Here is a 55,700-nt window from a genome sequence, read left to right on the forward strand (position 1 = left end):
CGGCGCGCTGGGGGCGGGCCCCGGCGCCGTGGGGGTCCCCACCGCCGGGGCCGGCCGGGCTTTACTTACCCCCGCGGCTCGGGGGGGGGGGGGGTACGCCCCCCCCGCACCCGCCCTTCCGCGGTTCCGCCGCCCTTCCTCAGCCGTCGCGCCGGTTCTTCCACCGGAAGGTCAGCAGGCACAGCACCAGACCGCCGACCACCCAGGCCCCCAGGACCAGGGCGGCCTTCCCGTACTCCCAGTCGCCCGCCTGTTCGAGGACGGCGGCGGACTGCGGCAGGAACACGCCCCGCAGCCCCTGGCACATCCACTTCAGCGGGAACAGCGCGCCGATGTTCAGCAGCCAGTCGGGGATCTGGTTGACCGGGATGAAGACGCCGGAGATGAACTGCAGGATCAGGAACGGCAGGACCACCACGGAACTGGCGCTCTTCCCGGACTTGGGCAGGCTGCTGATGGCGATCCCCAGCAGGGCGCAGCCGGCCAGCCCCAAGACGAAGATCCACGCGAAGGTGAGCCACTTCGAGACCGAGGTGGGAAGGTCGAGCCCGAAGAGGGTGGAGCCGACCAGCAGCAGGACCGCGGTCTCGGCCAGCCCGGTGGCGAGCACCATCCAGACCTTCCCGAGGAAGTACGCGGCCGGGGGCATCGGGGTCCCGCGCAGCCGGCGCAGCACCTTCTCGTCCCGTTCGACGGCGATGGAGATGCCGAGCGACTGGAAGCTCGTGGACATGATTCCGGCGGCGACCATGCCCGCCGCGTAGATCTGGGAGGCGGTCGCCCCGGTGCCCTCGAACTCCTCGCCGAAGATCGACGCGAAGAGGGCGAGGAAGACGACGGGGAAGGCGAAGGTGAAGATCACCGCGTCCCGCTGGCGGACGAACTGCTTGATCTCCAGGGCGCCCCGGCTCAGGCCCAGGGACCAGGCGCGCGGAAGGGAGGTCTTGGCGGTCGTGCTCACAGGGCCTCCTCCCGTCGGTCCGTCGCCGGCGCCCCCGACTGGGCGGGCACGGTGAGCTGCCCCGTGAGGCGCAGGTAGACGTCCTCCAGGGTCGGGCGGGTCACCCTCAGGCCCGGGACCTCGCCGTCGAAGCGGGCCGCGAGCTCGCCGACCGTACGGGTGGGCGTCTCGGTCGACACGCTCCTCGGGGCGCCGTCGGCGTCGGTCCACTCGACGGTGGCTCCGGTGCCGAAGCGGGCCCGGAGCCCCGCGGGATCACCCTCGGCGACGACCTTGCCGCGCGCGACGACCGCCAGGCGGTCGGCGAGTGCCTCGGCCTCCTCCAGGTAGTGGGTGGTGAGCACGATGGTCGTGCCCCCGCCGGCCAACTGCCGGATCAGGTCCCAGAACCGGCGGCGGGCCGCCGGGTCGAAGCCCGTGGTCGGCTCGTCGAGGAGCAGCAACTCCGGGTCGCCGATGACGCCGAGCGCCACGTCCAGGCGCCGCCGTTGACCGCCGGAGAGGCCCTTCACCCGCCGGTCGCGCTTCTGCTCCAGGCCGACGAGGGCGATGACCTCCGCCGGGTCCCGCGGCGCCGGGTAGTAGCGGGCGAAGTGCTCCACCGTCTCCCGCACGGTGAGTTCGGCGGGAGCCGACTCGTCCTGCCAGACGATGCCGATCCGCGAGCGCCAGGCCCGGCTGCCGGTCGCCGGGTCGGCGCCGAGGACGCTGACCTCCCCGCCGTCCCGCTCGCGGTGACCCTGGAGGATCTCCACCGTGGTGCTCTTTCCCGCGCCGTTGGGGCCGAGGATGCCGAAGACCTCGCCCTGCCGGATCGTCAGATCCAGTCCGTCCACCGCGGTGACTTCGCCGTACCGCTTGCGAAGCCCCCGTACTTCCACCGCGTTCTGTGTCATGTCCCACATGGTGTGGCGGAATCCGCGATGCCGGTCCCCCCGTGCACGGGTCCTTATCCCCGTCGAACGGTGGACACCCGGGGCCGTACGGCACAATGACCCGTGCTTGTTGACCTTGCAGATGTGGAGCGGGCGGTATGACGGCACGAGGCACGGACGCGGACACCTCCCCGAGGACCACCATCGGCGGCAGCCGGGCGCTCGCCCTGCTGCTGGTGATCACGGGGGCCCTGGGGCTGCTCGCCGCCTGGGTGATCACGATCGACAAGTTCAAGCTGCTGGAGGACCCGAACTTCACCCCGGGCTGCAGCCTGAACCCGATCGTCTCCTGCGGCAACATCATGAAGAGCGAGCAGGCGGCCGTCTTCGGCTTCCCGAACCCGATGCTCGGGCTGGTCTGCTACGGGATCGTGATCTGCGTCGGCATGAGCATCCTGGCCGGGGCCCGGTTCAGCCGCTGGTACTGGCTGACCCTGAACGCGGGCATGCTCTTCGGCGTCGTCTTCTGCGGTTGGCTGACGTACCAGTCGCTGTACAACATCAACTCGCTCTGCCTCTGGTGCTGCCTGGCCTGGGTCGCGACGATCTTCATGTTCTGGTACGTCACCGCGCACAACGTGCGCGAGGGGATGCTGCCCGCTCCGGGCTGGCTGAAGGCCTTCCTCGACGAGTTCGCGTGGGTGCCGCCCGTACTGCACGTCGGGATCATCGGGATGCTGATCCTGACCCGCTGGTGGGACTTCTGGACCTCCTGAGGTCCGCGAGGAGTGTCGGTGGCCTCGCATAGGCTTCCTGTGTGGAACCAGACCTCTTCACCGCCGCTGCCGAAGACCGCCAGGAGAAGGACCCGACGAGTTCTCCGCTCGCCGTCCGCATGCGCCCGCGCACCCTGGACGAGGTCGTCGGCCAGCAGCACCTCCTGAAGCCCGGTTCCCCGCTGCGGCGACTGGTGGGGGAGGGAGCCGGCGGACCGGCCGGTGCCTCGTCGGTGATCCTCTGGGGACCGCCCGGCATCGGGAAGACCACCCTCGCGTACGTGGTCAGCCAGGCCACGCAGAAGCGCTTCGTGGAGCTGTCCGCCATCACGGCGGGCGTGAAGGAGGTCCGCGCCGTCATCGAGGGCGCGAAGCGCGCGGCCGGCGGATACGGCAAGGAGACCGTCCTCTTCCTCGACGAGATCCACCGCTTCAGCAAGGCGCAGCAGGACTCCCTCCTCCCGGCGGTGGAGAACCGCTGGGTGACGCTGATCGCCGCGACCACGGAGAACCCGTACTTCTCGATCATCTCCCCGCTGCTGTCGCGCTCGCTCCTGCTGACCCTGGAACCGCTGACGGACGGGGACCTGAGCGGGCTGATGCGGCGCGCGCTGACGGAGGAGCGGGGCCTCGGCGGTGCGGTGACCCTGCCGGCGGACGCCGAGGCGCACCTGCTGCGGATCGCCGGCGGCGACGCGCGACGGGCGCTGACCGCGCTGGAGGCCGGGGCGGGTTCGGCGATCGCCAAGGGCGAGGCCGAGATCACCCTGCAGACGGTGGAGGAGGCCGTCGACCGGGCGGCGGTCCGCTACGACAAGGACGGCGACCAGCACTACGACGTGGCGAGCGCGCTGATCAAGTCGATCCGCGGCTCGGACGTGGACGCGGCGCTGCACTACCTCGCGCGGATGATCGAGGCCGGGGAGGACCCGCGGTTCATCGCGCGCCGCCTGATGATCTCGGCGAGCGAGGACATCGGCCTCGCGGACCCGACGGCCCTGCCGCTCGCGGTGGCCGCGGCCCAGGCGGTGGCGATGATCGGCTTCCCGGAGGCCGCGCTGACGCTGTCGCACGCCACCATCGCGCTGGCGCTGGCCCCGAAGTCGAACACCGCCACGACCGCGATCGGGGCGGCGCTGGCCGACGTCCGCGCGGGGCTGGCGGGCTCGGTGCCGACGCACCTGCGGGACGGGCACTACAAGGGGGCGGCGAAGCTGGGGCACGCGGTGGGGTACGTGTACCCCCATGACGTGCCGGGTGGGATCGCCGCCCAGCAGTACGCGCCGGACGAGGTCCACGGCAAGAGGTACTACGAGCCGACGCGGTACGGGGCGGAAGCCCGCTACGCGGACGTGGTGGAAAAGGTCCGGGAGCGGTTGCGCGGGGCGTGAGCGCGGGCGCGGAGCGCCGTGGGGTGAGCCGCACCGGCGGGCACGGGGCGCAGCTCCGAGGGAGCGGGGTCCGGGGCGGCGCCCCGGGGAACGGTGGAAGGGCGGGGGAGGGGACCGGCCCCGCACAGCGGCGGACGTGTCGGCCGGGCCGGATCGGCGGCCCGGCCCTAGGCTCCCCGCATGGGAGACCGGATTCCGCTGGTCGTCGCCGTGGCGGCGCTGCTGCTCGCCGGATGCCACCACACCGGCACGCGGGTGGCCGCACCCTTCGTACAGGTGCCGCTCGCCAGTGCTGGGTTCCCACCGCCCCCCGGGACCGCCGAGGCACAGCTGGCGAAGCTCACGGTCGAGTGGGGCCGGAACTGGGAGACGTACAAGAGGGAGGAGTTCGGCCGCACCTGGTCGGACGAGACCGACGCCGTCGGCGGGCGCAACGGGTGCGACACCCGGGACGACGTGCTGCGGCGGGACCTGAGCGAGCTGCGCGAGGGCGACCGCAACCCCTGCGTGGTGCTCTCCGGCGTGCTGCACGACCCGTACACCGGCAAGGAGCTGCCCTACTCCTACCGTCGCGCCTCGCAGATCCAGACCGACCACGTCGTGGCGCTCGGCGCGGCCTGGCGGGCCGGGGCGTACGGATGGACCGCGCAGCGCAGGCTGGAGTACGCGAACGACCTCGACGTACTGCTCGCGGTCGACAAGCAGACCAACCAGGACAAGGGCAGCAGGACCGCCGACAAGTGGAAGCCGCCGCGCCGGGCGTACTGGTGCGAGTACGGGCGCCGCTACACCGGCATCAAGGCGAAGTACCGCCTGTCCGTGACCCCGCCCGAGAAGCTCGCGCTGGGGGAACTGCTCGCCACCTGTCCTCAGTGAGCCGCCGCCGAGAACAGCGTGTGCATCGCCCGGCGCAGGCCGCAGACGTCCGCCACGGGCTCCGGGAAGTCGAAGCGGGCGTCGAACGAACCGGCCGGGCTGCCCGTGAACCGGACGCGCAGGCCCAGCCGGTCCAGGGAGAGGGGGACGGCCCTGATGCCCTCCGCCTCCCGGGGGCCCAGCAGGCCGGACAGTCCGCCGAGCCGGTCGCCGTGGGCGGCGTGCAGGTGTTGGAGGAGTTCCGCCTCGTGGCCGACGAGGGGGTCCGGCTCGGCCGCCGCGAGATCGTCGGGGTCCACGCGCTCGGCGCCCCACAGGTCGTCCACCGAGATCTCACCGACCTCCAGACGGAGCAGCATCCACGCCGGGCGCCCGGCGTGAGGGGCGTCCTGGGACTCCGCGAGGCCGAGCAGTTCGCCGACCGGCTGCCGCTCCGCCAGCAGCGCCGCGCACACCGTGCGGTCGTCCCCGCGCACCGGGGTCAGCCACCCGGCCAGCCAGGCGCGGCCTCGGATACGATGTGGCACGGACACCGGCGCCACGTCCGTGATCTCGATCACGGCGGTGAGGTCGTCGTCCTGGGCGTGAGCGGCTGCCCTGGCAGCCGCGGATTCCCCGGAAACAAGGAGAATCACGTCCCCGTCCGGGGTGACGGTCCGTGCGACCGGCATCCCTGTCCCGAAGTCGTCGAAACCGTGCGTGTCACGAGCACCGACGAGCGTGAGGGATACTGAGGCGTTGGACTCTACGAGGGTTCGTACGCGTTCGGCTCCGGTGAGCTGCCGAACGCCTTCCCTGGGACGCGGCTGACCTTGCCTATCGTCGGCGCAAGCGGATTCTGTTTCGTTGGAATCCGAACTGCGGCGCGCACTGGGCAGGGGGATCCCATGTGGTCGAGACATTACGTCCTCCTCGCTAAGGTAAGCCTCACCTAACTTACATGGAGGTAGGTTCCCCGTGAACCAGAAGCGACCCAAGGTCAAGAAGTCGCGTGCCCTCGGCATTGCGCTGACCCCGAAGGCCGTCAAGTACTTCGAGGCTCGTCCCTACCCGCCGGGCGAGCACGGCCGTGGCCGCAAGCAGAACTCGGACTACAAGGTCCGTCTGCTCGAGAAGCAGCGTCTGCGCGCTCAGTACGACATCTCTGAGCGTCAGATGGCCCGCGCGTACGACCGCGCCAAGAAGGCCGAGGGCAAGACGGGCGAGGCGCTGGTCGTCGAGCTCGAGCGTCGCCTCGACGCCCTGGTCCTGCGTTCGGGCATCGCCCGCACCATCTACCAGGCCCGCCAGATGGTCGTTCACGGCCACATCGAGGTCAACGGTGGCAAGGTCGACAAGCCGTCGTTCCGTGTCCGTCCGGACGACGTCGTGACCGTGCGCGAGCGCAGCCGCGAGAAGGTTCCGTTCCAGGTCGCCCGTGAGGGTGGCTACGCAGGCGAGGGCGAGACCCCCCGTTACCTGCAGGTCAACCTGAAGGCCCTGGCCTTCCGCCTGGACCGCGACCCGAACCGCAAGGAAATCCCGGTCATCTGCGACGAGCAGCTCGTCGTCGAGTACTACGCCCGCTGATCTTCCGGCAGGCGTAGCCCTCACAGGCTGGTGGAAACCCGCCGTCCCCTCCGGGGGGCGGCGGGTTTTCCGCTTTCCCGCACGGAACCCGTCTCCCCGGCCGGCCCCTCCAGCGCGCGTCCCACCAGCGCCTCGCGGCTCAGCTCGCGGCCGTCGGCCGCGTACGCCGCGTAGCGCTCGGCACCCAGCGCCTCGCCGGCCCGCTCCTGGCACATGAGCCGCGGGGCGTTGAAGTACCCAGAGCCGAAGAGCCGCAGCCCCACCCCCTCCCACAGCGGCTCGGCCGCCCCCTGGAGCACCGCGGCCTCGGCCGCGTCGCCCTCCGCGACGGTCACCAGGGCCAGCAGCTCCAGCGCCAGCACCAGCCCCACCAGGTCGTGGAAGGCGTGGTTGATCTCCACGCACTCGGTGAGCAGCCGCCGCGCCTCCCGCGTGGCCCCCGCGTCCAGGGCCGCGTACGCGAGCACGTACAGGGCGTACGCCTTCGTCCAGCGCTCCCCGCGTTCCTCGCAGATCTCCCGGACCTCCTCGCACAGGGACAGCGCGCCCGCGGGCTCCCCCTGGAAGGCCAGCGCCATGCCCAGCTCCACCTGGCACATCAGTACGTTGCTGTTCAGCTCGCCCGCGTCCCGGTAGCGCTCCAGCGCCGAACCCAGCAGTTCCCCGGCCCGCTCCATGTCGTCCGACACCAGCGCCAGACACCCGAGCCGGTGCACCGCGTAGGCCGCGGCCAGGGCGTTGCCGCTGCGCGCCGCGCCGTCCCGGCACTCGTACAGGGCGCTCGTGGCGGCCACCGCGTCCCCCTGGAGGGCGCACACGTAGCCCAGCACCCACAGCGCCTTGAGCCGCGAGTGCTCGTACGCGTCCGCCGTCCCGCCCCGGCCCTCCAGGCTCCGGTCCAGCCAGTGCCTGCCCTCGGTCAGCCGGCCGCAGCCCGCCCAGTAGAACCACAGGGTGCCCGCCAGGTACTGCCCCAGGTGGGCCTCCTCCGGCTCGTCCAGGCAGCACTCCAGGGCGAGCCGCAGGTTCGGCAGCTCCGCCTCCACCAGCGCGGCCACCTCCTGCTGGCGGGGGCTGAACCAGTCCGTCTCGCACCAGGTCGCCAGGCCCATGTACCAGTCCCGGTGCCGCCGCCGCAGCCGCCCGGTGTCACCCGTCGACTCCAGCCACCCGGCCCCGTACGCCCGTACGGTCTCCAGCATTCGGTAGCGGACCCCGGTCGGGCACTCCTCCCGGACCAGGAGGGACTGCGCCAGCAGCTCGCCGACCAGGTCGAGCACGCTGTCCACCGGCAGGTCGGGGCCCGCGCACACGTACTCGGCGGCATCGAGGTCGAACTGTCCGGCGAAGACCGAGAGCCGCGCCCACAACAGCCGCTCCGCGGGCGTGCACAGCTCGTGGCTCCAGCCGATGGCCGTGCGCAGCGTCCGGTGCCGGGGGAGCACCCCGCGGGCACCGCCCGTCAGCAGTGCGAAGCGGTCCTCCAGACGGGCCAGGACCTGGGCGGGGGACAGCGCGCGCAGCCGGGCAGCCGCCAGCTCCAGGGCGAGCGGGATGCCGTCGAGGCGGGCGCAGAGCTCGGCCAGCGCCGCCCGGTCCGCCCCGGAAACCCGGAACCCGGGGTCCGCCGCCGAGGCCCGCGCGGTGATCAGGGCCAGCGAGGCCTCCCCGTCGAGCGGGGCCAGCGGGAACGCCTGCTCCCCGTCCAAGGCCAGCGGGCGCCGCCCGGCCGCGAGCACCCGCAGACCGGGGGAGCGGCGCAGCAGCTCCCGCACCAGCTCGGCCGTTGCGTCGACCAGCTGCTCGAAGCCGTCCAGGACCAAGAGCAGCCGACGCCCCGCCAGGTGCTCGGCCAGCACGGTCCGGGGCGGCCGGGTGGTGTGGTCGGTCAGCCCGAGCGCCTCGGACAGGGCGATCTCCAGCAGCGCGGGATCCCGTACGGCCGCCAGCTCGGCCAGCCAGACCCCGTCGCAGTAGCGTTCCTGCGGCGCTCCGCCGTCCCGCTCGGCGGCGGCCCGGGCCGCGGCGACCACCAGCCGGGACTTGCCCACCCCGCCCACGCCGGTCACGGTCACGAGCCGGGAGGAGTCCAGAAGCCGCCCCAGCGCGTCGAGTTCGGCACCCCTGCCGATGAACCCGCCCAGCTCCGAGGGAAGATTGCCCGTCTTCTGTCGCATGGGACACGCAGGGTACTGGCCCGTATGCGCTGCGTACAAGATGATCATGCCAGTCCCCGAATTCCGGTACTGCCGGGGATCTCGGGCGCGATAGGGTCGGAGGGCGAATCTTTTTGCAGTTCAAGTCCAGACGAGAGTGCGGTGTGAAGTGTCCGGTGGAGAGGTGGCCGGGATCCTCGTGGCCGTCTTCTGGGCGATCCTGGTCTCCTTCCTGGCCGTGGTGCTGGTGAGACTGGCCCAGGTGCTCAAGGCGACGACCAAGCTGGTGGCCGAGGTCACCGACCAGGCCGTCCCGCTGCTGGCGGACGCCTCCACCACCGTCCGCTCCGCGCGCACCCAGCTCGACCGGGTGGACGCCATCGCGAGCGACGTCCAGGAGGTCACCTCCAACGCCTCCGCACTGTCCTCCACCGTGGCGACCGCCTTCGGCGGGCCGCTGGTCAAGGTCGCGGCCTTCGGTTACGGCGTCCGCAAGGCGCTGGGCAAGACCCCGCAGGACGCGCCGCAGAAGACGTCCCGACGTAACGTGATCGTTGGCCGTACCGTGCCGGCGCCGCGCCGCCGGAAGCAGAAGGGCTGAGACCTCCGATGTTCCGCCGAGCCTTCTGGTTCACCGCCGGCGCGGCCGCCGGCGTGTGGGCCACCACCAAGGTCAACCGCAAGCTGAAGAAGCTGACGCCGGAGAGCCTCGCCGCCCAGGCCGCCGACAAGGCCGTCGAGGCGGGACACCGCCTCAAGGACTTCGCCCTCGACGTCAAGTCGGGAATGACGCAGCGCGAGGACGAGCTGAACGACGCACTGGGATTGCACCAGGATCCCGACCGGCCCGACAACGTCACCGCCCTGCCCGGGCCGCGGCGACTGCGGGCCATCCAGAACGACAAGACCACCCCCCTGAAGTTTTCGTACAACCGGAATGAGGACCACTGATGGAGTCGGCTGAAATCCGCCGCCGCTGGCTGAGCTTCTTCGAGGAGCGCGGTCACGCCGTTGTCCCTTCGGCGTCGCTCATCGCGGACGACCCGACTCTGCTGCTGGTCAACGCGGGCATGGTCCCCTTCAAGCCGTACTTCCTCGGCGAGACCAAGCCCCCGGCCCCCCGCGCCACCAGCGTCCAGAAGTGCGTCCGCACGCCGGACATCGAAGAGGTCGGCAAGACCACCCGCCACGGCACGTTCTTCCAGATGTGCGGCAACTTCTCCTTCGGGGACTACTTCAAGGAAGGCGCCATCAAGTACGCCTGGGAGCTGCTCACCAGCTCCGTGGCGGACGGCGGCTACGGCCTGGAGCCGGAGAAGCTCTGGATCACCGTCTACCTCGACGACGACGAGGCCGAGACGATCTGGCGCGACGTGATCGGCGTCCCCGCCGAGCGCATCCAGCGCCTGGGCAAGAAGGACAACTTCTGGTCCATGGGCGTCCCGGGTCCCTGCGGCCCGTGCTCCGAGATCAACTACGACCGCGGCCCGGAGTTCGGCGTCGAGGGCGGCCCGGCCGTCAACGACGAGCGTTACGTGGAGATCTGGAACCTGGTCTTCATGCAGTACGAGCGCGGCGCCGGCGAGGGCAAGGAAGACTTCCCGATCCTCGGCGACCTGCCGTCGAAGAACATCGACACCGGTCTCGGCCTCGAACGCCTCGCGATGATCCTGCAGGGCGTGCAGAACATGTACGAGACCGACACCCTGCGCGTGGTCATGGACAAGGCCACCGAGCTCACCGGCGTGCGGTACGGCGCGGCCAAGGACACCGACGTGTCCATGCGCGTGGTCGCCGACCACATCCGCACCTCCGTCATGCTCATCGGCGACGGCGTCACCCCCGGCAACGAGGGCCGCGGCTACGTGCTGCGCCGCATCATGCGCCGCGCCATCCGCAACATGCGCCTCATGGGCGCCACCGGCCCGGTGGTCCAGGAGCTCGTCGACGTCGTCATCAACACGATGGGGCAGCAGTACCCGGAGCTCGTCACCGACCGCAAGCGCATCGAGACGGTCGCGCTCGCCGAAGAGGCCGCCTTCCTGAAGGCCCTCAAGGGCGGCACGAACATCCTCGACACCGCCGTCACCGAGACCAAGGCCCTCGGCGGCAAGGTCCTCTCCGGCGAGAAGGCGTTCCTGCTCCACGACACCTGGGGCTTCCCGATCGACCTCACCCTGGAGATGGCCTCCGAGCAGGGCCTGTCCGTGGACGAGGCCGGCTTCCGCCGCCTGATGCAGGAGCAGCGCGACCGCGCCAAGGCCGACGCCAAGGCCAAGAAGACCGGCCACGCCGACGTCTCCTCCTACCGCGAGATCGCGGACAACGCCGGCGCCACCGAGTTCACCGGCTACGCCACCACCCAGGGCGAGTCCACCATCGTCGGCCTCCTGGTCAACGGCGTCTCCGCGCCCGCCGCCTCCGAGGGCGACGAGGTCGAGGTCGTCCTCGACCGCACCCCCTTCTACGCCGAGGGCGGCGGCCAGCTCGCCGACCAGGGCCGCATCAAGCTCGACTCCGGCGCGATCATCAACGTCCGCGACGTCCAGCAGCCGGTCCCCGGCGTCTCCGTGCACAAGGGATCCGTCCAGGTCGGCGAGGTGACGGTGGGCGCCTCCGCGTACGCCGCCATCGACGTCAACCGCCGTCGGGCCATCGCCCGCGCCCACTCGGCCACCCACCTGACCCACCAGGCGCTGCGCGACGCGCTGGGCCCGACGGCCGCCCAGGCCGGTTCCGAGAACTCGCCCGGTCGCTTCCGCTTCGACTTCGGTTCCCCGAACGCCGTCCCCGGCTCGGTCCTGACCGACGTCGAGCAGAAGATCAACGACGTGCTCTCCCGCGAGCTCGACGTCACCGCCGAGGTCATGAGCATCGACGAGGCGAAGAAGCAGGGCGCCATCGCCGAGTTCGGCGAGAAGTACGGCGAGCGCGTGCGCGTCGTCACCATCGGCGACTTCTCCAAGGAGCTGTGCGGCGGCACGCACGTCGGCAACACCAGCCAGCTCGGCCTGGTGAAGCTGCTCGGCGAGTCCTCCATCGGTTCGGGCGTGCGCCGCGTCGAGGCCCTCGTCGGCGTGGACGCGTACAACTTCCTCGCCAAGGAGCACACGGTCGTCGCCCAGCTCCAGGAGCTGGTCAAGGGCCGTCCGGAGGAGCTGCCGGAGAAGATCGCCTCCATGCTCGGCAAGCTGAAGGACGCCGAGAAGGAGATCGAGAAGTTCCGCGCGGAGAAGGTCCTCCAGGCCGCCGCCGGTCTCGCCCAGAACGCGCAGGACATCCACGGCGTCGCCCTCGTCGTCGGCCAGGTGCCGGACGGCACGGGCGCCGACGACCTGCGCAAGCTGGTCCTCGACGTCCGCGGCCGCATCCCGGGCGACCGCCCGGCCGTCGTGGCCCTCTTCACCGTGGCGAACGACCGCCCGCTCACCGTCATCGCCACCAACGAGGCGGCCCGCGAGCGCGGCCTCAAGGCCGGTGACCTGGTGCGCACGGCCGCCAAGACCCTCGGTGGCGGCGGTGGCGGCAAGCCGGACGTCGCCCAGGGCGGCGGCCAGAACCCGGCCGCCGTGCCCGAGGCCATCGCCGCGGTCGAGCGCCTCGTCGTAGAGACGGTCTGACGATGACACTGCGCCGCGGCCGCCGGCTCGCCATCGATGTCGGGGACGCCCGGATCGGGGTCGCCTCGTGCGACCCCGACGGGGTGCTCGCCACACCGGTGGAAACCGTCCCGGGCCGGGACATCCCGTTCGCCCACCGGCGGCTGCGGCAGCTCGTCGAGGAGTACGAGCCCCTCGAAGTCGTGGTCGGCCTCCCCCGCTCGCTCAGCGGGCGGGAGGGGCCGGCCGCGGCCAAGGTGCGCGCCTTCGCGGGCGAACTCGCCAAGGGCATCAAGCCCGTGACGGTCCGTCTGGTGGACGAGCGGATGACCACGGTCACCGCCGCCCAGGGTCTGCGGGCCTCGGGCAAGAACGCCAAGAAGGGCCGGTCGGTCATCGACCAGGCCGCCGCTGTGGTGATCCTCCAGAACGCTCTTGAGACCGAACGGGTATCAGGTAATCCGCCTGGTGAGTGCGTCGAAGTGGTTGTCTGATCGCGGTACGGTAACGTTCCGCGCGATGAGACGGCATTCGAACAGCCGTCGCTTTCGTCTCGCGGCTCTAGGGGACCGATGACTGAGTATGGACGGGGCCACGGCTCCGAACCGTGGCATCCGGAGGACCCCCTGTACGGGGACCAGGGATGGACCGGGCACCAGACCCAGCAGGGACAGGTGCCCTACGGCGGCGAGCAGCAGCAGTACGCGCAGGACCCGCAGTACCAGCAGCAGTACCCGCAGCAGCAGTACCCCGCGCAGCAGCAGGGCTATGCCCCGCAGTACCCGCAGCAGGCCCAGCACCCGCAGCAGGTCCAGCACCCGCAGCACCCCCAGTACCCACAGCAGCCGCACCAGCCCCACCAGCCGGTGTACGACGCCCAGGGCTGGGACACCGGCCAACAGCAGTACGTCGCCACGGCCCCGGCCGATCCCTACGCCGGCGTGGACCCGTACGCGCAGCAGTCCGCCGCCGGTTACCCGGGTGAGAACCCGGACCTCTACACGACGGCCGACGCCTACCCCCCGCCGCAGCCCCCGAACCAGCGCCACCTCGAACCGCAGCTCCCCGAGCAGGACGAGGAGCCGGAGGAGTCCTTCCTCGCCGGCGGCGGCGACGTCGAAGACGGCGACGACAACGGTGGCGGCGGCGGGCGCCGCGCAGGTCGCTCCAAGGGCGGCAAGGGCGGCAAGCCCAAGAAGCGCAGCGGCGCGGCCTGCCTGGTCGCCTCCCTCGTCATCGTGGGCGTGCTCGGCGGTGGCGGGTACTACGGCTACACCTTCATCAAGGAGAAGTTCGGCGCCGCCGAGGACTTCGCGGGTGAGGGCACCAGCGAGATCGTCGACGTCGAGATCCCCAAGGGCGCGGGCCTGGGACAGATGGGCCGCATCCTCAAGGAAGCCGGCGTGGTCGCCAGCGCCCAGGCCTTCGTCGACGCGGCCGGCGCCAACCCCAAGGGCAAGTCCATCCAGCCGGGCACGTATCCGATGCAGAAGAAGATGTCGGGTGCCGCCGCCGTCGCGTTGATGATCGACCCGAGCAAGCTGAGGGTCATCACCGTCACCGAAGGCATGCGCAACGCCAAGGTGTACGAGGCGATCGACAACAAGCTGAACAAGCCGCAGGGCACCACCAAGGACATCGCCCTGCGCGAGGCCAAGAACCTCGGTCTGCCGGCCTGGGCCGGCAACAACCCGAAGCTCATGGACCCGCTCGAAGGCTTCCTGTACCCGACGCGCTACGACCTCGGCAAGGACAGCACCCCCGAGTCCCTGCTCAAGCAGATGGTCAAGAACGCGTCCGACAAGTACGCGGAGCTGGGCGTCGAGGGCAAGGCCAAGGAGCTGGGCCTGGAGAACCCGCTCCAGGTGATCACGGTCGCCAGCCTCGTCAACGCCGAGGGCAAGAACCACGACGACTTCCGGAAGATGTCCGAGGTGGTCTACAACCGCCTCAAGAAGACCAACGACGTCACGAACCAGAAGATCGAGTTCGACTCGACGTACAACTACGCCAAGGGCCAGAGCGAGATCAACTTCAACCTCAAGGAAGCCCAGGCGTTCAACAACCCCTACAACACGCACTTCATCAAGGGACTGCCCGTCGGCCCGATCGGGAACCCGGGCATGGACGCGCTGACCGCTACGCTCAACCCGGATCATGGGGGCTGGATGTTCTTCGTGTCGGTCGACGGCAACACGACGACCTTCACCAAGACCTACGACGAGCACCTCAAGCTCGTCGCCGAGTTCCAGGAACGGCAGAAGCAGAAGAACGGCGGTTAGCAGGACATGTCTCACATAAGGGCCGCGGTGCTGGGTTCGCCCATCGAGCACTCCCTCTCACCGGTGCTGCACCGCGCCGCCTACCAGGAGCTCGGCCTCGACGACTGGTCCTACGACCGCTTCGAGATCGACGAGGCCGCGCTCCCCGGGTTCGTGTCCGGACTCGGCCCCGAGTGGGCCGGGCTGTCGCTGACCATGCCGCTGAAGCGGGCGATCATCCCGCTGCTCGACGGGATCAGCGACACCGCCGCGTCCGTCGAGGCGGTCAACACGGTCGTCCTCACGAAGGACGGCCGCCGCCTCGGCGACAACACCGACATCCCCGGGATCGTCGCCGCGCTCCACGAGCGCGGCGTCGAGAAGGTCCCCTCGGCGGCCATCCTCGGTGCCGGGGCCACCGCCTCCTCGGCGCTCGCCGCCCTCTCCCGGATCTGCACCGGCGAGGTCACGGCGTACGTCCGCTCCGCCGCCCGGGCCGACGAGATGCGCGGCTGGGGCGAGCGCCTCGGTGTCGCCGTGCGCACGGCCGACTGGTCCGACGCCGCCGAGGCGCTGTCGGCGCCGCTGGTGATCGCGACCACCCCGGCCGGTACGACGGACGCCCTGGCCGACTCCGTACCCGAAGCGGCGGGCACCCTCTTCGACGTCCTGTACGACCCCTGGCCGACCGCCCTCGCGGCCGCGTGGGACCGCCGGGGCGGCAAGGTCGTCGGCGGACTGGACCTGCTCGTCCACCAGGCCGTGCTCCAGGTCGAGCAGATGACCGGCCGCACCCCGGGCCCGCTCGCCGCGATGAGGGCCGCCGGAGAACGGGCGCTGGCCGCCCGTTAGGCTGCCCACCTGCGGATTCGATCACGGGGTGGGGCGGCATGGAACAAGCGGGTGCCGGGCAGCTGCTGGCGTCGAAGTGGGACTTCATCCCCCGTGCGATCGGCGGATTGCTCAGAGTGTGGCTCAGCAGCCTCCCCGACTGGGTCCAGGCGATCCTCCTCGGAATCATCGGTTCCGCCGCCCTGTGGCTGGCGATCTCATGGCTCCGCGACCGCTTCACCCGGGCCACCTGACGGACAAGGCGTCCGATTGCTGGACCGGGGCCCGTAAAACCCCCTCGGACGTGGGAGGATCGGGTACGGCGGGTCAGGGCCGCGCACCCGATCGCGCCATCGCTGTACCAGGCGCGAGCATGAGGAGCATCGTTGAGCAGGTTGCGTTGGCTGACCGCCGGGGAGTCCCACGGACCGGCGCTGGTAGCGACGCTGGAGGGGCTTCCCGCCGGCGTTCCGGTCACCACTGAGCTGGTGGCCGACCACCTGGCCCGTCGCCGGCTCGGTTATGGGCGTGGCGCCCGCATGAAGTTCGAGCAGGACGAGATCACCTTCCTGGGCGGTGTCCGGCACGGGCTCTCGCTGGGTTCCCCCGTCGCGGTCATGGTCGGCAACAGCGAGTGGCCCAAGTGGGAGACGGTCATGTCGGCCGACCCGGTCGACCCCTCGCTGCTGAAGGACACCGGCCGCAACGCGGCGCTGACGCGTCCGCGGCCCGGTCACGCCGACCTCGCGGGCATGCAGAAGTACGGCTTCGACGAGGCCCGGCCGATCCTGGAGCGCGCGAGCGCCCGTGAGACGGCCGCCCGTGTCGCCCTCGGCGCGATCGCCCGGTCCTTCCTCAAGGAGGTCGCGGGCATCGAGATCGTGTCGCACGTGGTGGAGCTGGCCGCGGCCAAGGCGCCCTACGGCGTCTACCCGACCCCCGCCGACGTGGAGAAGCTCGACGCCGACCCGGTGCGCTGCCTCGACGCCGACGCGAGCAAGGCGATGGTCGCCGAGATCGACCAGGCCCACAAGGACGGCGACACCCTCGGTGGCGTGGTCGAGGTCCTGGCCTACGGCGTGCCCGTCGGCCTCGGCTCCCACGTCCACTGGGACCGCCGCCTCGACGCCCGCCTCGCCGGCGCGCTCATGGGCATCCAGGCCATCAAGGGCGTCGAGGTCGGCGACGGCTTCGAGCTCGCCCGCGTGCCCGGCTCCAAGGCGCACGACGAGATCGTCTCCACCCCCGAGGGCCTCAAGCGCACGTCCGGTCGCGCAGGCGGTACCGAGGGTGGTCTGACCACCGGCGAGCTGCTGCGCGTCCGCGCCGCGATGAAGCCCATCGCGACCGTGCCGCGCGCACTGGCCACCGTGGACGTCGCCACCGGTGAGGCGACGGTGGCCCACCACCAGCGCTCCGACGTGTGTGCCGTCCCGGCCGCCGGCATCGTCGCCGAGGCCATGGTCGCCCTGGTCCTCGCCGACGCGGTCGTCGAGAAGTTCGGCGGCGACTCGGTCCCCGAGACCCGGCGCAACGTGCGGTCGTACCTCGACAACCTGCAGATCCGGTGACGGGCGGACCGCTCGTCGTTCTCGTCGGCCCCATGGGCTCCGGCAAGTCCACCGTCGGCGGCCTGCTCGCCGAGCGGCTCGGCGTCCCCTACCGGGACACCGACGCGGACATCGTCGCCGCCCAGGGCCGCGAGATCTCCGACATCTTCGTCGACGAGGGCGAGCCGTACTTCCGTGAGCTCGAGCGGGAGGCGGTCGCGGCCGCCCTCGCCGGGCACACGGGGGTCCTCGCCCTCGGCGGCGGCGCCGTCCTCGACGAGGGCACCCGCGTGCTGCTGTCGGGCCTGCCCGTCGTCTACCTGTCGATGGACGTCGAGGAAGCCGTGCGGCGCGTGGGCCTCGGCGCCGCGCGCCCGCTGCTCGCCGTCAACCCGCGCCGCCAGTGGCGCGAGCTGATGGAGGCCCGGCGCCACCTGTACACCGAAGTCGCGCGCGTCGTCGTGGCCACCGACGACCGCACCCCCGAAGAGGTCGCCCAGGCGGTCCTCGACGCTCTGGAGTTGAAGGACGTATGACGGACCAGGTGACGCGGATCCAGGTCGGCGCGAGTGCCGGCCACGACGCGTACGAGGTGCTGGTCGGACACCAGCTGCTCGGCGAGCTCGGCGCCCTCGTGGGCACGAAGGCCCAGCGGGTCGCCGTGATCCACCCCGAGGCGCTGGCCTCGACCGGTGAGGCCCTGCGCGACGACCTCGCCGAGCAGGGCTACGAGGCCATCGCCATCCAGGTGCCGAACGCCGAGGAGGCCAAGACCGCCGAGGTGGCCGCGTACTGCTGGAAGGCGCTCGGCCAGTCCGGCTTCACCCGCACCGACGTGATCGTCGGCGTCGGCGGGGGAGCCACCACCGACCTCGCGGGCTTCGTCGCGGCCACCTGGCTGCGCGGGGTGCGCTGGATCGCCGTGCCGACCACCGTCCTCGCGATGGTGGACGCCGCGGTCGGCGGCAAGACCGGCATCAACACCGCCGAGGGCAAGAACCTGGTGGGTTCCTTCCACCCGCCGGCCGGTGTGCTGTGCGACCTGGCGGCGCTGGAATCCCTGCCGGTCAACGACTACGTCAGCGGTCTCGCCGAGATCATCAAGGCCGGATTCATCTCCGACCCGAAGATCCTCGAACTGATCGAGGAGGACCCGCAGGCGGCCCGTACGCCGGCCGGCCCGCACACCTCCGAGCTGATCGTGCGGTCGATCCAGGTCAAGGCCGACGTGGTCTCCAGCGACCTCAAGGAGTCGGGGCTGCGCGAGATCCTCAACTACGGCCACACCCTCGCCCACGCCATCGAGAAGAACGAGCGCTACAAGTGGCGGCACGGCGCGGCCGTGTCCGTCGGCATGGTCTTCGCCGCCGAGCTGGGCCGCCTCGCGGGCCGCCTCGACGACGCGACGGCGGACCGGCACAAGGCGGTCCTCGCCTCGGTCGGCCTGCCGCTGACCTACCGCGGCGACCAGTGGCCCAAGCTGCTCCAGACCATGCAGGTCGACAAGAAGTCGCGGGGCAACCTGCTGCGCTTCATCGTCCTGGACGGGCTGGGCAAGCCGACCGTCCTGGAGGGCCCCGACCCGGCGCACCTGATCGCCGCGTACGGAGAGGTGTCGGCGTGAGCCGCCGCGTGTTCGTCCTGAACGGGCCGAACCTGGGCCGGCTCGGCTCCCGCGAGCCCGACGTGTACGGGGCCACCTCGTACGCGGGGCTGGTGGAGAGCTGCCGCACGCTGGGCGAGGAGCTCGGCTTCGACGTCGAGGTCCGCGAGACCAACGACGAGGGCGAGATCGTACGCTGGCTCCACGAGGCGGCGGACGGCAAGATCCCGGTCGTGATCAATCCGGGTGCCTTCACGCACTACTCGTACGCCATGCGGGACGCGGCGGCGCAGCGCACCGCGCCCCTGATCGAGGTGCACATCTCGAACCCGTACGCGCGTGAGGCGTTCCGGCACACCTCGGTGATCGCGGCCGTGGCGACCGGTACGGTGGCGGGCTTCGGCCTCGGTTCGTACCGGCTGGCACTGCGCGCGCTGGCGGAGGAAGTCTCGCTCTGACGGTGCGGGTGGGAGGCCGGGCCTCCGCCGTCATATAACGTTCTCGCATCAGTCGCCTGAACGAGACGGAGTGGCAGCGGATGCACCAGGGAACGGGCGGCGGCGCGGGCTGGGGGCAGGCGGGACACCCCCCGCCGACGCCCCCGCAGCCTCCGATACCTCCGGCGCACGGCTGGCCCGGCTCGCCCCCGCCCCCGGGTCTTCCGCCGCACCCGGCTCACCCGGGCCAGCACCCGCCGGCCCCGGGGGCGCCCCCGCACGTACCGCCGCCGCCCGTGCCGGAGGCGACCGGGCACATCCCGCTCCCGCCGGCCGCGCCGCGCACCGGCGGGGCCGTCCTCGCCGTGCTGCTGATCGGCCCGGCAGGGGCGGGCAAGACCACCGTGGCCCGGCACTGGGCGAGCACCCGGCCCGTGCCGACCGCCCACGTCAGCCTCGACGACGTCCGCGAGTGGGTCTGCTCGGGCTTCGCCGATCCGCAGGCGGGCTGGAACGAGCACTCCGAGGCCCAGTACCGCCTGGCCCGCCGCACCTGTGGCTTCGCCGCACGCAACTACCTGGCCAACGGGATCTCCTGCATCCTCGACGACGCCGTCTTCCCCGACCGGCCCGTGGTCGGCCTCGGCGGCTGGAAGCGGCACGTGGGCCCGGCCCTGCTCCCGGTGGTGCTGCTGCCCGGGCTGGAGATCGTCCTGGAACGCAACGCGGCCCGCTCCGGCAATCGGCGGCTCTCCGACGAGGAGGTCGCGCGGATCCACGGGCGGATGGCGGGCTGGTACGGCTCCGGCCTGCCGATCATCGACAACTCGCACCTGGACGTCGAGGGCACGGCCCGAGCCCTCGACGAGGCCTTGGCGCGGGCGCTGGCACAGGCGGGGTCCTAGCCTGCGGCGCCGTTGTCGGGGCACCGCCCCGGACCCCGTGCCTCAAACGCCGGCGGGGCTGGTTCGCCTCCGGCGGCGGGGGGCCCCCCCGGGGGGGGGGGGGCGGCGCCTCAAACGCCGGCGGGGCTGGAATTGCCCCGCCGGCGTTTGAGGCGGGGGGGCTCGGGGGCGGAGCCCCCGCAACGGCGCCGCAGGGCACGACCACGGGCCACGGCGGAGGCGTCGCAGGGCGCGTACCGCGGAGCCCCGGCCGCCGAGCCCACACATACGGCGGCGCTCACCAGGCCGGATGCGCGGGCCGCTCGTAGGCTCGAAGACATGTCAGACGTGTACGCCGCACGCCGCGGCCTGCTCCGTGACCGCTGCGCCGCCGCGGGGAACGCCGCCGCGCTGATCACGCGTCCGGCGAACGTCCGCTACCTCTCCGGGGCGTCCCCGCACGGCGCCGTGCTGTTCGTCGGGCCGGTCGAGGACGTGCTGTTCTGCGTCGCACCGCCCACCGGCGAGGCCGACGAGGGCCGCGTCGACGAGGGCCTCCGGCTCTCCGTCCTCACGAGCCCCGGCGGGGACCCGGCCGTCGCCGCCGCGGACATGGCCGCGGCCGTCCGCGCCGACTCCCTCGCGGTGGAGGAGCACCACCTCACCGTCGGCCGCCACCGCGCCCTGCGCTCCGTGGCGCCGAAACTGCGCCTGGCCGACCTCGGGACGGCCGTCGAGCAGCAGCGCCTCGTCAAGGACGAGGAGGAGATCACCTGCCTGCGGATCGCCGCCGAGATCGCCGACCAGGCCCTCGGGGAGCTGTTGGAGTCCATCCTCGTCGGCCGCACCGAACGCCACCTCGCCCTGGAGCTGGAGCGGCGCCTCGTCGACCACGGCGCCGACGGCCCCGCCTTCCCGACCTCCGTGGGCACCGGACCGCACTCGGGCCGCTCCCGGCACCGCCCCTCCGACCGCAGGGTCGAGGAGGGCGACTTCCTCTCCGTCTGCCTGGGTGCGAACTACCGCGGCTACCGGTGCGAGATCGGCCGCACGTTCGTGATCGGCACCACCCCCGCCGACTGGCAGATCGAGTTGTACGACCTCGTCTTCCGGGCCCAGCGGGCCGGACGGGAGGCGCTGCTGCCCGGTGCCGCGTACCGGGAGGTCGACCACGCGGCGCGCTCCGTACTGGACTCCGCGGGCCATGGGGAAGCGCTCGCTCCGTGGACCGGACACGGTGTGGGCCTCGAAATCGACGAGGACCCGCAGCTTGCACCTACGGCAATGGGTAAACTGGACGCTTGCGTGCCGGTCACCGTCGAACCGGGGGTTCACCTCCCGGGCCGGGGAGGTGTCCGGATCGATGACACGCTCGTCGTACGCCCCGAGGCGGACGGCGGTCCCGAGCTACTCACCATTACGACCAAGGAGCTGCTCGCGCTCTAGCCCGCACCGCCGGGTAGTGCGCGCCTCCCTGGTCTTCCAGTGCAGGAGATTCCGCAACCGTGGCTTCCACGAACGACCTCAAGAACGGCATGGTGCTCAAGCTCGACGGTGACCAGCTCTGGTCCGTCGTCGAGTTCCAGCACGTCAAGCCCGGCAAGGGCCCGGCCTTCGTGCGCACCAAGCTCAAGCACGTGCTCTCCGGCAAGGTCGTCGACAAGACGTTCAACGCCGGCACGAAGGTCGAGACGGCCACCATCGACCGCCGTGACATGCAGTTCTCGTACATGGACGGCGACTACTTCGTCTTCATGGACATGCAGACCTACGACCAGCTGATGGTCGACCGCAAGGCCGTCGGCGACGCCGCCAACTTCCTCATCGAGGGCTTCACCGCCTCCGTGGCCCAGCACGAGGGCGAGGTGCTCTACGTCGAGCTCCCGGCCGCCGTCGAGCTGACCATCGAGCACACCGACCCGGGCGTCCAGGGCGACCGCTCCACCGGCGGCACCAAGCCCGCCAAGCTGGAGACCGGCCACGAGATCCAGGTCCCGCTCTTCGTCACCACCGGCGAGAAGATCAAGGTCGACACCCGCACCAGCGCCTACCTCGGCCGGGTGAACGGCTAACCGTGGCTGCCCGGAGCAACGCGCGCAAGCGCGCTTTCCAGATCCTGTTCGAGGCCGACCAGCGCGGGGTGCCCGTGCGCGAGGTCCTCGCGGACTGGATCCGCCACTCGCGGTCGGACGACCGGCAGCCGCCGGTCAGCGCCTTCACGATGGATCTCGTCGAGGGTTACGCCGACAAGGTGAACCGCATCGACGACCTGATCGTCACGTACGCCGTGGACTGGGAGCTCGACCGCATGCCGGTCGCGGACCGGAACATCCTGCGGCTCGGTGCCTACGAGCTGATCTGGGTGGACGACACCCCGGACGCCGTGGCCATCGACGAGGCCGTCCAGCTGGCCAAGGAATTCTCGACGGACGATTCGCCCGCGTTCGTCAACGGGCTGCTGGCCCGGTTCAAGGACCTGAAGCCGAGCCTGCGCCGGGGCGAATAGCCCCCGGCGGGTTCGTTCGGATCGAGCGGAGGGGCCGCGGCGAAAGCCGCGGCCCCTCCGCTTTTCGCTGCTCGGGAGGTGTCTCGTGGCGCCGCGGACGCGAAAACGGCGGGTGCCGGGAGCCTCTCGGACTCCCGGCACCCGCCGGTAAACGTTTCTTCTGGGGCCGGTCGGACTAGATGTCCTCGTGGGCCACCGCACGACGGGCATCCGCGTCCAGGACGCCCCAGCTGATCAGCTGCTCGGTCAGGACCGAGGGGGACTGGTCGTAGATGACGGCGAGCGTGCGCAGGTCGTCCTGGCGGATCGACAGCACCTTGCCGTTGTAGTCGCCGCGCTGGCTCTGGATCGTGGCCGCGTAACGCTGGAGGGGGCCGGCCTTCTCGGCGGGCACGCCCGCCAGGCGCTCCAGGTCCAGACGCAGCTTCGGCGGCGGCTCGGCAGCCCCGCCGGGAGTGGTGCCAGGCAGCAGTTCCTGCACCGGAACCCCGTAGAAGTCCGCCAGCTCGGCAAGGCGCTGGACGGTCACGGCGCGGTCCCCGCGCTCGTAGGAACCGACCACCACGGCCTTCCACCGGCCCTGCGACTTCTCCTCGACACCATGGAGGGAGAGGCCCTGCTGGGTGCGGATGGCGCGGAGCTTGGCCCCGAGCTGTTTGGCGTATTCGCTGGACATAACGCTCCCGGACGCTGTGACGCTGTGACGATATGGACAACGCGACCAATTGCGGCTCCGCCGCGCGGTTGGTAACTCACTGTGAGGTTACGCAGCGTTACTTGGGTGCGTCAAGCCGAATGGTCTGCATCGCCCCCTTGAGAGGAGCCCCAGGAGCCCCGTGCGCGCCCCCGCGCACCAGCCCGGTGCCCGTTCACCGCCGAGCCCCTGGTACCGTGTGAGACGTACATCAGACGTCCTTTAAGGTCCGTCCCGTGAGGCGGAGAAGGAGGTCCTTTTCATGGACGCTCAGGCTCAATCCACTGAAAGCGCCGACGTCATGCGCCCCGTGCTCGAGGCGCAGGACATGGCCCGGGTCCTGACCCGCATCGCCCACGAGATCGTCGAACGCGCCAAGGGCGCCGGCGACGTGGTGCTCCTCGGCATCCCCACCCGCGGTGTCTTCCTCGCCCGCCGGCTGGCCGCCAAGCTCGAAGAGATCACCGGAACGAAGATCCCGGTCGGCTCCCTCGACATCACCATGTACCGCGACGACCTGCGGATGAAGCCCGCCCGCGCGATCGGCCGCACCGAGATCCCCGGCGACGACATCGACGGCCGCCTCGTCGTCCTCGTCGACGACGTGCTCTTCTCCGGCCGCACCATCCGCGCCGCCCTCGACGCGCTCGGCGACCTCGGCCGCCCCCGCGCCGTGCAGCTCGCCGTCCTCGTCGACCGCGGCCACCGCGAACTGCCGATCCGCGCCGACTACGTCGGCAAGAACCTCCCCACGTCGCTGCGGGAGATCGTCAAGGTCCAGCTCCAGGAGGAGGACGGCCGTGACGCCGTGCTGCTCGGCCAGCGGACCGCCCAGGCAGCCGGGCACTAGCCCGCACGAGCGAACGGGTCCCGAGCCGGGCCCGCGCCGCAGCCTGCCCTGCTCGAACCCCAGCCTGCCCTCCTGACCTACGGAGCCATCCAGATGAAGCGCCATCTCATCTCGGCCGCCGATCTCACGCGCGACGACGCCGTCCTGATCCTCGACACCGCCGAGGAGATGGCCCGCGTCGCGGACCGGCCGATAAAGAAGCTGCCCACCCTGCGCGGCCTGACCGTCGTCAACCTCTTCTTCGAGGACTCGACGCGCACGCGGATCTCCTTCGAGGCGGCCGCCAAGCGGCTGTCCGCCGACGTCATCAACTTCTCCGCCAAGGGTTCCTCGGTTTCCAAGGGCGAATCCCTGAAGGACACCGCGCTGACCCTGGAGGCCATGGGCGCCGACGCGGTCGTCATCCGCCACCACGCCTCCGGCGCGCCCTACCGGCTCGCGACCTCCGGCTGGATCGACTCCGCCGTGATCAACGCCGGCGACGGCACCCACGAGCACCCCACCCAGGCCCTGCTGGACGCCTTCACCATGCGCCGCCGCCTCGTCGGGCGCGACGCCGGGCTCGGCAAGGACCTGAACGGCCGCCGGATCACCATCGTCGGCGACGTCCTGCACAGCCGGGTGGCCCGCTCCAACGTCCAGCTGCTGCACACCCTCGGCGCCGAGGTCACCGTCGTGGCCCCGCCGACCCTGGTCCCGATCGGCGTCGAGAGCTGGCCCTGCGAGGTCTCGTACAGCCTCGACGACGTGCTGCCGAAGTCCGACGCTGTGATGATGCTGCGTGTGCAGCGCGAACGCATGAACGCCGCCTTCTTCCCGACCGAGCGCGAGTACTCCCGCCGGTACGGGCTCGACGGCGACCGCATGGCGAAGATGCCCGAGCACGCCATCGTGATGCACCCCGGCCCGATGAACCGCGGCATGGAGATCACCGCCGAGGTCGCCGACTCCGACCGTTGCACGGCCGTCGAGCAGGTCGCCAACGGCGTCTCCACCCGGATGGCCGTCCTGTACCTGCTGCTCGGAGGCTCCGAGCCCGCCGTCACCACCACCAGCACGCCCCGCGTCGAGGAGAGCAAGTAAAGATGAGCAAGATCCTGATCCGTGGCGCGAAGGTACTCGGTGGCGAGGCGCAGGACGTCCTGATCGACGGCGAGACCATCGCCGAGGTCGGCACCGGCCTGTCCGCCGAGGGCGCGACCGTCATCGAGGCCGAGGGCCAGGTCCTCCTCCCGGGCCTCGTCGACCTGCACACCCACCTGCGCGAGCCCGGCCGCGAGGACTCCGAGACCGTCCTGACCGGCACCCGCGCCGCCGCGAGCGGCGGCTACACCGCCGTCTTCGCCATGGCGAACACCTTCCCCGTCGCCGACACCGCCGGCGTCGTCGAGCAGGTCTGGCGCCTGGGCAAGGAGTCCGGTTACTGCGACGTGCAGCCCATCGGCGCCGTCACCGTCGGCCTGGAGGGCAAGCAGCTCTCCGAGCTGGGCGCCATGCACGACTCCGCCGCCCGCGTCACCGTCTTCTCCGACGACGGCAAGTGCGTGGACGACGCCGTGATCATGCGCCGCGCCCTGGAGTACGTGAAGGCCTTCGGCGGCGTCGTCGCCCAGCACGCCCAGGAGCCCCGCCTCACCGAGGGCGCCCAGATGAACGAGGGCGTCGTCTCCGCCGAGCTGGGTCTGGGCGGCTGGCCGGCCGTCGCCGAGGAGTCGATCATCGCCCGCGACGTCCTCCTCGCCGAGCACGTCGGCTCCCGCGTCCACATCTGCCACCTCTCCACCGCCGGCTCCGTCGAGATCGTCCGCTGGGCCAAGTCCCGCGGCATCGACGTGACCGCCGAGGTCACCCCGCACCACCTCCTCCTCACCGACGAGCTCGTGCGCTCGTACAACGCGGTCTACAAGGTCAACCCGCCGCTGCGCACCGAGAAGGACGTGCTGGCCCTGCGCGAGGCGCTCGCCGACGGCACGATCGACATCGTCGCCACCGACCACGCCCCGCACCCGCACGAGGACAAGGACTGCGAGTGGGCCGCCGCCGCCATGGGCATGGTCGGCCTGGAGACCGCGCTCTCCGTCGTCCAGCAGACGATGGTGGAGACCGGACTGCTCGACTGGGAGGGCGTCGCCGACCGCATGTCCTTCGCCCCGGCCCGGATCGGAGGCCTGGAGAACCACGGCCGTCCCGTCTCGGCAGGTGAACCCGCGAACCTGACCTTGGTCGATACCTCGTACCGTGGTGTCGTGGACCCCGCACACTTCGCCTCCCGCAGCCGCAACACGCCTTACGAGGGCCGTGAGCTGCCGGGTCGCGTCACTCACACCTTCCTGCGGGGCCGGGCAACGGTCGTGGACGGGACGCTGGCGTGACACCTGCAGTAATCCAACTGGCCGCCGAGGCCGCAGAACGGCAGTCGGCGGAGGTGACCAGCTTCGGCGCCCGCATGGCGTGGGTCGTCGGCCTGGCCGTCTTCGTCGCCTTCGTGTACTGGCTGATGCGGCAAGGCTGGAAATGGCGAGGAGCCCTGCAGAACGACCTGCCGGAGCTCCCCGCCGCCCCCGACGGTCTCCCCGAGCACCGGCTGGCCCTGACCGGCCGGTACCACGGGTCCACCACCGCCGGACAGTGGCTCGACCGGATCGTCGCCCATGGCCTGGGCGTCCGCAGCCGGGTGGAGCTCACGCTCACCGACGCGGGCCTCGACGTGGTCCGACCGGGTGCCAACGACTTCTTCGTACCGGCCGCGCAACTGCGCGGCGCCCGCCTCGACAAGGGAATCGCGGGCAAGGTACTCACCGAGGGCGGGCTGCTCGTCGTCACATGGGCGCACGGCGACAAGCTGATCGACTCGGGATTCCGCTCCGACCGCGCGGCCGAACACGCCGCCTGGGTCGAAGCCATCAATGACATGAACCAATCCATCACGACGGAAGGCGCCGAACGATGACGACCTCCACCAGGGGAGCAGACAAAACTCCCGCCGTACTCGTCCTGGAGGACGGTCGGATCTTCCGGGGCCGCGCCTACGGCGCCCACGGGGAGACCTTCGGTGAGGCCGTGTTCTCCACCGGCATGACCGGCTACCAGGAGACCCTCACCGACCCGTCGTACCACCGACAGGTCGTCGTGATGACCGCCCCGCACGTGGGCAACACCGGCGTCAACGACGAGGACCCCGAGTCCTCCCGCATCTGGGTCTCCGGCTACGTCGTGCGCGACCCCGCACGCGTCCCCTCCAACTGGCGCTCCCGGCGCTCGCTGGACGAGGAGCTCGTCCACCAGGGCGTCGTCGGCATCAGCGGCGTCGACACCCGGGCGCTCACCCGCCACCTGCGCGAGCGCGGCGCCATGCGCGTCGGCATCTTCTCCGGCAACGCCATCGCCGACGACGGCACCCTGCTCGCGAAGGTCCGCCAGGCCCCCGAGATGGAGGGCGCGAACCTCTCCGCCGAGGTCGCCACCAAGGAGACCTACGTCGTCCCCGCCATCGGTGAGAAGAAGTTCACCGTGGCCGCCGTCGACCTGGGCATCAAGGGCATGACCCCGCACCGGATGGCCGAGCGCGGCATCGAGGTCCACGTGCTGCCCGCCACCGCCACCGTCGAGGACGTGTACGCGGTGAACCCGGACGGCGTCTTCTTCTCCAACGGCCCGGGCGACCCGGCCACCGCCGAGCACGCGGTCTCCGTCATGCAGGGCGTCCTCGCCCGCAAGACCCCGCTCTTCGGCATCTGCTTCGGCAACCAGATCCTGGGCCGCGCGCTCGGCTTCGGCACCTACAAGCTGAAGTACGGCCACCGCGGCATCAACCAGCCCGTCCAGGACCGCACCACGGGCAAGGTCGAGATCACCGCGCACAACCACGGCTTCGCCGTCGACGCGCCCCTCGACAAGGTCTCCGAGACCGCCTACGGCCGCGCCGAGGTCTCCCACGTCTGCCTGAACGACAACGTCGTGGAAGGCCTCCAGCTGCTCGACCAGCCGGCCTTCTCCGTCCAGTACCACCCCGAGGCTGCCGCCGGCCCGCACGACGCCGCGTACCTCTTCGACCGCTTCACCGCCCTGATGGAGGCCGATCGTGCCTAAGCGCTCCGATATCCAGTCCGTCCTGGTCATCGGCTCCGGCCCGATCGTCATCGGACAGGCCGCCGAGTTCGACTACTCCGGCACCCAGGCCTGCCGCGTCCTCAAGGCCGAGGGCCTGCGCGTCATCCTGGTGAACTCCAACCCGGCGACGATCATGACCGACCCGGAGATCGCCGACGCCACGTACGTCGAGCCGATCACCCCCGAGTTCGTCGAGAAGATCATCGCCAAGGAGCGCCCCGACGCGCTGCTCCCGACCCTCGGCGGCCAGACCGCGCTGAACACCGCCATCTCCATGCACGAGCAGGGTGTGCTGGAGAAGTACGGCGTCGAGCTCATCGGCGCCAACGTCGAGGCCATCAACAAGGGCGAGGACCGCGACCTCTTCAAGGGCGTCGTCGAGGCCGTCAAGGAGAAGATCGGCTACGGCGAGTCCGCCCGCTCGGTCATCTGCCACTCGATGGACGACGTCATCGCCGGCGTCGACACCCTCGGCGGCTACCCGGTCGTCGTGCGCCCCTCCTTCACCATGGGCGGCGCCGGCTCCGGCTTCGCGCACGACGAGGAAGAGCTGCGCCGCATCGCCGGCCAGGGCCTCACGCTCTCCCCGACCACCGAGGTGCTCCTGGAGGAGTCCATCCTCGGCTGGAAGGAGTACGAGCTGGAGCTGATGCGCGACACCAAGGACAACGTGGTCGTCGTCTGCTCCATCGAGAACTTCGACCCGATGGGCGTCCACACCGGTGACTCGATCACCGTCGCCCCGGCGATGACGCTCACCGACCGCGAGTACCAGCGACTGCGCGACATCGGCATCGCGATCATCCGCGAGGTCGGCGTCGACACCGGCGGCTGCAACATCCAGTTCGCGATCGACCCGGTCGACGGCCGCGTCATCGTCATCGAGATGAACCCGCGCGTCTCCCGCTCCTCGGCGCTCGCGTCGAAGGCCACCGGCTTCCCGATCGCCAAGATCGCCGCCAAGCTGGCCATCGGCTACACGCTCGACGAGGTCCCCAACGACATCACCGAGAAGACGCCGGCCTCCTTCGAGCCGACCCTCGACTACGTCGTCGTCAAGGCCCCGCGCTTCGCCTTCGAGAAGTTCCCGGCCGCCGACGCCACCCTCACCACCACCATGAAGTCGGTGGGCGAGGCCATGGCCATCGGCCGCAACTTCACCGAGGCCCTCCAGAAGGCCCTGCGCTCCCTGGAGAAGAAGGGCTCGCAGTTCACCTTCGTCGGCCCCGTCGGCGACAAGGCGGAGCTCCTCGCCACCGCGGTCCGCCCGACCGACGGCCGCATCAACACCGTCATGCAGGCCATCCGCGCCGGCGCCACCCAGGAAGAGGTCTTCGAGTCCACGAAGATCGACCCCTGGTTCGTCGACCAGCTCTTCCTGATCAAGGAGATCGCCGACGAGCTCGCCGCCGCCGAGAAGCTCCACCCCGAGCTGCTCGGCGAGGCCAAGCGCCACGGCTTCTCCGACGCCCAGATCGCCGAGATCCGCGGCCTGCGCGAGGACGTCGTGCGCGAGGTCCGCCACGCGCTGGGCATCCGCCCGGTCTACAAGACGGTCGACACCTGCGCCGCCGAGTTCGCCGCGAAGACCCCGTACTTCTACTCGTCCTACGACGAGGAGTCCGAGGTCGCCCCGCGCGAGAAGCCCGCGGTGATCATCCTGGGCTCCGGCCCGAACCGCATCGGCCAGGGCATCGAGTTCGATTATTCCTGCGTCCACGCCTCCTTCGCGCTCAGCGACGCGGGCTACGAGACCGTCATGGTCAACTGCAACCCGGAGACCGTCTCCACCGACTACGACACCTCCGACCGCCTGTACTTCGAGCCGCTCACGCTCGAGGACGTGCTGGAGATCGTCCACGCCGAGTCCCTCGCGGGCCCGATCGCGGGCGTCGTCGTCCAGCTCGGCGGCCAGACCCCGCTGGGTCTCGCCCAGGCCCTCAAGGACAACGGCGTCCCCGTCGTCGGCACCTCCCCGGAGGCCATCCACGCCGCCGAGGACCGCGGCGCGTTCGGCCAGGTCCTCGCCGACGCCGGCCTGCCGGCCCCCAAGCACGGCACCGCGACCACCTTCGCCGGCGCCAAGGCGATCGCGGACGAGATCGGCTACCCGGTCCTCGTCCGCCCGTCCTACGTGCTCGGCGGCCGCGGCATGGAGATCGTCTACGACGAGGCCCGCCTGGAGTCGTACATCGCCGAGTCCACCGAGATCAGCCCCACCCGGCCGGTCCTGGTCGACCGCTTCCTCGACGACGCCATCGAGATCGACGTCGACGCCCTCTACGACGGCCACGAGCTCTACCTCGGCGGCGTCATGGAGCACATCGAGGAAGCCGGCATCCACTCCGGCGACTCGGCCTGCGCCCTGCCCCCGATCACCCTCGGCGGCCACGACATCAAGCGCCTGCGCGCCTCCACCGAGGCCATCGCCAAGGGCGTCGGCGTGCGCGGCCTGATCAACATCCAGTTCGCGATGGCGGGTGACATCCTCTACGTCCTGGAGGCCAACCCGCGCGCCTCCCGGACCGTCCCCTTCACCTCGAAGGCGACCGCCGTCCCGCTCGCGAAGGCCGCCGCCCGCATCTCGCTGGGCACCACCATCGCCGAGCTGCGCGCCGAGGGCCTGCTGCCGAAGACCGGCGACGGCGGCACCCTGCCGATCGACGCGCCGATCTCCGTCAAGGAGGCCGTCATGCCGTGGTCGCGCTTCCGCGACATCCACGGCCGCGGCGTGGACACCGTCCTCGGCCCGGAGATGCGCTCCACCGGCGAGGTCATGGGCATCGACGCCGTCTTCGGCACCGCCTACGCCAAGTCCCAGGCCGGCGCCTACGGCCCGCTGCCCACCAAGGGCCGCGCGTTCATCTCCGTCGCGAACCGCGACAAGCGCTCGATGATCTTCCCGGCGCGCGAGCTCGTCGCCCACGGCTTCGAGCTGCTCGCCACCTCCGGCACCGCCGAGGTGCTGCGCCGCAACGGCATCAACGCCACCGTGGTGCGCAAGCTCAGCGAGGGCGAGGGCCCGAACGGCGAGAAGACCATCGTCCAGCTCATCCACGACGGCCAGGTCGACCTGATCGTCAACACCCCGTACGGCACCGGCGGCCGCCTCGACGGCTACGAGATCCGCACGGCGGCCGTGGCGCGCAGCGTCCCGTGCCTGACCACGGTCCAGGCGCTCGCCGCGGCCGTCCAGGGCATCGACGCGCTGAACCACGGTGACGTGGGCGTCCGCTCGCTCCAGGAGCACGCGGAGCACCTGACCGCGGCCCGCGACTAGCAGCCCGTACGAGGGAGGGGGACACCGGATTCGCGAGAGCGACGGGTGTCCCCCTTCCCATGAGCGCAGAGGGATTTCTCGGACGATGTACAAACTGTTCTTCAACCTGGTCTTCAAGCGGATGGACCCGGAGCAGGCCCACTACATGGCCTTCCGGTGGATCCGCCTCGCCGCCCGCACCCCGGGCTTGCGCACCTTCGTCGCGGCCGCCCTCGCACCCCGCTACAAGGAACTGCGCACGGAGGCCCTCGGCCTGCGGATGCACGGCCCCTTCGGTCTTGCCGCGGGCTTCGACAAGAACGCCGTCGCCATCGACGGCATGTCGATGCTCGGCTTCGACCACATCGAGATCGGCACCGTCACCGCCCAGGCCCAGCCCGGCAACCCGAAGAAGCGCCTCTTCCGGCTCGTGCCGGACCGGGCGCTGATCAACCGGATGGGCTTCAACAACGAGGGCTCGGCGGCCGTCGCCGCGCGCCTGGCGGCCCGCACCCCCGTCTTCAAGACCGTCGTCGGCGTCAACATCGGCAAGACCAAGGTCGTCCCGGAGGAAGAGGCCGTCGGCGACTACGTGACCTCCACCGAGCGTCTGGCCCGCCACGCCGACTACCTCGTCGTGAACGTCTCCTCGCCGAACACGCCCGGCCTGCGCAACCTCCAGGCGACCGAGTCGCTGCGCCCGCTGCTGACCGCCGTACGGGAAGCCGCGGACCGGGTCGTCACGGACCGCCGGGTCCCGCTGCTGGTCAAGATCGCCCCCGACCTCGCGGACGAGGACGTCGACGCCGTCGCCGACCTCGCCCTGGAGCTGGGCCTCGACGGCATCATCGCCACCAACACCACGATCGCCCGCGAGGGCCTCGGCCTGAAGTCGTCGCCGTCCCTCGTGAAGGAGACCGGAGGCCTGTCCGGCGCCCCCGTCAAGGAACGCTCCCTGGAGGTCCTGAGGCGCCTGTACGCCCGTGTGGGCGACCGGATCGTGCTGGTGGGCGTCGGGGGCATCGAGAACGCCGAGGACGCCTGGCAGCGGATCCTGGCGGGCGCCACCCTGATCCAGGGCTACAGCGCCTTCATCTACGAGGGTCCCTTCTACGCCCGCGCCATCCACAAGGGCCTGGCCGCGCGCCTGGCCACCAGCCCGTACGCGACGCTCGCCGAAGCGGTGGGCGCGGAGACCCGAAAGGCCGCGAAGTGAGCCCTGTGACCCCGTTCGGCACGCGCCTGCGCGAAGCGATGGACACCCGCGGCCCGCTGTGCGTGGGCATCGACCCGCACGCCGCGCTGCTGGAGCAGTGGGGCCTGCGGGACGACATCGCGGGCCTGGAGCAGTTCTCCCGCACCGTCGTCGAGGCGCTGGCCGACTCGGTGGCGGTCTTCAAGCCGCAGGCGGCCTTCTTCGAGCGGTTCGGCTCGCGGGGCGTCGCGGTGCTGGAGCGGACCGTGGCCGACGCCCGCGCGGCCGGCACGCTGGTCGTCATGGACGCCAAGCGGGGCGACATCGGCTCGACCATGGCGGCCTACGCCTCCGCCTTCCTGGACCCCGCCTCGCCGCTCTTCTCCGACGCGCTGACGGTCTCCCCGTACCTGGGCTACGGCTCGCTCCGGCCGGCGGTCTCGCTGGCGCGCGAGTCCGGCGCGGGCCTGTTCGTCCTGGCCCTGACCTCGAACCCGGAGGGGGCCGAGGTCCAGCGCGCGGTGCGCGAGGACGGCCGTTCGATCGGCGCGACGATGCTGGCGCACCTGGCGGCGGAGAACGAGGGCGCCGAGCCGATGGGCTCCTTCGGCGCGGTCGTGGGCGCCACGCTGGGGGACCTGTCCTCCTTCGACCTGGACATCAACGGGCCGCTGCTGGCGCCCGGCCTGGGCGCGCAGGGCGCGACCGCGGCGGACCTGCCGAAGGTGTTCGGCGCGGCCGTGCGCAACGTCGTGCCGAACGTGTCGCGGGGCGTGCTGAAGCACGGACCCGACGTGACGGCTCTGCGCGAGAGCGCGGCCGCCTTCGCGGAGGAGATCCGAGAGGCCGTGGCCGGGTCCTGAGGCCCCGGCGACGGGCCGCCGGCCGGGCTTGTCGCACGTCTTGACGAAAATCGAACGGTCTTCATCGGACAAAACCGGGGTGTTATGTCCTTGATGTACGGTTCAGTGGAGGCTGACCAGGACTTTTCGTCCGTTCTCGCTGACTCAGGCGGCCTTGGCCGCTAGTCTCCGAGCAGAGTGAACGTGCAGCGAACGAGCAGGACCGCTGTTCGGGAGCTCGCGTGGTGTGGTGCCCTCGGGTTCCCCACTGGTCCGTATCCGACAGTTCGACATCCGAGGTGACGTAGGCGTGGCTCTTCCGCCCCTTACCCCTGAACAGCGCGCAGCCGCGCTCGAAAAGGCCGCCGCGGCTCGCCGGGAGCGGGCCGAGGTCAAGAATCGACTCAAGCACTCCGGCGCCTCCCTCCAGGAGGTCATCAAGACGGGGCAGGAGAACGACGTCATCGGCAAGATGAAGGTCTCCGCCCTGCTGGAGTCCCTGCCCGGCGTGGGCAAGGTCCGCGCCAAGCAGATCATGGAGCGCCTCGGCATCTCCGAATCACGGCGTGTCCGAGGTCTCGGCTCCAACCAGATCGCCTCTCTGGAGCGCGAGTTCGGCAGCACCGGCGCCTGAGGCGTCGACTGAAGTTCTCCCGGCGTTCTCAGGCAGTCCCGAGAACCTGGATAATCGCTCTATGGCAGCAGAGGTTCGTCCGCGGCTGACCGTGCTCTCCGGCCCCTCGGGGGTCGGCAAGAGCACGGTCGTCGCGCATATGCGCAAGGTCCACCCCGAGGTCTGGCTCTCGGTGTCGGCCACCACCCGCAAGCCGCGGCCCGGTGAGCGACACGGAGTCCAGTACTTCTTCGTCAACGACGACGAGTTCGACAAGCTGATCGCCAATGGCGAGCTGCTGGAGTGGGCCGAGTTCGCGGGCAACCGCTACGGCACACCCCGCGGCGCGGTGCTGGAACGCCTGGACAACGGCGAGCCGGTGCTGCTGGAGATCGATCTCCAGGGCGCGCGACTCGTCCGCGAGTCGATGCCCGAGGCGCAGCTGGTCTTCCTGGCCCCGCCGAGCTGGGACGAGTTGGTCCGCCGGCTCACCGGCCGGGGAACCGAATCGCCCGAGGTGATCGAGCGCAGGCTCGACACTGCCAAGATCGAACTGGCTGCCGAGTCCGAGTTCGACACCACCCTGGTCAACACCTCCGTCGAGGACGTGGCGCGTGAGCTGCTAGCCTTGATGGAAGTTGTCTGATCGTTGGTCGATTTTTCACGATCGATCAATGTTTGATCTTTCACCCATTCTTCGGAAGGTAGAGCGTGTCCTCTTCCATCACCGCGCCCGAGGGCATCATCAACCCGCCGATCGACGAGCTGCTCGAGGCCACGGACTCGAAGTACAGCCTCGTGATCTACGCGGCCAAGCGCGCGCGTCAGATCAACGCGTACTACTCGCAGCTCGGTGAGGGCCTGCTGGAGTACGTCGGCCCGCTGGTGGACACCCACGTCCACGAGAAGCCGCTTTCGATCGCGCTGCGCGAGATCAACGCGGGTCTGCTGACCTCCGAGGCCATCGAGGCCCCGGCCCAGTAAGGCACGGGAATTCCTTTCACCACAGGCCCGGCAGAACATCTGCCGGGCCTGTGGTGTGTCATAGGTACGACTGTGTCGTGGGTACAGACGCAACCGATCACGGGAGAAGCAGTGGACAAGCCGAAGGTCGTGCTGGGGGTCAGCGGCGGGATCGCCGCCTACAAGGCGTGCGAGCTGCTCCGCCGGCTGACCGAGTCCGGGCACGACGTGCGCGTGGTGCCCACGGCGGCGTCGCTGAACTTCGTCGGAGAGGCCACCTGGGCCGCCCTGTCCGGGAACCCGGCCTCCACCGAGGTGTGGGAATCCGTGCACGAGGTGCCGCACGTGCGCATCGGGCAGGGCGCCGACCTCGTCGTCGTCGCCCCGGCCACCGCCGACATGCTGGCCAAGGCCGCCCACGGGCTCGCGGACGACCTGCTCACCAACACCCTGCTCACCGCCCGCTGCCCGGTGGTCTTCGCCCCCGCCATGCACACCGAGATGTGGGAGCACCCGGCCACGCAGGAGAACGTGGCCACGCTGCGCCGGCGCGGAGCCCTCGTCATCGAGCCCGCCATCGGCCGGCTCACCGGCAAGGACACCGGCAAGGGGCGGCTGCCCGACCCCGAGGAGATCTTCGAGGTGTGCCGCCAGGTCCTGCGCAGGGGCCCCGCGGCAGAGCGGGATCTCGCCGGCCGCCACGTGGTCGTCAGCGCGGGCGGCACGCGGGAGCCGCTCGACCCGGTGCGCTTCCTCGGCAACCGCTCCTCCGGCAAGCAGGGGTACGCCCTCGCCCGCACCGCCGTCGCCCGTGGGGCCCGGGTCACCCTGGTCGCCGCGAACACGGCCCTCGCCGACCCGGCCGGGGTGGACGTCGTACGCGTCGGGACCGCCGTCCAGCTCCGGGAGGCGGTGCTCAAGGCCGCCTCGGAGGCCGACGCGGTGGTGATGGCCGCGGCGGTGGCCGACTTCCGGCCGGCCGAGTACGCCGGCGGCAAGATCAAGAAGAAGGACGGGGAGGACCCCGCGCCCGTCGCCCTCGTACGGAACCCCGACGTCCTCGCGGAGGTCTCGGCGGACCGGGCCCGCGAGGGGCAGGTCGTGGTGGGCTTCGCGGCCGAGACCGACGACGTCCTCGCCAACGGGCGCGCCAAGCTCCGGCGCAAGGGATGTGATCTTCTCGTCGTCAACGAGGTCGGCGAGGCGAAGACCTTCGGTTCCGAGGAGAACGAGGCGGTGGTCCTGGGTTCTGATGGATCCGAGCTTCAGGTCCCCTATGGTCCCAAGGAAGTGTTGGCCGACGTCATTTGGGATCAGGTCGCCGACCGCCTCCCGGCCCGGCGCGCCCTGAGCTGATCCCTTCTCCTCGCCCCGCCGGTGGGTCAGAATGGAGTGCCGCAGCTCACACGGCTCCCATAAGGCGAGACGGGTGGACTGACAGACCGCGGCAACCGATAAACTGCATTCGGAACGTGATCGGGCGCAGCCCCTGGTGTGGTTCCGCCAAATGAGTCAGACAGCAGCCGCTGCAAACCCAGGGAGCGTTGTGTCCCGTCGTCTGTTCACCTCGGAGTCCGTCACCGAGGGCCACCCCGACAAGATCGCTGACCAGATCAGCGACACGATCCTCGACGCGCTCCTCACCGAGGACCCGACCTCGCGCGTCGCCGTCGAGACCCTCATCACCACCGGTCTCGTGCACATCGCGGGAGAGGTGACGACGAAGGCCTACGCCCCGATCGCGCAGCTCGTCCGCGAGAAGATCCTGGAGATCGGCTACGACTCCTCGAAGAAGGGCTTCGACGGCGCTTCCTGCGGCGTGTCCGTCTCCATCGGCGCGCAGTCCCCGGACATCGCGCAGGGCGTCGACACCTCGCACGAGACCCGCGTCGAGGGCGACGAGGACGAGCTCGACAAGCAGGGCGCCGGCGACCAGGGCCTGATGTTCGGCTACGCCTGCGACGAGACCCCCGAGCTCATGCCGCTCCCGATCCACCTGGCGCACCGGCTCTCCCGCCGGCTGTCCGAGGTCCGCAAGAACGGGACCATCCCGTACCTGCGTCCCGACGGCAAGACCCAGGTCACCATCGAGTACGACGGCGACAAGGCCGTCCGCCTCGACACCGTCGTCGTCTCCTCGCAGCACGCCTCGGACATCGACCTGGACTCGCTGCTCGCTCCCGACATCCGCGAGTTCGTCGTCGAGCACGTGCTGGCCCAGCTGATCGAGGACGGCATCAAGCTCGACACCGAGGGCTACCGCCTGCTGGTCAACCCGACCGGGCGCTTCGAGATCGGCGGCCCGATGGGCGACGCCGGCCTGACCGGCCGCAAGATCATCATCGACACCTACGGCGGCATGGCCCGTCACGGTGGTGGCGCCTTCTCCGGCAAGGACCCGTCGAAGGTCGACCGTTCCGCCGCCTACGCGATGCGCTGGGTCGCCAAGAACGTGGTCGCCGCCGGCCTCGCCTCGCGCTGCGAGGTCCAGGTCGCGTACGCCATCGGCAAGGCCGAGCCCGTCGGCCTCTTCGTCGAGACCTTCGGCACCGCCAAGGTCGAGGTCCAGAAGATCGAGGACGCGATCGGCGAGGTCTTCGACCTGCGTCCGGCCGCGATCATCCGCGACCTGGACCTGCTGCGCCCGATCTACGCCCAGACCGCCGCCTACGGCCACTTCGGCCGTGAGCTGCCGGACTTCACCTGGGAGCGCACCGACCGCGTCGAGGCGCTGCGCGCCGCCGCCGGCCTGTAAGCGCAATCCGCTCCACGTACCGCCCCGGACCTGCTGGTCCGGGGCGGTACTGCGTTGCCGTCCCGGTACGACCCGCGTAGTCTGCTCCCGCCCTCCCGGTGCGAGGGGTGACGGCTTCATCTGGAGTCGGGCGCAAGCCCGGCGTTGAAGGACCGCAGTACCGCCGCCGCCCGCCGAGACCTCGGGAGGGCGCAGACTTGTCGGTGCCCTTTGGTAAGAATGCTGCTGTGAGCAGCGAGAACGAACCCGTCGCAGACGGCCCTGGCGGCCCGCCGGAACAGCTCGCGCTCATCCGGGAGATGGTCGCCGAGGCGAAGGCCAAGGCGCCCAAGGCCAAGCCGCGCACGTGGCGCGGGGCCGCCCTCGCCGAGGAGCTGCCCGTGGCCCGCGTCCTGGTGAACAAGGGCGTGCTCCACCTCGACCGGCTCTTCGACTACGCGGTCCCCGCCGAACTCTCCGAGGCCGCCCAGCCCGGAGTCCGCGTCCGGGTCCGCTTCGGCGCGGGGTCCCATCGGGTGCAGGGTGGCCGCCGCGAGGGCGGCGGGCTGATCGACGGCTTCATCGTCGAGCGGCGCGCCGAGTCCGACTACAACGGGGCCTTGGCGGCCCTCGCCCAGGTCGTCTCGCCCGAGATCGTCCTCGGCCCCCGCATGCTCGCGCTCGCCCGGGCCGTCGCCGACCGGTACGCGGGCAGCCTCGCCGACGTGCTCCAGCTCGCGCTGCCCGCGCGCAGCGCCCGAGCCGAGGCCAAGCCCTCGCCCGAGCCGCTGCCCCCGCCCGCCGCGCCCGACCCCGGCGGCTGGCAGAGCTACGGATCGGGCCCCGCCTTCCTGCGCGCCCTCGCCACCGGCGGCGCCCCCCGCGCCGTGTGGACCGCGCTGCCCGGCCCCGGCTGGGCCGACGAGCTCGCCCGGGCCATGGCCGCCACGCTCGCCTCCGGCCGCGGGGCCCTCGCCGTGGTCCCCGACGGACGGACCGCCGCACGGGTGGACGCCGCCCTGACCGCCCTGCTCGGGGAGGGCCGGCACGCGCTGCTGACCGCCGAGTCCGGGCCCGAGAAGCGCTACCGCCAGTGGCTGGCGGTCAGCCGGGGCTCGGTACGGGCCGTCGTCGGCACCCGCGCCGCGATGTTCGCCCCCGTACGCGACCTCGGCCTCGTGGCGATCTGGGACGACGGGGACTCCAGCCACAGCGACGACCGCGCCCCCTTCCCGCACGTACGGGAGGTGCTCGAACTGCGCGCGGTCAGCGACGGCTGCGGCTTCCTCGTCGGCGGTACGAGCTGCACGGTCGAGGCCGCCCAGCTCGTCGAGTCCGGCTGGGCCCGGCCGCTGGCCGCCGACCGCGAGACGGTTCGCGCCCGCGCGCCCCGGATCCGGACCGTCGGCGACGAACTGCTCGCCCGCGACGAGGCCGCCCGGGCCGCGCGACTGCCCAGCCTGGCGTGGGAGACCGTACGGGAGGGGCTCAAGACCGGGCCCGTACTGGTCCAGGTCCCACGGCGGGGCTACGTGCCCCGGCTGGCCTGCGAATGGTGCCGGACACCGGCCCGCTGCACGGTCTGCGCCGGACCGCTGGAGGCCCCCGACGAGCGCGAGCTGCACTGCGGCTGGTGCGGGCGCGGCGAACCGTCCTGGCACTGCGAGGAGTGCGGCTCCTTCCGGCTGCGGGCCCAGGTGGTGGGCGCGCGGCGCACGGCCGAGGAACTGGGGCGGGCCTTCCCGGCCGTCGCCGTACGGACCTCCGGGCGCGACCACGTCCTGGACGAGGTGCCGGACCGGCCCGCCCTGGTGGTGTCCACGCCGGGGGCCGAGCCGGTGGCGGCGGGCGCCGGGTACGCGGCGGCGCTGCTGCTGGACGGCTGGGCCATGCTGAGCCGACCCGACCTGCGGGCCGGGGAGGACGCGCTGCGGCGCTGGATCGCGGCGGCCTCCCTGGTACGGGGTGACGGGCAGGTGGTGGTGGTCGCCGAGCCGACGCTGCGGCCGGTGCAGGCGCTGGTGCGGTGGGATCCCGTGGGGCACGCGGTGCGGGAGCTCGCGGAGCGGGCGCAGCTCGGGTTCCCGCCGGTGTCGCGGATGGCGGCGGTCGCCGGCCGCGGGGAGGCCGTGGAGGCCTTCCTCGCCGGGGCGGGGCTGCCGGCGGACGCGGAGGTCCTGGGGCCGGTGCCGGTGCCGGGGCGGCGGGGGGAGCGGTCGCCGGGGGAGCGGGCGCTGGTCCGCGTACCGCCGGGCAGTGGCGCGGCGCTGGCCGCCGCCCTCAAGTCGGCGCAGGCGGCGCGGATGGCTCGGGGGGTGCCGGCCTCGGACACGGTCCGGGTCCGCATCGACCCCCCGGACATCGGCTGACACGGCGGCCGCCTTGCCGGCCGGGGCCCGCCGGTTGGTGCGAGTGCGGGTGCCCGGGCTGCCGCTGCGCGGGACCGGTCCCCTACCCGCCCTTCCACCGTTCCCCGGGGCTCCGCCCCGGACCCCGACACGTGCGCTGCGCACCCGTGCGCTCAAACGCCGCGCGGGCTGGAAGATCCAGCCTCGCCGGCGTTTGAGGCGCGGGGTCCGGGGCGGAGCCCCGGGTCTTTCCAGCCCGTCCGGCGTTTGAGGACCCAGTCCGGGCGGAGCCCGGGGAACGGTGGAAGGGCGGGTGGGGGAGAGGCCCCGCAGGGCACGACCCCGGTGGGGCGGCCCGTGGGGTCGCTCCGCCGGGGTCGGAGGGGCGGCCGCGGCCGTCGGGGGTCGGCGTCCCGGCGGTAAGCCGTCGCGGGGCCCGGGAGGCGGTGTGCCGTTGCGGGGCCCGGGAGGGGTCAGCCGTTGCGGGGGCCCGGGAAGGCCGGGGAGCCCTCGCGCAGGGGCTGCGGGGGGACCGAACGGGCGGCCGGGATCGTGGGGAGCGGCCCCAGGGTCCGGGTGGTCGTCCCCTCGGCCGGCGGCTCCGCGGCGGCGGCCTCCGCGCTCTGTGCGCGCCGCGCGCCGTAGCGGCGGTGCACGGCCTGCTTGGTGACGCCGAGCGCCGAACCGACCGCGTCCCACGAGAAGCCGAGCGAGCGGTCGAAGTCCACCGCGGCGGTGACCAGCGTCTCGACGCTGTCCCGCAGCTCCTGCGCGAGGCGGACGGTGGGCGCGGGCGCCCGGCCGTAGACGACGAATCCCGTGGAGGGGCCGGAGCGGCGCGGGCGGTACACATTGCCGAGCTGGGCCGTGAGCGTACGCAGAGCATCCACCTGGCGGCGAACCCGCTCGATGTCCCGCACCAGCAGGTGCAGGCTGGCCCGGGCTTGGGCGTCGTGGGTGGCGTGGTCGGCCATGAAGAAGCCTCTCGAACCGGTGCTGAAGGGCGGATCGGGCCGCAGACACCGTTCGCGAAGCGGCCCGTACTGGTCAATCTCCTTTGACCAACGCGCCACCCGTCGACCAGGTCACGCTGTGGGGGCGTGTCGGCATATGCGAGAGGCGCGCGCGTGTACGTACGCCCCCTCGGCGGCCCCATACACTGGTGCGTTGCTGACAGCCGAGATAGCGAGGTAGGACCCCAGTGAAGCTCGTCTTCGCAGGCACCCCCGAGGTCGCCGTGCCCGCCCTGGACGCCCTGATCGCCTCCGGGCGGCACGAGGTCGCCGCCGTCATCACCCGGCCCGACGCCCCTGCCGGGCGCGGGCGGCGACTCGTCGCCAGCCCGGTCGCCGAGCGGGCCGAGGAGGCGGGGATCGAGGTCCTCAAGCCCGTCCGGCCGCGCGACCCCGAGTTCCAGGCCCGGCTGCGCGAGATCGACCCGGACTGCTGCCCGGTCGTCGCCTACGGGGCGCTGATCCCCAAGAGCGCGCTGGACATTCCCAAGCACGGGTGGGTCAACCTGCACTTCTCCCTGCTGCCGGCCTGGCGCGGAGCCGCGCCCGTGCAGCACTCGATCATGGCGGGGGACCAGGTCACCGGTGCGTCCACCTTCCTGATCGAGGAGGGCCTGGACTCCGGCCCGGTCTACGGGATCCTCACCGAGGAGATCCGCCCGACCGACACCAGCGGTGACCTGCTGACCCGCCTGGCCTTCGCCGGCTCCGGGCTGCTGGCCGCCACCATGGACGGCATCGAGGAGGGCACCCTGCGCGCCGTCGACCAGCCCGCCGACGGGATCTCCCTCGCCCCGAAGATCACCGTGGAGGACGCCCGGATCGACTGGACGGCCCCCGCGATGCGCGCCGACCGCGTGGTGCGCGGCTGCACCCCGGCGCCGGGCGCGTGGACCGTGTTCCGCGGCGAGCGCCTCAAGGTGATCTCCCTGGGCCTGGTGCCCGACCGCACCGACCTGGAACCCGGCGTCCTGGCCCCGGCCAAGAACAACGTCCACGTCGGCACCGGCTCGCACGCCGTGGAGCTGCTGTGGGTGCAGCCCCAGGGCAAGAAGCCGATGCGCGGCGCCGACTGGGCCCGCGGGGTGCGGATCGCACCCGGCGAGCGCGTCGGCGGCACCGACGTAGGCTGATTTCCGAACCACTTCAGCAACTCGTACATCCGGAGCACCTTTCACGTGAGCGAACAGCCTCGTCGTCGTCCCGCCGCAGGCGCGGGCGGCAAGCAGAACAAGTCGGCCAAGCCCTACCGGCGGCCCCAGAAGGACCCGGTGCGGATGCTGGCCTTCGAGGTGCTGCGGGCGGTGGACGAGCGTGACGCGTACGCGAACCTCGTGCTGCCGCCGCTGCTCCGCAAGGCCCGCCAGGACGAGAACTTCCAGGCCCGGGACGCGGCGCTGGCCACCGAGCTCGTGTACGGGACGCTGCGCCGCCAGGGCACGTACGACGCCGTGATCAAGGCCTGCATCGACCGTCCGCTGCGGGAGGTCGACCCGCCGGTGCTGGACGTGCTCTCGCTCGGCGCGCACCAGCTGCTGGGCACCCGCATCCCCACCCACGCGGCCGTCTCGGCCAGCGTGGAGCTGGCCCGGGTGGTGCTCGGCGACGGCCGGGCGAAGTTCGTCAACGCGGTCCTGCGGAAGATCGCCGCGCACGACCTGGAGGGGTGGCTGGAGATCGTCGCCCCGCCGTACGAAGAGGATGCCGAAGAGCACCTCGCGATCTACCACTCGCACCCGCGCTGGGTCGTCAGCGCGCTGTGGGACTCCCTGGGCGGCGGTCGCGCCGGGATCGAGGACCTCCTGGAGGCCGACAACGAGCGGCCCGAGGTGACGCTGGTCGCGCGCCCCGGCCGGTCCACGCCGGAGGAGCTGCTGGAGGCGCTCGGCGAGGACTCGGCGCTGCCGGGGCGCTGGTCCCCGTACGCGGTGCGGATGGCCGAGGGCGGTGAGCCGGGCGCGCTCGACGCCGTGCGCGACGGACGCGCCGGCGTCCAGGACGAGGGCAGCCAGCTCGTGGCGATGGCCCTGGCGGCCGCGCCGGTCGAGGGCCGCGACGAGCGTTGGCTCGACGGCTGCGCGGGCCCCGGCGGCAAGGCCGCGCTGCTCGCTGCGCTGGCGGCGGGGCGCGGGGCGTTCCTGCTGGCCTCCGAGAAGCAGCCGCACCGGGCGCGGCTGGTCGAGAAGGCCCTCGCGGGCAACCTCGGGCCGTACCAGGTGATCGCCGCCGACGGCACCCGGCCGCCGTGGCGGCCGGGCTCCTTCGACCGGGTGCTGATGGACGTGCCGTGCAGCGGCCTGGGCGCGCTGCGCCGCCGTCCGGAGGCCCGCTGGCGCCGGCGTCCGCAGGACCTGGAGGGCTTCGCGCCGCTCCAGCGGGCGCTGCTGCGCGAGGCGCTGTCCGCGGTGCGGGTCGGCGGCGTGGTCGGCTACGCGACCTGCTCCCCGCACCTGGCGGAGACCCGGATCGTGGTGGACGACGTGCTGAAGGGCCGGGGCGCGGGAGCCTCGCCGATCGCCGCCGAGTTCATCGACGCCCGCCCGTACATGGAGGGCGTCCCGGGCCTGGGCGACGGCCCCGACGTCCAGCTGTGGCCGCACCTGCACGGCACGGACGCGATGTACCTGGCCCTGCTGCGGCGCACGGCCTGAACCCGGGCCCGCCCCACGGCACCAGAAGCCCCTCCGCGACGACGCGTCGCCGCGGAGGGGCTTCCGACCCGGCGGAACCTCTCCGCACCCGGCCGACACGACCGCACCTCCGGCCGGCGCCGGCGACAGGACGCCGCCCGGCCACGAGTACGTCGACACGCAGGGCCGCAAGCGCGTCATCGGCCACGACGGCGTCATCCGCGACGAGCACGGCAGCGTCGTCCCCGACACCGAACCCGTCAGGGAGCCCCACAAGGACGACCTGCCGAACACCCACGAGCCCGCCCCGGCCAGGGAACGCGTCCTCGAAGGCGCGGGCGGCCCCGGCCATGTGGAGAACTCCACGGGCCACCCGACGAATCCGACCCGCCCCGCCGGCGGAGCCCACGTCCCGGGCGGGCACGCAGGGGAACTCCCGACCGCGCATGTCCCGGCCCACGGCAGTGGGCACGGCTCCTCCTCCGGCGGCGGGCCCGGCACACCGCACACGGGTGCCGACGGCGGCGGGGGCACCGGCGGCGGCTCCGGGGCGGGGCACGGCGGCAGCGGCCACGGCACCGGTCCCCACGACCCGGCTGGTCACGGTTCCGGTTCCGGTCACGGTGGCGACCCCATGACCCCGCAGGTGATGGCCACGTGCCCCAGGACCCCGCCGACCCCGGGACGGGTCAGCCGGATACGGCTTCGGATCCGGGTCGTGGCGGGGACACGTCCGCCCCCCATCAGGATCCGCCGAAGGTGGAAGACCTTCCTCCGCTGCCGAAGGGCGGTCGTATCCCCGAGGCCACTTTCGAGCACGTGCTGCAGGGTGAGCTCAAGTGAGATCGCAATGGCAACCCCAAAGTGTCCGGTTACCACTTCCGACCCGGCGGCCGTGATCTCAACCCCCACATGGTGAAGGTCCCGACGACCATCTATCCGATCATGCCTAAAAGGTGAGAAGGAGAACAGAGCGGTGATCCGCACTCAGTACTACGTTGAGGATGCGTTCGGGGTGCCGGAGTTCTCCGGGCCTGATGAACTGAGCACCCTGGGAGAGTGGGTTACGGCCGACATCCAGCTCTCGCCGCTGTCCGTCCTGGAAGCAATCGACCTGGTGGCCGCCAAGGCCGACCCGGGCTTCGCGCCGGAAGATCTGGACGGAAACGCGCACACCGTCACCATCAGCCCGCAGGGCGTGAGGGTGGAGAACTACTTCGTCGAGCATGTTCAGGGTGACTACACCCTCGACGACGCGTTCCGCGTGCTGGTCGACTTCTGGGACTACTGCTGCCTGGCCCTTCCCGACAAGGTTGACGCGCGCCGACGTCAGTACGCCGAGGAGAACGGGCACGACCCACTGGCCGGAATCCGCGACTTCCTCGCGACGTGACGACCCTGCCCAGCCGCCCGCCCCGATCGCGACCGGGCGCGGGCGGTCGGCGGCGGATGAGTGGACGCCTCTGGTGGCTTTGGCAGACGACTCCTCATCGCGGCCCAACATGAGTAGCTGACCAGTGTCTCCGTGGGGGAGTTCACCGGTGAGCGGGAGAAGGCACCGCGGCGGATCGTCAGCGAAATCGGGGCGGAGCGCGTGGAATCGGAGAAGGATGACCTCCTCCGTCGGGCCAAGGCCTCGCCCGCCGCCACTTGTTCGCGGCGAAGCCGACCGATGGAGGTGAGTTCGCCGGCCATGCTGATGCGCTCGCCCTAAGACAGCGGCTCGTGGGCCTGGATCCTGGACGAGCCGGCCGGTCCCGGTCTGGAGCTCGCGCCCACGACGAAACCCGTCAGACCGGGGCCGGTTGGTGCAGGGCCGTCGTGAACTGCTCGGAACGGATTTCGAGGGACGGCCGACGACCCCGGCACGCCCGAGACCGAACGGTTCCGCGCGCCCTGATCCATGCCGTTCCCATCGGCTCCCGTGCGCAGGGCCCAGAAGGCCGACGGTTCGGCGCGTACCCGCTGGCCTTCGAAAACCAACGGGTGCACGCGGAGGTCCGCGAGGCACTGAGAACATGACGACGCGCCGGAGCCTTCGCGGCCCGCCTGACCATGCTCCTGGGCGGTCGGGTCTGGCCGCCGGACGCCCCGGGCACCATCGGCGCGGCCCGCCCGGTCGACGTCTCGGGCGTCACCGCCGTACCGGTCCCCGCCGCCGCCCAGCCGGCCGTGGACATGCTCACCGACAAGGCCGCCATCGTCCTCCAGGACCGCCCGGTCGTCCCCATGACGAGCTGGCTCTCCGAGGTACTGCGGGCCACCGTGGAGAGCGAACGGTCCCTGCAGATCGTCACCCCGCCGCACTGCCGCCTCTCCACGCCCACCCGTCTGCTGTTGCAGGCGATGCCCTCGCGCTGGGTGGTGCAGGACGAGCGGTGCGGCTACTACGACGGGCTCACGGGTGCCGTACTCACCTGGGAGGACGACGCGTTCTGCCCGGCTCGGGGCGAGAACGGCGAGCCCCGGGTGGCGGACAGCTTCACAGAGGCCGCGCAGACCGGTGAGCGCCAGCTCAGTGTCTCCTTCCGCACCCGGCACCGCCCCACGGCGGAGCTCGTCCTCGGCGGCGCGCTCGAAGCCGCCTGGCAGGCGCTGACGGGCGGCCTGCCGGCCGGCTGGGGGACCTCGGAGCCCGCCGGCCTGACGTGGTCGCGGCGCCGGCTGACCGAGCTGGCCTACGAGCGGGCCCCCCGGTCCACCTGGACCGTGGTCGTCGGCACCCCGGACCGGCCCGCGGTCGCCACCCTGCGCGTGATCCGCACCCCCGACGGGGTGGAGGAGGACATCACCCTCACCGTGGGCTACGGCCCGGACGAGGAGCTCCCCCTGGAGGCCCTTCCGGGGCTGGCCGAGGAGCTGGTGACCCGGTACGGGCTCATGACCATGCTGTGCCGGCTGCGCGCAGCCCGCCGGGACCTCAGCGCCCCGCCCCACTACGAGGACCCGCCATTGCCGTACGCCTTCGTACTCGGTCCCGCAGAGGTCCAGGAGGCGGGGCGCGACACCGCGAGCAGGACGCCGCTCAAGGAGCGCCCGGTGCGACTGGGTCCGCAAGCCCGGCCCGGCTTCTATTACGCACTCGGCGACGCCAAGACCGCCGAGAGCTGGGCCGCCCTGGAGGGGCTGCTGCGCCACCTGCGCGGCGCGCCACCCGCCTGACCGGCGACGGCAGCACGGCGATCTCCGAGGACGAGCCGAATGCGGTTTTGGTCCAGCGCTGCCGAGCGGATACCGACTTGCGGGGTCGTGGCCGGAACCGCGCGGTGGCATGGCAGGCTTGGGGCATGGCCGCTCAGATTTTTCCCAGCATCCTGTCCGCCGACTTCGCCCGGCTCGCCGAGGAGGCGAAGGCCGTCGAGGGGGCCGACTGGCTGCATGTCGACGTCATGGACAACCACTTCGTCCCCAACCTCACCCTCGGCGTCCCGGTCGTCGAATCCCTGAGCCGGGCCACGGACACCCCGCTCGACCTCCACCTGATGATCGAGAACCCGGACCGCTGGGCCCCGCAGTACGTGGAGGCCGGCGCGGGCTCGGTGACCTTCCACGCCGAGGCCGCGGCCGCGCCGGTGCGGCTCGCGCGGGAGATCCGGGCCAAGGGCGCGCGCGCCTCCATGGCGCTCAAGCCCGCGACGCCGATCGAGCAGTACGAGGACATCCTCCCCGAGCTCGACATGCTGCTGATCATGACGGTCGAGCCGGGCTTCGGCGGCCAGCCCTTTCTGGACATCATGCTGCCCAAGATCCGCCGCACCCGTGAGCTGATCTCCAAGCACGGTCTGGAGATCTGGCTCCAGGTCGACGGCGGGGTCTCGGCCTCGACCATCGAGCGCTGCGCCGAGGCCGGCGCGGACGTCTTCGTGGCGGGCAGCGCGGTGTACGGAGCGGTCGACCCGGCGGCCGCCGTGCGCACGCTGCGTGAGCAGGCGGGTGCGGCCATCGCGGCGGCGCCGTGGGCTTGCGACCACTGAGGAGAGGGGTTGGTGGACGGCTTGGTGAACGGGAGCTGTCCAGGCTGATCAACGGCCGTCGGATCTGACAGGATGAACGACGAGTCGAGAGTGTGAACAGCAGTGAGGAGAACGCGGTGTCTGCAACTTCGGCGGGACGGTCAGCCCTGCGGATGGGACCCGCGGAGCTGGTGCAGGCTGCGGCCATGGCGCGACGCTTCTACCTGGAGGGCAAGTCCAAGATCCAGATCGCCGAGGAGTTCGGCGTGAGCCGCTTCAAGGTGGCCCGGGTCCTGGAGACCGCCCTCGAACGCGATCTCGTACGCATCGAGATCCGTGTTCCCGCCGAACTGGACGCGGAGCGCTCGGACGCGCTCCGCGCCCGGTACGGACTGCGGCACGCGGTGGTCGTGGAGTCCCCGGCCGACGCGACCGAGGACGCGCCCGACCCGGAGAACCTGGGCGCGGTCGCCGCGGACCTGCTCGGCGAGCTCGTCAACGAGGGCGACGTGCTCGGCCTGGCCTGGGGGCGCTCGACGATCCACATGGCCGCCTCACTGCACCGGCTTCCTCCGTGCACCGTGGTCCAGCTGACCGGTGTGTACGACGCCGGGACCGCCGAGCGCGGCTCGGTGGAAGCCGTACGACGGGCCGCGCAGGTCTCCGGCGGGGACGCGCACCCGATCTACGCGCCGATGCTCCTGCCCGATCCGGCGACCGCGGCGGCGCTGCGCAGCCAGACCGGGATCGCGCGGGCCTTCGAGTACTTCGACAAGGTGACGGTCGCGGCCGTCTCCATCGGCTCCTGGGAGCCCGGCATCTCGACCGTCCACGACATGCTCACGGACGAGGAGCGGGCACACTACGCCTCGCTCGGCGTCGCGGCGGAGATGTCGGCACACCTGTTCGACTCCGAGGGGCGGCGGGTCGGCCGCGACCTCGGCGAGCGGTGCATCACCGTGGAGGCGGACCGGCTGCGGCGGATCCCCGAGGTCGTGGCGATCGCGGGCGGGCTGCGCAAGGCCTCCGCGATCGGGGCGGTGCTGCGCTCGGGCCTGGTGACCAGCCTGGTCACGGACACGGCCGTCGCCGACTACCTGCTGACCGAGTCGGCGCCGGGGCTGCGGCCGGCGCTGGAGCGGGCCGACCCGGACGACTGACGTGTGAGGGCGCCGGGACGGATGGTGCCCCAATCGAGATCCGAGCGACGGACCGTGGCATGGGTCACTGGGGCCATACTGGTTCCGATGACCAAATCAGCAGTACCTCGCCGCCATTTGCCGTCCAGCCCGTTCAAGGCCCCGGAGGAGCAGCCCATCCGGCAGTTCTCCGTCGGCGACCGGGTTTCCCACGACGAGCACGGCCTCGGCCGTGTCGTCGGAATCGAGGAGGGGATCGCTGTTCTCGTCGACTTCGGTTCGGTCCAGAAGCGCGTTCTGAGCCCTTACACCAAGATGTCCGCTCTCTGAGGCCATCGGACGATTCGCGAGCGAATCGGATGTTTGGCACGATCGGCGCATGATCCTTCGGACCGCGCCCCGATCGTTTCTGCGGCTGCTGGGGGCCTTGTTCCTCGGCGCCGCGCTGGTCGGCGGCACGATGGGCTGCGGCGGTCCGAACGCCGCGCCCGCCGCCGTCACCGGCAGTGCCGCTCCCGCGCCGTCATGGGCGAAGGGGATGGCCACCGTACGGGCCGACGCGCTGCCGCGGCAGGCCCGGGACGTGCTCGTGCTCATCGACAAGGGCGGGCCGTACCCCTACCGCCAGGACGGCACGGTCTTCGGTAACTTCGAGAAGGCACTGCCGAAGCAGAAGCGCGGCTACTACCACGAGTTCACGGTCAAGACGCCGGGGGAGCCGGACAGGGGCGCCCGGCGGATCGTGACGGGTCAGGGCGGCGAGTTCTACTACACAGACGATCACTACGACACATTCAAGGCGGTTCTCCGATGAGCCCGATCTCACCCCTGTCCCCGTCCACCTCCCTGGAGCCGTTGCCGCTGACCCCGGCGCTCGACGCCGCCGAGAAGGCCGGCTGGACGGTCATGGAGCTGGACCTCGACGGGGTGCGCGGCAAGGCCGCGCTGATGCGGCGCTGCCAGGAGGCCCTGGAGCTGCCCGAGTGGTTCGGCGGGAACTGGGACGCGCTGGCCGACGTACTGCGCGACTTCTCCTGGCTGCCGCAGGCGCCGGGTCGGCTGGTGACGCTGACCTCCTGGCGGGGCTGCGCGGAGGCGGACCCCGGTGACTGGGCGAAGTTCGTGGAGATCCTGGAGGGGGCGGTGGAGTTCTGGCAGCGCGCCGAGCCCCGGGACGGAGCCGCGGCCGTGCCGCTCACCGTGCTCCTCGCCGAGGGCATGCCGCCCCAGACCCCGCGGCTGCCCCCTCGGCGCTACAAGTTCATGCGCTGAGGCGGCCGGCCGGCGGGGCCCGGGGCGGAGGGGATCCGGCTCGGGATCCGGATCTGGATCGGGATCGGGCCCTTCAGCCCTTGGGGATCCACGGCGGGGTCTGGCCCCAGGACCAGACCGGGATCTTGGCCGCGTCCACCGGGGGCGGGTTGGGGCCCGAGTAGATCAGGGCCATCCGGGTGCCCCATTCGATGTAGTAGGCGAACACGCCGCGGAACTCCGGGTCCGTGGGGAGCCCGACCTCGTCGGCCGTGTCCATCAGCAGGTCCACCCAGCGGCGGCGCTGCTTCTCGGTGATGGCGCGGCCCAGGTGCTTGGTGGCCATGTGCTGGTGGCCGCCGTGGTGGGCGGTGTACTCCGCGGGGCCGCCGAAGACCTCCGACAGCCAGACGGCGACGTGCTGGGGGTGCTCGGAGTCCATGCCGGCGAAGACCGGGGCCAGGACCTCGTCCTGCAGGGCGTGCGCGTAGAAGGCGTCGGTGAGGCGTTTCATCGCCTCCGCTCCGCCCATCCACTCGTAGATGGTGGGTGTCGACGGTGTGGTGCTCATGACTGTCCGGCGGCCTTTCCGGTGCCCGCGACATCGGTCACCGTGTAGTGCTGCATTTCCTCGATCGCCGTCACGTACGGCCGGATCGCGCTGAAGAAGGCCGGGAAGTGCTCGCCCTTGCGGAAGCCGTTCAGGTGGGCGTCGACCGAGGTCCAGCGGATGCGCAGGATGTAGCGCTCCTTCTCCTCCTCGCAGCGGGCGAGTTCGTAGTCGATGCACTCGGGTGCGGCGGCCAGCGCCTCGGCCGCCCTCGCGTACGAGGTTTCGAAGGCCTGCTGATCGTCCAAGGCGATCCGGTAGCGGATGTATTCGACGGTCGTGGTCATGGTGCGTGCCTCTCCCTCGTTGTCGGTCCGGGCCAGCCTTACGCGATCATGGGCGGTCGTGGGGTGATTCCGTCATTCCGAGTCGGACTTCCTGGAGTCGGTGTCGCCCGCTTCGCCCGTACCGGTGACGTCCGGGCCCTGGGCGCGGACCCGCTGCACCTTGTCCAGCGACTCGCGGAGCTCGGAGAGCCACTCGTCGGTGTTGCGCCCGACCAGACGGACGCACCAGGCCAGCGCGTCGGCCCGGCTGCGGGCCACGCCGCCCGCGACCAGGGTGTCGAGGACCTGGCGTTCGGACTGGCGCAGCCGGGTCATGACGGGCACGGCCAGGTGCGTGAAGAGGGTGGTCTCCTCACCGGACCGCACGCCCCAGGCCACCTTGCGGCGGTAGAGCTCCTCGGCCTCGCGCGCCACCTCGATGCGCTGCTCGCGGGTGCGCTCGCGGAACTCCCCGACCGATTCGTTCGCCGGGACGGTGCCGACGACCGTGATCTCCTCGCGGTCGACCGTGACCGACACGAGGGATTCGTACACGTCCACCGGCAGGCGCTCGGCGAACCACGCGCGGAGCTTCTCGCTCTGTTCGGCTGTAATCATGTAATCAAAGTTGCGTCGGACGCCTCCTTGATCGCAAGGGTCCCGGGCCGTGTTCGCTCTCAGCCCATCGAGCGGTAGCGGTGGATGAGGGAGACCGCCATCGCGCCCTCGCCCACGCCCGAGGCCACCCGCTTCACGGAGTGGGCGCGGACGTCGCCGGCCGCGAAGACGCCCGGGACGCTCGTCTCCAGGGGGTAGGGGGCCCGTTCCAGGCTCCACTCGGCCGGGAGCTCGCCGCCGTTCGCGATCAGGTCCGAGCCGGTGAGGACGAAGCCGTACTCGTCCCGCTCCACGACCCCGGAGAGCCAGTCGGTGTGCGGCCGGGCGCCGATGAAGGTGAACATGAAGCGCGCCGGGACCTCGGTGTCCGTGCCCGCGTCCGCGTCGTGGAGGGTGATGCTCTCCAGGTGCTCCCCGCCGTGCAGGCGGACCACCGTGGTGCGGACCCTGACCTCGATGTTCGGGGTGCGGTCGATCTCGTCGACGAGGTAGCGGGACATGCTCGCGTCCAGTGAGGCCGCGCGCACCAGGATCGTCACCCGCGCCGCGTACTTGGCGAAGTGCACGGCAGCCTGGCCCGCGGAGTTGGCCCCGCCCACGATGAACACGTGCTGCGAGATGCACGCCGAGCTCTCGGTGGTGGCCGCGCCGTAGTAGAGGCCGGCCCCCTCGAACCGGTCCGCGCCCGGCGCCTCCAGCCGGTTGTACGAGACGCCGGTCGCCAGGAGCACCGTCTCCGCGCTGATCTCCGTACCGTCCGCCAGGGTGAGGATCTTCGCCGGGTCGTCCCGGGTCAGCGAGACCACCTCCACCGGGTGCAGGATCTCCGCTCCGAAACGGGAGGCCTGGATGGTGGCGCGGCGGGTCAGGTCCCCGCCGGAGAGGCCCGAGGGGAAGCCGAGGTAGTTCTCGATCAGGCTGGAGGTGCCGGCCTGGCCGCCCGGGGCGCGGGAGTCCAGCATCAGGGTCGACAGGCCCTCCGAGGCGGAGTAGACCCCGGCCGCCAGGCCCGCCGGACCCGCGCCGACGATGACGCACTCGTAGTGCGGGCGGGAGGCGGTGGTGGCGAGCCCCAGGCGCTGGGCGAGCTCCGTGTCGCTGGGCGCGGAGAGCACCGCCCCGTCCGGGAAGCGGACCAGGGGCAGCGCCCCGCCCGGCTGGGCCGCGATCAGGGTCAGCGCCTCGGGGTCCCGCTCGACGTTGAGGAAGCGGAACGGCTGGCCGTTGCGGGTGAAGAAGTCCCGGACGGCGTGGGTGCCGGGGGAGACCAGGTGGCCGGCGACGATGATCCCGTCGTACGCCGGGCGGTAGGTGGCCAGCCAGTCCGACAGCAGGTCGTCCAGGACCGGGAACAGCCGCTCGTGCGGCGGGTCCCACGGCTTGAGCAGGTAGTAGTCCAGCCGGACCCGGTTGATGGCGGTGATCGCCGCGTCGGTCTCCGCGTACGCGGTCAGCAGGACCCGGCGCGCGTCCGGGAAGCGGCTGACGGCCTCCAGCAGGAACTCCACCCCGGTGACGTCGGGCATCCGCTGGTCGACGAGGAAGAGGGCCGGGTCGTGGCCGCGCTCGTCCAGTGAGTCCAGGATCTTCAGGGCGTCGGCGGCCGAGGAGGCGCCGAGCACGCGGTAGCGGTCTCCGTAGGCGCTGCGCAGGTCCCGGCGGACGGCCCGCAGCACCTGCGGATCGTCGTCCACGGCCAGGATGACCGGCTTCCTGTTCTCGGCGCGCTCGGCCGGGGCGGCGCCGGACGTGACGGCGCCGGACGTGACCGCGGCGGACGTGACGGCGCCGGTCGTGACGGCGGCATCGGAGGTGACGGCCGCGGGGCTCTCCGGGGCCGCGCTCACGCCGGGTCCAGCATCAGCTTGTCGGCGTAGCACCAGGCCCAGTCCTCGCCGGGCTCGTGCGAGGCGGCTATGGGGTGCTCGGTGACCCGGTAGTGGCGGGTGGCGTGACGGTTCTTCGAGGAGTCGCAGCAGCCGACGTGCCCGCAACTCAGGCACATCCGCAGGTGAACCCAGCCGTCACCGGAGGCGAGGCACTCCTCGCAGCCCTCGGTGCCCGGTTTGACCGGACGTATCCGGTCGAGGTGTGTGCACAACAGGTCCATCGCCATCGTCCCCGTCCCTCTCGTCGCGTCCCTCGCGTCGCCGGTGTCCCGTGCATCCGTGTCAGGCGGCGCGTCCAGACCATAGGGCGCGGTCCTCGCATCGGTTCAGAGAATCGGCCGAAGTCAGGTAGTCCTGAAGCTACTTCCTGACCTCCGGAGACGACTTCCTGAAGTGCCGCCATGACCTGGGCCGCTACCTCACCAAGTCGCACACCGACGCTTTGACGCATGCCCCGGGCGCGGCCAGTGTGGTGGACGCCAACGACAACAGGCGGCGCCTGGAGGAATTCGTGAGCAGAAAGATTCTGGTCATTGTCTCCGAACACGGTTACTGGGCCGAAGAACTGATAGGCCCCGTGTCGAAGTTCGACGAGCGGGGCTACGAGGTCGTATTCGCCACGCCGACCGGAAAGCGTGCGCACGCTCTTCCGCCGAGCCTCGACGCGAACTACATCGACCCCCCGCTGGGCCGCTCGGTCACCACCGAGGAGAACGCCCGGCTGGGCCGCGAGTTCGAGCAGTCCAGCCGGCTGGACTCCCCGCTCGACATCGAGGCGTGGGTCCCCGAGCGCCCGTACACGAGCGACGAGGGCTACCTGCGGAAGCTGGAGCAGTACCACCGCGACCTGGACAAGCTCGACGCCGACATCGCCGGATACGACGCGATCCTCATCGTCGGCGGCAGCGGACCCATCGCCGACCTCGCCAACAACGAGCGCGTGCACGCCCTGATCCTGGCGTTCGAGAAGGCCGGCAAAGTCGTCGCCGCCGAGTGCTACGGCGTCGCCTGCCTGGCCTTCGCCCGGGACTGGAGCGACCGCAAGAGCATCATCCGGGGCAAGCACGTGACCGGCCACTGCAAGGAGTACGACTACAAGGACGGCACCGGATTCCTCGGTACCGACTTCAACATGGGCCCGCCGCCGTACCCGCTGGAGTACATCCTGCGCGATGCCACCGGCCCGCGCGGCCAGTACCACGGCAATTTCGGAAAGCCGGTTTCCGTGATCGTCGACTTCCCGTTCGTCACCGGCCGCTCGACCCCGGATTCGTATCTCACGGGGCAGAAGATCGTGGAAGTCCTGGAGGACGGTCTCATCCGGTACGGCTGGTGATTTCAGGGGGAGTCCGATGAATGCCGAAGCCATTCCGGCGAGTCCGGGACGGGAAAGGCTGATCGAGCAGTTCAAGGCCGACGGCCTGAATGTGATGTTCGGAAATCCGGGAACGGTGGAACAGGGATTCCTCGACGCGGTCGACGCGGCACAGGACTTCACCTACGTCCTCGCCCTCCAGGAGACCGTGGCCGCCGGCATCGCCGACGGGTACGCCCGGGCCACCGGCGGCGCGGCCCTGCTCCAGCTGCACTCCGGGGTGGGGCTGGGCAACGGCATCGGCATGCTCTACCAGTCGCTGCGCGGCCACACCCCGCTCGTCGTGGTCGCCGGCGACGCCGGGGTCCGCTACGACGCCATGGACGCGCAGATGGCCTCCGACCTGGTGGCCATGGCGAAGCCGGTGACCAAGTACGCGACCCGCGTCACCGACCCCCGGTCCGTACTGCGCACCATCCGGCGGGCCGTGAAGATCGCGCTCACCCCGCCCCGCGGGCCCGTGTTCGTGGCGCTGCCGATGGACGTGCTGGACGAGCCCAACTCCGAGCCCGTGCTGCCCGCCACGGTGCCGCTCACGGACGTGGCCCCCTCGCCGGCCTCGGTGGGGCGGGCGGCCGAGCTGCTCGCCCCCGCCGAGCGGCCGGTCCTCCTCGTCGGCGACGGGGTCGCGCTCTCCGGGGCCCAGCGCGAACTCGCCGCCGTCGCCGAGCTGCTGGGCGCCGACGTGTACGAGGTCGACTCCTCCGAGGTCAACATCGCCGCCTCGCACCCACTGCGGCGCGGCCAGACGGGCCACATGTTCGGCCCGCACAGCAAGGAGCTGATCGGGGACGCCGACGGGGTCCTGATCGTCGGCACCTATGTCTTCCCGGAGGTGTTCCCCGAGCTGGAGAGCCCCTTCCGGCCGGGCGCGAGGATCGTCCACATCGACCTCAACGCCTACGAGATCGCCAAGAACCACCCGGTGGACCTGGGCCTGGCCGCCGATCCCCGGCAGGCGCTGCGCGCGCTGGCCGGCGTACTGGAGCGGCGGCTCACCCCGCAGCAGCGGGCCGCCGCGGCCGCCCGGCTCGACGTACGGACCCGGGAGCGGGTACGGGCCGCGCGGGTGC

The 55,700-nt window shown here is 71.5% G+C and carries 55 protein-coding genes (1 of these 55 running past the window's edge); 44 read left to right on the forward strand and 11 right to left on the reverse strand.

The annotated features are described in order from the left end of the window. Positions 1–139: 139 nt before the first annotated feature. Together ACFYZL_RS23290 and ACFYZL_RS23295 are read right to left on the reverse strand one after the other, a co-directional pair. Entirely contained in the window at positions 140–961 is an 822-nt protein-coding gene (locus ACFYZL_RS23290) for an ABC transporter permease (RefSeq protein WP_388681369.1), read from the reverse strand. Beyond that, positions 958–1,857, reverse strand: coding sequence for an ABC transporter ATP-binding protein (locus tag ACFYZL_RS23295; RefSeq protein ID WP_388681372.1), 900 nt, complete (start codon positions 1,855–1,857; stop codon positions 958–960). Before ACFYZL_RS23295 ends, ACFYZL_RS23290 begins: the two co-directional genes overlap by 4 nt. Before the next feature lie 137 nt (positions 1,858–1,994). Between ACFYZL_RS23295 and ACFYZL_RS23300 the strand changes: the two genes are divergently transcribed. From ACFYZL_RS23300 to ACFYZL_RS23310, 3 genes are all read left to right on the forward strand, one after another. Then, positions 1,995–2,612 (forward strand): vitamin K epoxide reductase family protein, encoded by a 618-nt coding sequence (locus tag ACFYZL_RS23300; RefSeq protein WP_388681375.1) that lies wholly within the window; start codon positions 1,995–1,997, stop codon positions 2,610–2,612. Between the two features lie 41 nt (positions 2,613–2,653). Next, a complete protein-coding gene (locus ACFYZL_RS23305; RefSeq protein WP_384748822.1) occupies positions 2,654–4,003 on the forward strand; it encodes a replication-associated recombination protein A in 1,350 nt (449 codons plus the stop codon). 180 nt (positions 4,004–4,183) lie between these two features. Beyond that, on the forward strand, positions 4,184–4,879 hold the full coding sequence (locus ACFYZL_RS23310) for an HNH endonuclease family protein (protein ID WP_384748825.1): 696 nt from the start codon (positions 4,184–4,186) through the stop codon (positions 4,877–4,879). On the opposite strand, the gene ACFYZL_RS23315 is transcribed toward ACFYZL_RS23310, so the two are convergent. Beyond that, positions 4,873–5,550: a DUF2470 domain-containing protein gene (locus ACFYZL_RS23315; protein ID WP_388681379.1), complete on the reverse strand. Its 678-nt coding sequence runs from the start codon at positions 5,548–5,550 to the stop codon at positions 4,873–4,875. The two genes, ACFYZL_RS23310 and ACFYZL_RS23315, sit on opposite strands and share 7 nt — an antisense overlap. A gap of 286 nt (positions 5,551–5,836) precedes the next feature. Here ACFYZL_RS23315 and rpsD point away from each other — a divergent pair, with 286 nt between their 5' ends. Further along, positions 5,837–6,448 (forward strand): 30S ribosomal protein S4, encoded by a 612-nt coding sequence (gene rpsD, locus ACFYZL_RS23320; protein WP_150520470.1) that lies wholly within the window; start codon positions 5,837–5,839, stop codon positions 6,446–6,448. A gap of 20 nt (positions 6,449–6,468) precedes the next feature. Here the strand turns inward: rpsD and ACFYZL_RS23325 are convergent, their stop codons facing one another. Beyond that, positions 6,469–8,625: an ATP-binding protein gene (locus tag ACFYZL_RS23325; protein WP_388681382.1), complete on the reverse strand. Its 2,157-nt coding sequence runs from the start codon at positions 8,623–8,625 to the stop codon at positions 6,469–6,471. Positions 8,626–8,773: 148 nt separating this feature from the next. Between ACFYZL_RS23325 and ACFYZL_RS23330 the strand changes: the two genes are divergently transcribed. From ACFYZL_RS23330 to nusB, 15 genes are all read left to right on the forward strand, one after another. After that, positions 8,774–9,205 (forward strand): DUF948 domain-containing protein, encoded by a 432-nt coding sequence (locus ACFYZL_RS23330; RefSeq protein ID WP_376659570.1) that lies wholly within the window; start codon positions 8,774–8,776, stop codon positions 9,203–9,205. Positions 9,206–9,213: 8 nt separating this feature from the next. Next, on the forward strand, positions 9,214–9,555 hold the full coding sequence (locus ACFYZL_RS23335) for a DUF6167 family protein (protein ID WP_376659571.1): 342 nt from the start codon (positions 9,214–9,216) through the stop codon (positions 9,553–9,555). Then, on the forward strand, positions 9,555–12,224 hold the full coding sequence (alaS, locus tag ACFYZL_RS23340) for an alanine--tRNA ligase (protein ID WP_384748835.1): 2,670 nt from the start codon (positions 9,555–9,557) through the stop codon (positions 12,222–12,224). Before ACFYZL_RS23335 ends, alaS begins: the two co-directional genes overlap by 1 nt. Positions 12,225–12,226: 2 nt before the next feature. Further along, positions 12,227–12,697: a Holliday junction resolvase RuvX gene (gene ruvX, locus ACFYZL_RS23345; protein WP_214940355.1), complete on the forward strand. Its 471-nt coding sequence runs from the start codon at positions 12,227–12,229 to the stop codon at positions 12,695–12,697. 78 nt (positions 12,698–12,775) lie between these two features. Further along, entirely contained in the window at positions 12,776–14,485 is a 1,710-nt protein-coding gene (mltG, locus tag ACFYZL_RS23350; protein ID WP_384748838.1) for an endolytic transglycosylase MltG, read from the forward strand. 6 nt (positions 14,486–14,491) lie between these two features. Beyond that, a complete protein-coding gene (locus ACFYZL_RS23355; RefSeq protein ID WP_384748841.1) occupies positions 14,492–15,316 on the forward strand; it encodes a shikimate dehydrogenase in 825 nt (274 codons plus the stop codon). A 38-nt stretch (positions 15,317–15,354) separates the two neighbouring features. Next, positions 15,355–15,549 (forward strand): hypothetical protein, encoded by a 195-nt coding sequence (locus ACFYZL_RS23360; RefSeq protein WP_384748844.1) that lies wholly within the window; start codon positions 15,355–15,357, stop codon positions 15,547–15,549. Positions 15,550–15,681: 132 nt separating this feature from the next. Further along, on the forward strand, positions 15,682–16,866 hold the full coding sequence (gene aroC / locus ACFYZL_RS23365; protein ID WP_388681389.1) for a chorismate synthase: 1,185 nt from the start codon (positions 15,682–15,684) through the stop codon (positions 16,864–16,866). Beyond that, positions 16,863–17,381 (forward strand): shikimate kinase, encoded by a 519-nt coding sequence (locus ACFYZL_RS23370; protein WP_388681392.1) that lies wholly within the window; start codon positions 16,863–16,865, stop codon positions 17,379–17,381. The genes aroC and ACFYZL_RS23370 overlap by 4 nt, the downstream gene beginning before the upstream one ends. Then, the gene (gene aroB, locus ACFYZL_RS23375; protein WP_384748850.1) at positions 17,378–18,469 is read left to right on the forward strand and encodes a 3-dehydroquinate synthase; all 1,092 of its coding nucleotides are present in this window, start codon (positions 17,378–17,380) and stop codon (positions 18,467–18,469) included. The genes ACFYZL_RS23370 and aroB overlap by 4 nt, the downstream gene beginning before the upstream one ends. Beyond that, positions 18,466–18,906, forward strand: a complete 441-nt coding sequence (gene aroQ, locus ACFYZL_RS23380) for a type II 3-dehydroquinate dehydratase (protein WP_384748853.1) — start codon at positions 18,466–18,468, stop codon at positions 18,904–18,906. The genes aroB and aroQ overlap by 4 nt, the downstream gene beginning before the upstream one ends. A gap of 80 nt (positions 18,907–18,986) precedes the next feature. Beyond that, entirely contained in the window at positions 18,987–19,790 is an 804-nt protein-coding gene (locus ACFYZL_RS23385) for an AAA family ATPase (protein ID WP_388681396.1), read from the forward strand. Positions 19,791–20,108: 318 nt separating this feature from the next. Then, positions 20,109–21,215: an aminopeptidase P family protein gene (locus ACFYZL_RS23390; RefSeq protein ID WP_384759238.1), complete on the forward strand. Its 1,107-nt coding sequence runs from the start codon at positions 20,109–20,111 to the stop codon at positions 21,213–21,215. Between the two features lie 59 nt (positions 21,216–21,274). Beyond that, the gene (gene efp / locus ACFYZL_RS23395; RefSeq protein WP_384737236.1) at positions 21,275–21,841 is read left to right on the forward strand and encodes an elongation factor P; all 567 of its coding nucleotides are present in this window, start codon (positions 21,275–21,277) and stop codon (positions 21,839–21,841) included. A 2-nt stretch (positions 21,842–21,843) separates the two neighbouring features. Continuing rightward, positions 21,844–22,275 (forward strand): transcription antitermination factor NusB, encoded by a 432-nt coding sequence (gene nusB / locus ACFYZL_RS23400; RefSeq protein WP_384759241.1) that lies wholly within the window; start codon positions 21,844–21,846, stop codon positions 22,273–22,275. A gap of 175 nt (positions 22,276–22,450) precedes the next feature. Here nusB and bldD read toward each other — a convergent pair whose 3' ends face one another. Then, positions 22,451–22,951 (reverse strand): transcriptional regulator BldD, encoded by a 501-nt coding sequence (gene bldD / locus ACFYZL_RS23405; protein ID WP_007263032.1) that lies wholly within the window; start codon positions 22,949–22,951, stop codon positions 22,451–22,453. Between the two features lie 280 nt (positions 22,952–23,231). Between bldD and pyrR the strand changes: the two genes are divergently transcribed. The 14 genes from pyrR to ACFYZL_RS23475 all read left to right on the forward strand — a co-directional run bounded on the left by pyrR (position 23,232) and on the right by ACFYZL_RS23475 (position 39,904). Continuing rightward, the gene (pyrR, locus tag ACFYZL_RS23410) at positions 23,232–23,819 is read left to right on the forward strand and encodes a bifunctional pyr operon transcriptional regulator/uracil phosphoribosyltransferase PyrR (RefSeq protein ID WP_384753970.1); all 588 of its coding nucleotides are present in this window, start codon (positions 23,232–23,234) and stop codon (positions 23,817–23,819) included. Between the two features lie 93 nt (positions 23,820–23,912). Continuing rightward, complete coding sequence (locus ACFYZL_RS23415) at positions 23,913–24,902, forward strand: aspartate carbamoyltransferase catalytic subunit (protein ID WP_384753973.1); 990 nt, start codon at positions 23,913–23,915, stop codon at positions 24,900–24,902. A 2-nt stretch (positions 24,903–24,904) separates the two neighbouring features. Continuing rightward, positions 24,905–26,191 (forward strand): dihydroorotase, encoded by a 1,287-nt coding sequence (locus ACFYZL_RS23420; RefSeq protein ID WP_384753976.1) that lies wholly within the window; start codon positions 24,905–24,907, stop codon positions 26,189–26,191. After that, positions 26,188–26,769, forward strand: coding sequence for a hypothetical protein (locus ACFYZL_RS23425; protein WP_384593127.1), 582 nt, complete (start codon positions 26,188–26,190; stop codon positions 26,767–26,769). Before ACFYZL_RS23420 ends, ACFYZL_RS23425 begins: the two co-directional genes overlap by 4 nt. After that, positions 26,766–27,908 (forward strand): glutamine-hydrolyzing carbamoyl-phosphate synthase small subunit, encoded by a 1,143-nt coding sequence (gene carA / locus ACFYZL_RS23430; RefSeq protein ID WP_384753982.1) that lies wholly within the window; start codon positions 26,766–26,768, stop codon positions 27,906–27,908. The genes ACFYZL_RS23425 and carA overlap by 4 nt, the downstream gene beginning before the upstream one ends. After that, positions 27,901–31,209, forward strand: a complete 3,309-nt coding sequence (carB, locus tag ACFYZL_RS23435) for a carbamoyl-phosphate synthase large subunit (protein WP_384753985.1) — start codon at positions 27,901–27,903, stop codon at positions 31,207–31,209. Before carA ends, carB begins: the two co-directional genes overlap by 8 nt. Positions 31,210–31,294: 85 nt before the next feature. Next, positions 31,295–32,404, forward strand: a complete 1,110-nt coding sequence (locus tag ACFYZL_RS23440) for a quinone-dependent dihydroorotate dehydrogenase (protein ID WP_384753989.1) — start codon at positions 31,295–31,297, stop codon at positions 32,402–32,404. Next, on the forward strand, positions 32,401–33,246 hold the full coding sequence (gene pyrF / locus ACFYZL_RS23445) for an orotidine-5'-phosphate decarboxylase (protein WP_384753992.1): 846 nt from the start codon (positions 32,401–32,403) through the stop codon (positions 33,244–33,246). The genes ACFYZL_RS23440 and pyrF overlap by 4 nt, the downstream gene beginning before the upstream one ends. 289 nt (positions 33,247–33,535) lie before the next feature. Further along, complete coding sequence (locus ACFYZL_RS23450; protein ID WP_030008746.1) at positions 33,536–33,859, forward strand: integration host factor; 324 nt, start codon at positions 33,536–33,538, stop codon at positions 33,857–33,859. A 61-nt stretch (positions 33,860–33,920) separates the two neighbouring features. Continuing rightward, positions 33,921–34,484, forward strand: a complete 564-nt coding sequence (gene gmk / locus ACFYZL_RS23455; RefSeq protein WP_376662360.1) for a guanylate kinase — start codon at positions 33,921–33,923, stop codon at positions 34,482–34,484. A 65-nt stretch (positions 34,485–34,549) separates the two neighbouring features. Then, positions 34,550–34,822 carry a DNA-directed RNA polymerase subunit omega gene (rpoZ, locus tag ACFYZL_RS23460; protein ID WP_004948662.1) on the forward strand — a complete coding sequence of 91 codons (273 nt, stop codon included), beginning with the start codon at positions 34,550–34,552 and terminating at the stop codon, positions 34,820–34,822. A 111-nt stretch (positions 34,823–34,933) separates the two neighbouring features. Beyond that, entirely contained in the window at positions 34,934–36,157 is a 1,224-nt protein-coding gene (gene coaBC / locus ACFYZL_RS23465) for a bifunctional phosphopantothenoylcysteine decarboxylase/phosphopantothenate--cysteine ligase CoaBC (protein WP_384753997.1), read from the forward strand. Between the two features lie 190 nt (positions 36,158–36,347). Then, positions 36,348–37,556 (forward strand): methionine adenosyltransferase, encoded by a 1,209-nt coding sequence (metK, locus tag ACFYZL_RS23470; protein WP_384754001.1) that lies wholly within the window; start codon positions 36,348–36,350, stop codon positions 37,554–37,556. A gap of 227 nt (positions 37,557–37,783) precedes the next feature. Beyond that, positions 37,784–39,904 carry a primosomal protein N' gene (locus tag ACFYZL_RS23475; RefSeq protein ID WP_388681409.1) on the forward strand — a complete coding sequence of 707 codons (2,121 nt, stop codon included), beginning with the start codon at positions 37,784–37,786 and terminating at the stop codon, positions 39,902–39,904. Positions 39,905–40,356: 452 nt separating this feature from the next. On the opposite strand, the gene ACFYZL_RS23480 is transcribed toward ACFYZL_RS23475, so the two are convergent. Next, on the reverse strand, positions 40,357–40,857 hold the full coding sequence (locus tag ACFYZL_RS23480; protein WP_384746830.1) for a hypothetical protein: 501 nt from the start codon (positions 40,855–40,857) through the stop codon (positions 40,357–40,359). A 227-nt stretch (positions 40,858–41,084) separates the two neighbouring features. Between ACFYZL_RS23480 and fmt the strand changes: the two genes are divergently transcribed. From fmt to ACFYZL_RS23525, 9 genes are all read left to right on the forward strand, one after another. Continuing rightward, positions 41,085–42,029 carry a methionyl-tRNA formyltransferase gene (fmt, locus tag ACFYZL_RS23485; protein WP_384746832.1) on the forward strand — a complete coding sequence of 315 codons (945 nt, stop codon included), beginning with the start codon at positions 41,085–41,087 and terminating at the stop codon, positions 42,027–42,029. A 45-nt stretch (positions 42,030–42,074) separates the two neighbouring features. Then, positions 42,075–43,547, forward strand: coding sequence for an RsmB/NOP family class I SAM-dependent RNA methyltransferase (locus ACFYZL_RS23490; RefSeq protein ID WP_388681413.1), 1,473 nt, complete (start codon positions 42,075–42,077; stop codon positions 43,545–43,547). Positions 43,548–44,502: 955 nt separating this feature from the next. Further along, the gene (locus ACFYZL_RS23495; protein WP_388681416.1) at positions 44,503–44,919 is read left to right on the forward strand and encodes a hypothetical protein; all 417 of its coding nucleotides are present in this window, start codon (positions 44,503–44,505) and stop codon (positions 44,917–44,919) included. A 662-nt stretch (positions 44,920–45,581) separates the two neighbouring features. Further along, positions 45,582–46,688 carry a DUF6177 family protein gene (locus tag ACFYZL_RS23500; RefSeq protein WP_388681419.1) on the forward strand — a complete coding sequence of 369 codons (1,107 nt, stop codon included), beginning with the start codon at positions 45,582–45,584 and terminating at the stop codon, positions 46,686–46,688. A gap of 125 nt (positions 46,689–46,813) precedes the next feature. After that, complete coding sequence (gene rpe / locus ACFYZL_RS23505; RefSeq protein WP_376657676.1) at positions 46,814–47,500, forward strand: ribulose-phosphate 3-epimerase; 687 nt, start codon at positions 46,814–46,816, stop codon at positions 47,498–47,500. Positions 47,501–47,592: 92 nt separating this feature from the next. After that, complete coding sequence (locus tag ACFYZL_RS23510) at positions 47,593–48,639, forward strand: sugar-binding transcriptional regulator (protein ID WP_384586010.1); 1,047 nt, start codon at positions 47,593–47,595, stop codon at positions 48,637–48,639. An 87-nt stretch (positions 48,640–48,726) separates the two neighbouring features. Next, on the forward strand, positions 48,727–48,948 hold the full coding sequence (locus ACFYZL_RS23515; RefSeq protein WP_384746843.1) for a CarD family transcriptional regulator: 222 nt from the start codon (positions 48,727–48,729) through the stop codon (positions 48,946–48,948). 49 nt (positions 48,949–48,997) lie between these two features. Then, positions 48,998–49,432 (forward strand): ribonuclease domain-containing protein, encoded by a 435-nt coding sequence (locus tag ACFYZL_RS23520; protein WP_384746845.1) that lies wholly within the window; start codon positions 48,998–49,000, stop codon positions 49,430–49,432. Further along, complete coding sequence (locus ACFYZL_RS23525; protein WP_384746847.1) at positions 49,429–49,890, forward strand: barstar family protein; 462 nt, start codon at positions 49,429–49,431, stop codon at positions 49,888–49,890. Before ACFYZL_RS23520 ends, ACFYZL_RS23525 begins: the two co-directional genes overlap by 4 nt. Positions 49,891–49,963: 73 nt before the next feature. On the opposite strand, the gene ACFYZL_RS23530 is transcribed toward ACFYZL_RS23525, so the two are convergent. From ACFYZL_RS23530 to ACFYZL_RS23550, 5 genes are all read right to left on the reverse strand, one after another. Beyond that, positions 49,964–50,440 (reverse strand): group II truncated hemoglobin, encoded by a 477-nt coding sequence (locus tag ACFYZL_RS23530; RefSeq protein ID WP_384746849.1) that lies wholly within the window; start codon positions 50,438–50,440, stop codon positions 49,964–49,966. Further along, complete coding sequence (locus tag ACFYZL_RS23535; RefSeq protein ID WP_376657680.1) at positions 50,437–50,766, reverse strand: putative quinol monooxygenase; 330 nt, start codon at positions 50,764–50,766, stop codon at positions 50,437–50,439. The genes ACFYZL_RS23530 and ACFYZL_RS23535 overlap by 4 nt, the downstream gene beginning before the upstream one ends. 72 nt (positions 50,767–50,838) lie before the next feature. Beyond that, positions 50,839–51,363 carry a hypothetical protein gene (locus tag ACFYZL_RS23540; RefSeq protein ID WP_384586019.1) on the reverse strand — a complete coding sequence of 175 codons (525 nt, stop codon included), beginning with the start codon at positions 51,361–51,363 and terminating at the stop codon, positions 50,839–50,841. Positions 51,364–51,422: 59 nt separating this feature from the next. Further along, a complete protein-coding gene (locus ACFYZL_RS23545; protein WP_388681536.1) occupies positions 51,423–53,057 on the reverse strand; it encodes an FAD-dependent oxidoreductase in 1,635 nt (544 codons plus the stop codon). Between the two features lie 149 nt (positions 53,058–53,206). Beyond that, positions 53,207–53,479 (reverse strand): UBP-type zinc finger domain-containing protein, encoded by a 273-nt coding sequence (locus ACFYZL_RS23550; RefSeq protein ID WP_384746850.1) that lies wholly within the window; start codon positions 53,477–53,479, stop codon positions 53,207–53,209. Positions 53,480–53,763: 284 nt separating this feature from the next. On the opposite strand from ACFYZL_RS23550, the gene ACFYZL_RS23555 reads away from it, so the two are divergent. Together ACFYZL_RS23555 and ACFYZL_RS23560 are read left to right on the forward strand one after the other, a co-directional pair. Further along, positions 53,764–54,588 carry a type 1 glutamine amidotransferase domain-containing protein gene (locus ACFYZL_RS23555; RefSeq protein ID WP_384746852.1) on the forward strand — a complete coding sequence of 275 codons (825 nt, stop codon included), beginning with the start codon at positions 53,764–53,766 and terminating at the stop codon, positions 54,586–54,588. Between the two features lie 16 nt (positions 54,589–54,604). Next, positions 54,605–55,700, forward strand: partial view of a thiamine pyrophosphate-binding protein gene (locus tag ACFYZL_RS23560; RefSeq protein WP_384746854.1) — the 5' portion only. Its footprint extends 563 nt past the window's final position; 1,096 of the gene's 1,659 nt are visible here — the first part of the coding sequence; it begins with the start codon at positions 54,605–54,607; its stop codon lies beyond the right edge, outside the window.

Origin of the sequence: Streptomyces sp. NPDC001717, from assembly GCF_042892775.1 — a bacterium.
In the GTDB taxonomy this organism is placed as follows: domain Bacteria; phylum Actinomycetota; class Actinomycetes; order Streptomycetales; family Streptomycetaceae; genus Streptomyces.

What these genes read in the sequence shown, in the direction of transcription:
- ACFYZL_RS23295 (WP_388681372.1), bottom strand. Translation starts at nt 1,857, where the DNA reads ATGACACAGAACGCGGTGGAAGTACGGGGGCTTCGCAAGCGGTACGGC.
- ACFYZL_RS23300 (WP_388681375.1), top strand. Translation starts at nt 1,995, where the DNA reads ATGACGGCACGAGGCACGGACGCGGACACCTCCCCGAGGACCACCATC.
- ACFYZL_RS23310 (WP_384748825.1), top strand. Translation starts at nt 4,184, where the DNA reads ATGGGAGACCGGATTCCGCTGGTCGTCGCCGTGGCGGCGCTGCTGCTC.
- ACFYZL_RS23315 (WP_388681379.1), bottom strand. Translation starts at nt 5,550, where the DNA reads ATGCCGGTCGCACGGACCGTCACCCCGGACGGGGACGTGATTCTCCTT.
- ACFYZL_RS23325 (WP_388681382.1), bottom strand. Translation starts at nt 8,625, where the DNA reads ATGCGACAGAAGACGGGCAATCTTCCCTCGGAGCTGGGCGGGTTCATC.
- ACFYZL_RS23335 (WP_376659571.1), top strand. Translation starts at nt 9,214, where the DNA reads ATGTTCCGCCGAGCCTTCTGGTTCACCGCCGGCGCGGCCGCCGGCGTG.
- alaS (WP_384748835.1), top strand. Translation starts at nt 9,555, where the DNA reads ATGGAGTCGGCTGAAATCCGCCGCCGCTGGCTGAGCTTCTTCGAGGAG.
- ruvX (WP_214940355.1), top strand. Translation starts at nt 12,227, where the DNA reads ATGACACTGCGCCGCGGCCGCCGGCTCGCCATCGATGTCGGGGACGCC.
- mltG (WP_384748838.1), top strand. Translation starts at nt 12,776, where the DNA reads ATGACTGAGTATGGACGGGGCCACGGCTCCGAACCGTGGCATCCGGAG.
- ACFYZL_RS23355 (WP_384748841.1), top strand. Translation starts at nt 14,492, where the DNA reads ATGTCTCACATAAGGGCCGCGGTGCTGGGTTCGCCCATCGAGCACTCC.
- ACFYZL_RS23360 (WP_384748844.1), top strand. Translation starts at nt 15,355, where the DNA reads ATGGAACAAGCGGGTGCCGGGCAGCTGCTGGCGTCGAAGTGGGACTTC.
- aroB (WP_384748850.1), top strand. Translation starts at nt 17,378, where the DNA reads ATGACGGACCAGGTGACGCGGATCCAGGTCGGCGCGAGTGCCGGCCAC.
- ACFYZL_RS23385 (WP_388681396.1), top strand. Translation starts at nt 18,987, where the DNA reads ATGCACCAGGGAACGGGCGGCGGCGCGGGCTGGGGGCAGGCGGGACAC.
- ACFYZL_RS23390 (WP_384759238.1), top strand. Translation starts at nt 20,109, where the DNA reads ATGTCAGACGTGTACGCCGCACGCCGCGGCCTGCTCCGTGACCGCTGC.
- bldD (WP_007263032.1), bottom strand. Translation starts at nt 22,951, where the DNA reads ATGTCCAGCGAATACGCCAAACAGCTCGGGGCCAAGCTCCGCGCCATC.
- pyrR (WP_384753970.1), top strand. Translation starts at nt 23,232, where the DNA reads ATGGACGCTCAGGCTCAATCCACTGAAAGCGCCGACGTCATGCGCCCC.
- ACFYZL_RS23415 (WP_384753973.1), top strand. Translation starts at nt 23,913, where the DNA reads ATGAAGCGCCATCTCATCTCGGCCGCCGATCTCACGCGCGACGACGCC.
- ACFYZL_RS23420 (WP_384753976.1), top strand. Translation starts at nt 24,905, where the DNA reads ATGAGCAAGATCCTGATCCGTGGCGCGAAGGTACTCGGTGGCGAGGCG.
- carA (WP_384753982.1), top strand. Translation starts at nt 26,766, where the DNA reads ATGACGACCTCCACCAGGGGAGCAGACAAAACTCCCGCCGTACTCGTC.
- ACFYZL_RS23440 (WP_384753989.1), top strand. Translation starts at nt 31,295, where the DNA reads ATGTACAAACTGTTCTTCAACCTGGTCTTCAAGCGGATGGACCCGGAG.
- gmk (WP_376662360.1), top strand. Translation starts at nt 33,921, where the DNA reads ATGGCAGCAGAGGTTCGTCCGCGGCTGACCGTGCTCTCCGGCCCCTCG.
- ACFYZL_RS23480 (WP_384746830.1), bottom strand. Translation starts at nt 40,857, where the DNA reads ATGGCCGACCACGCCACCCACGACGCCCAAGCCCGGGCCAGCCTGCAC.
- ACFYZL_RS23500 (WP_388681419.1), top strand. Translation starts at nt 45,582, where the DNA reads ATGCTCCTGGGCGGTCGGGTCTGGCCGCCGGACGCCCCGGGCACCATC.
- rpe (WP_376657676.1), top strand. Translation starts at nt 46,814, where the DNA reads ATGGCCGCTCAGATTTTTCCCAGCATCCTGTCCGCCGACTTCGCCCGG.
- ACFYZL_RS23515 (WP_384746843.1), top strand. Translation starts at nt 48,727, where the DNA reads ATGACCAAATCAGCAGTACCTCGCCGCCATTTGCCGTCCAGCCCGTTC.
- ACFYZL_RS23520 (WP_384746845.1), top strand. Translation starts at nt 48,998, where the DNA reads ATGATCCTTCGGACCGCGCCCCGATCGTTTCTGCGGCTGCTGGGGGCC.
- ACFYZL_RS23525 (WP_384746847.1), top strand. Translation starts at nt 49,429, where the DNA reads ATGAGCCCGATCTCACCCCTGTCCCCGTCCACCTCCCTGGAGCCGTTG.
- ACFYZL_RS23530 (WP_384746849.1), bottom strand. Translation starts at nt 50,440, where the DNA reads ATGAGCACCACACCGTCGACACCCACCATCTACGAGTGGATGGGCGGA.
- ACFYZL_RS23535 (WP_376657680.1), bottom strand. Translation starts at nt 50,766, where the DNA reads ATGACCACGACCGTCGAATACATCCGCTACCGGATCGCCTTGGACGAT.
- ACFYZL_RS23540 (WP_384586019.1), bottom strand. Translation starts at nt 51,363, where the DNA reads ATGATTACAGCCGAACAGAGCGAGAAGCTCCGCGCGTGGTTCGCCGAG.
- ACFYZL_RS23550 (WP_384746850.1), bottom strand. Translation starts at nt 53,479, where the DNA reads ATGGCGATGGACCTGTTGTGCACACACCTCGACCGGATACGTCCGGTC.